Consider the following 57,671-nt stretch of genomic DNA (forward strand, 5'->3'; position numbering starts at 1 on the left):
ACACGACGACTAAAATACCACGCCGTTCCCGTGTGTACATCTGCTGCTGTATCAAATGAGAGGTAGAATTACTCACTGTGATTCTCTCCCCTCAATGTACTTCAGCTTGTAAAGCAGCCAAATGAAGGGCTCATCCACACGGATCGGACTAACCAGCCCTTGCAGCTTTTGATCTACCGGATTGCTGCCCAAGGCGGAAACCGCAAAATAGGCCGTGTCTGTAAAATACACATCCATCGTGCCCTTGAACGGCTTATCCACCTTTTCAATAAACCGTCGCACTTCGCCATCAATGTTCGCGAACTCATCCAAATCCATATACTTCCGGTGCTCCATTGGATTAAAAATATTGCTGTTCGTCTTGATGTACGTGCCTTCTTCATCTGCCAGCGCAGTGAGCATGTCGCTTTTGGTCAGGACAATGGCGGTTGGAATGTCCGTCTTCCCTTTTTCCTGATATGCGATAAAATCACCGAACATCGTAAGTACGACATCACGCGGCTCATCATATTGCGAAACAAACTCGCCCGGCTTGTCGCCGATGTTGATCTTGATACGCTCCCGAATAGAGCGGATTTGCAGCGGATCAACCATAAACAAAATACCCGCCGAGTTTTTAATATGCTGTCCGTGCAGACCCAGATAGTCCTGATCGACCATCCCCTCACCGGCGACATCAAAAAACACCAGCGTCAGTGGCGGCTTTTCCTCATCCTTAAATACAAACTGGAAGATAAAAGGCTCCTGCATCTTTTCCTTCTGTGTAGAGGTCAGCAGATCCCCTCGCTCAAACAAAGGTTCCTCATACATCGTACGAAACTTTCGACTGATCTCCGCATTGAGCGGCATGCAAGCCGCATCAAAATGATCGGCCGTAACATGCTGCAACGTGTGAATCAGGGAGGTCATATAGACGGATTTCCCTGCCTGTGAAGCTCCAATAATCGAAATGATATTACTCGGCACCTTGCCCGCGGTCACAGGCAGCTCGTTATGGCAATGCGGACACAATCTGCGACGTGTTAGCTCACCATAGCGATCCGTCAGACCTGTCAGTACATGATCCGAGTACAAACGGTGTTCCTCAGGAACACCAAGGGGATGAAGAATGGCCTCCATATCATGCACGCTGTCCAAACCAAAGCGCTCCCGGTATTTGTTCAGCAGCTCATCCTCGCCCAAAGCGTAATCCTCGTCATCCTCACGGTGATGGGAAGCACGGAATACAACTTCCTCCGGGGAAAACTTACTAAAGCAATAAGGGCACACAATATCATAAAATAACGGCCTTGGTGCTGCCTGCGGCTTTCTTCTGAATAAATTGCTAAGAAAACTCATCGGTTGCGGCCTCCTTTCATTCAGGGACTAATTCATATACCGTGCCATATTTCTGGCCGTCCGTAAAAAACAGCCGCACAAATTCATCTCCGCCTACTTCGACAGCGGGCAACACATTCCGTCCCGCGACAAACGGTGCCGTAAACGGGTACAAGGTTCCGTCTTCCCGGTCCGCCGGATAGCCACCACGCTTTTTCACATAGCAAAGCGCCTCCTGCGGAACAGGAACTTCAGCCGTCACCTGAATCTGCACCGTTTTGCGGCTGCGAAACCAGCCTTTTTTATGGTGAACCGCATATCTGATTTTAGCTTTACCCGTGCTCAGCTCCAGCCGATTAGCTCCATCCTGCTGACGGATTACAAAAGTATCTCCGTCCTCCCGCACAGCCGGATACACGGTATACCGCACGCGTCCAATGCCATCGATCCGGTCACGGTAGCTGCCAGCAGCCTTGTACTCCTCACGTGTAAAGAGCTTAAGGCTTGAAAAAGGCGGCAAGGCTTCGGTATCCTCCTGCCCGTTCACACCCGGATCGGCTAATTGTTTCGCAATATATACCACGGCGACTCCTTCCGGCCACTGCCAGCGAAGCACAACCCGGTTGTCGTCAATTTTGTGGTTCAGCTCCGAAATAACAGGATCACCGGGCTGTGCATCCCTATACTGCATAAGTTCCAGCCTCCCGTTCTAAAATCCACTGCTTCGTCGATTACGCGGCGGGCCTTCCGGCGCTCTTGTCCTGCGACCTGATGACGCACCAGGGTTTCCTCCGCCGGAAGAACGGCGAGTATTTTCCGCAACTGGCAACACGAGCGAAAAGACGGCGATAAGGGCCGCCAATACGAGCGCTGCCACCAAACGAATCATCAAATCACCGATGGGCGAGCCGGACAGGCCCTTTTCCAAAATAAAGCCAGCAAGCAATCCGGCAGGAATCCCGCCAATCGCGAAATTCCGCGCTAGAAAACGGTTATCGAACATCAGTCCGAGTGCCAATCCCAGCAGTACTCCAATAATTACCAGTGCAGTTACACGGTAAATGGCAAAATACAGACTGTCGGCATACTCACCTGTTCGCTCCGTTACCAGAGTACGATCGCCGATTTTGTCATAAATTTTACCGAACGCCTGCGTAAGGCCTTGCGCATTCGCCACATTGAAGTAAGTTCCACCCGTCATTTGGGCAATATTTTGCAATAATGCTATACCATCAGATTCAGCGAGCTTCAGACCGATTGTATTAATCGGAATCTGCCGGGCGATGTAAGGAGCCAATGCCGTCTGAGTATCCAGCCTACTAAAGCCGTCAGACAGCATAATAACGAGAGAGCCCTTTTCCGCATTACCCTGAGTTTCGATTTCTTTGATGGTTTCATCCAAAGCAAGACCGATTTCTGTGCCGCCTGTCATTAAGGTCTGCATGCTGTCGATCTTGGCATAAACGGCTTGCTTCTCCGCATCTGTGCCAATCGGGGTAAACGGCTGAACCAACTGCGCAGTGGACTCAAAGGAAACGATGGCTACCCGCTTGTCTCCATCCATTTGACCAATTAGACTCTTGGCGGCTGTCAGACGTTCATTGTCGGGATCTGTTTGCTGCATACTCCCGGAATTATCAATGACGAGCACGAGATCCTGTACACTTTTGCGACCTTCGGGGTTTACCTGGTAGCCCAGCTCCAGCAGCAGCCCTGCCACGAACAGCATCACCAGCGTAGCAGGGACCAGCAGCTTCCAGGACAACCCGGAGTACCGCTGCCGCCATGATGGCCCGTTCAGTTGTGGCGAAATCCATTCGCCGATAAGGCATCCCAGGCCAATACATAGCGCCATGATGCCAAAATACAGCCCAACCACGATGATATGCGGCCAGTGGCCTATCAGTTTGTTAAGAATCAGCTCTCCAATGATGAAGCCCACTACGGCGCCCAGCAAGCCGAACAGCAGCAGGAGAACATTAAATTTACGCTGCTTCATAAGAATCGTTGCTTCCTTCCATAATTAAAGTAGGAGGAATTTGCAAATTCCTCGTAGGATTACCATGTTGCTACCGCAGTTCCGGCAGCCGATCCGCGTTGATCCCGTGAAACACGAAACCATTCGCGATATATGTCTCATAATACGTCTTGCCGTTGCGGTAGACCATCAGATCCTCCAGATGGAAACCACCCATCAAATGAAGCTTTTCTACCCCGCTGCTGCGACGCTCATGCACAAACCCCAGCTTGTAAATGCGCGAGGTAATATCCACATCCAGCGCATAAGGAAGAAATTCGCCTTCGTAGTCACCAAAGAAATACTTTTCCTCATACCGATGCTCATGAGTGTAATCCAGCAAACGTACGTTAATACCGCCGTTTTCCTCCAGCGTTTGGTACAGTTTTTTAAACAGCTCATCCTTTGGAACGACCAGCCGATTTTCATAGGCAGCAGCCACATTCGCCCGCCGCAGCAATTCTTCCTCGAATGTCTGGTTAAACGGTTGTGCGCTGAGGATCAGGGTGCGGCAAGTCTGTGTGAGCCGATCCACCAGCTTTGACGGACCTCCATCCAGCAAATTGGACACAGGACCCATATGCCGGGTATCAAAGAATACAGCTTTTCCCCGCTTGGTCTCCAGCTCACGCATGACATCTTCCGTCACACGCTCATAGTACTCAAACAGGTTTTGACCTGTATAGCTGTCAGCCTGACGGACGCTGTCCGTTGCAGCCTGATGCAGATCACGCTCCAGATTGGCAAGCTGTACAGTAATATGCTTCGCCTGCATATGCCATTTTTCAAGAGCCAGCTCATAACGGCGAAGTAGCTCCAGATCCGTTTGAATCCGCAGCATGTTCAGCTTGTGCCCATAGACCGTCTCGGTCAGGTAACGGATAAAGCTGCGCACATTATGTTTATCCATCAGCGGCAATCGTTGAAAGGGCTGGTCTTCCACTCGTCCGCTATACAGGGCATCCAGCTCAGCAGCGCTGATCTGCAAGTCATTGGACGTATCTCGAATCAGTCCTCGAATGGCGGTAAGCACATTCCCGGTCTTATTCTCATCCGTCCAGTCCGTAAGCTCGAACAAACCGATCTCGGGGTGCTCCTTGGCCGATTCGTTCACAGCCGTTTGCAGACGTAATTCCGCCTGAAAATCCCCCAACCGTTTGTGTACGATCCGTTCACAATTATCGCGAAAAAAGGCTTCACAGCCCTGTCCGAACAAGGCTTCCTCCGCCTCGCGCAGTGTCATTCGCTTTAACGAGCCGTAGCTGGCTCCGCTGGTCATTAAAGCGCTCATGTCCGTAATGGCCTCATTACCAGGAACGAGGTCATTTCGTGTACGGCTGCGCTCGGCAGCATCCAAACCGAAATAATCCAGCTTATCGCGTATATCCCATTCCTGCTCTGTTCTCATACGCGCCAGCAGTTTCACATAAAAGTGATGCAGCACCGTAAGCGCAATCGACTCATTAGGGCGCTTGACCCGGGAAAATCCAGCCGACACATAGCCCTGCCGCCCGGATTCCGTCATAATGTTGTTTTTAAACGATGTATTGTTATACCCCCCATCCTGTGACCGATAGGAATCTTCCGCCTGATAACGGTTTTTGAGAAGCTGAATATGGCAAATGATGTCACAGCTCTCTCGCAGGCTATTCGGCACCGTTACACCGCGTTCGTTCTTGTCGGACAGCACATAGACGAGATCGAACAACGGCGACGGAGCATGAGATACTGGAATGGTCAGTTTGTCCTCAGTCATATGCAGTGGCGCCGTGAACGTATAATCCGGACTTTGGATATAGTCCAGTTCTCGCATAAAAGCGACTGATGCTGCGCTGCTATAGCCAAATTGGGCTGTCTGATCGCTTTCGCTGACCAATACGTACAAATCCATCTGTACCGACTTAAAGGACTGCGCAAAAATGTATTCCGCCAACAACGTAATCTCGGGAACCAATACATTCATGGGATCGTCGGCTGTCGTCAGGATCGACAAATGGACACGCTCGAACGAGGAATACAAGCGACCGTAATCCGCCAAGTGCCCACTAGCCCGGCGCAACGCGGCGTTAAGCTCAATCAATTGCGATTCATGTGTATAAAAAGCCTGATGCAAATCACGGCGTCCGGTTTTGTGGCTGCTTTCCTCCGGTACCGCTACTGTATGGGCAATGACATCCATCGAACGGTCAACAGCGGCATGATCCTCCTGCGAGCGGATGTGGATGTACGTTACCCCTGTACTGTTATCCCACTTGGTCCGGTTGATATCTGCAATGGTGTTCATCGCCGGGCCCATACGGTCACCGATAAAAAGAAACACGGACGGGAAATGGATGCTGCTGCGTCCATCCCCGCTACCGATGAATTGATCCTCTGCGACTGCATAGTCAGCCGCATAACGTAACAGCTGCTCTCTCATACTTTACTTCAACTTTCTGCGGATATCGTTTAGTTTCCCGGACATTTGAGCGTAGAACGCATAGAGTTCCGCTCCGTTAGCCAGCTCCACCTTTTCATATTCCAATTGATTCCGGGCTTCCATGTAGGTTGCAGCCAGTTCATCCAGCTTCGCCAAGAGCGGCGTAATATCCTCGGACGAAGTCAGGACAGCATCACGACGATCCGCCTTACGCATCAGGGCTGCATATTTCTTCTCTTCCAGACCACGGAAGTTCGTAAACACTTCAAACTCCACGTAATTACGGCTTTTCATGACATTGGCAAACGGCTCCCAAGCCTCTTCCTCTTCATCACGGTCATAGACATACAAAGCACCTTTCTTCGTAATCGTGTCGGTATAGAGTGCCTGAATGAACTGATCCAGCCATTTTTCCTCATCCTGATATTTGCCCAGCAAGGCTTCCAGCTCAGCGGCCTTCGCTTCAATTTGAGTATATTTCGTCAGCTCTTCACGAACCACCTGCGTTAACTCCGGTGAACGGATTAGATTTTCCTTCGCCATCTCTTCATTGATGCTGCCAAAGATGTCCTTGCTTCCCGCCTGTTCCAGCCCTTCAGCCAGCAGACGTTTCAGCTCGGACCACGCTCTCTTCACCTCACCCAGATTCGGCTTGGATTCTTGCAAACGCATATCGTAGCCTGCCAGCAGGCCATTCAGATCCAGCGCACGTGAACGCAGCACAGTAAAGCGGCTGCTCGTATTCTGGTCAACATCCTTCTCACGGATCACGCCAAGGGACTTGGCACGGTCGAAGTCGTTACGAATGCGGGCATTGTAAGCTTGCACACGCGAATTGACATACGTTTCTCCCCACGATTTTTCAGGAATCGGTGACGGCAGATTCGTCCAGTTATTCTGGCCTGTTTGCACTAGATGGCGGCCAATACCTTCGCGGTCGAGAATCGTTTTTTCATAGCTTTCTTCATACACCTTGAGCGGCGTATAAACAAACAACGGCACACCATTACGCGTATTGAGCCAGAAAATCCGGTTACGGACTTCGCTCTCTTTAATTGTAAAGTGTGATTTACCAATTGCATTATTTTGATAATTGCGAACGCCTTTCAGGATATTAGGCGACTGCACCGGAACCGAGACGAAGCCCCATGACGGGAAGTACAGGTTACCAGAGCTATTGCTCAGATGGAACACAGGCACAGCTTCTTCATCCAGCTTGCTTGCAATATAGCGCTCCACGAATTTTTCAATAGCCTCATCCTGCCCGTATTTCATCACGAGGAAATCCTCCATCGAACGGGTAATCAGATCACCGAACTTGTCGGTCAGGAAGTTGGAGATGGAACTAATGATGTCGATATCCTGATCCTTCACCCATTGATCCGAATTTTCCAGCAGCTCTTGAGCAAAATCACGAATCAGATCATCACCATCACGCTTATCCAGCAACTTGGTTACGACTTCGGAAATATCCGGTACACTGACCAAATTCCAATAGTACGTCTTGTTGCCTCTGTGATCGGACTGCTCCTCGCCGTTGATCAGCAGATCGCCATTCTTCTCGAAAATCGCGCTCAGCGCGTTCAAAATTTCAGTAAATACATTATAAATGCGGCTGTTTTCCTTATTCAGCAGATCATACAGGTCTTCATAAAATTCAATAAGTTGCTCTGTACGCTCCACATCGGCCCGAAGCCAGTATTCATTGATTTTCGCTTCAATGTACGCATTTTTCTTTTTATCCTTGGACACGAATGCGCTCTTGGCATCGCCCAGCTTTTCACCCGCCTGTTCACGCGCCCATTCAATATCCGTAGGGATACGATGCAGTGATTCACGCAACGTCTCAATGTACGAAAGCAGCATTTTCAGCAAGCTAAAGCCTTTTTCCGTATAAATCATACGGGATACATAGAACGGCCCTTGCTCGGGATGCAGGAACATCCGGCGAATTTGGTCGGTAAACTGCCCGGTAATTTCACCCGGAAGCTGCTTCTTCGCCTTGATATATTCCTCACGCGCACGTGTCAGGAAGGTCTGCTCCAACTCGGTATCCATATTCACAACTTGCATTTTGACTACATTGTTGTAGCTTAATCGTTCACTGTTTTCAAAGCCCGGCAGCGGCTCGGGTACACGTGATTCGAAGTTTTTGATCATGCTATCGAGATCGACACCCAGCTTGCGAGCAAACTTCTCGACATCCTCTTGATTCGGCGATTGCTCGAACATTTTGGACATTTTGCCAAACATCCGGAAGGCCAGATATGTTGTCATTTCCTCCATCGGCAGTACCGCTGAGGAAGCCCCGATAATATTGTAATCGTAGTTGGCAGGATATGCCTTGTTCATTTGTGCAATATTGGTACGAATGTTGCTGATATAGTCATGAATGGCAAACTCTTCGCCCGATTGCTTTTCCTCACTCGCCATAAAGTTGGTGATGTTCTCGGCGGTGACATTCATGCAGTAATCATAGGCATTTTCCAGTAGCTTGCCTTCTGTATTCGTCGCTGAAATGAGATGACATAGATTAAATGGCGGCAACGGTGAATTTACGGTCAAAATGTTGCCATACTGCTGTTTGAACCGTTCACTGCGGCTGTCCACATTCATCCAGTAATCCAGCTCTTTAAGCGCAGCATAGCCGTTCTTTTTAATATATTCACGTGTATGCTCGCTCAAGCTTTTGTTCGCCAGATTAATGTCCGGCGTAAACAGATAACCGAGTGTGTTCACGCGGTCTACACCTGCGGAGCCGTAATCGCGCTCAATAATCCCACGGACGATATACGAGATATCGAGGAAGGTACCGCTCCCCGTACCGCCGGACAAACCAGACAGCAGGAACACCATCAGCTTCTTATTGGTGCCTTCAGACAGGGTTTTGATTTTCTTATCAATGCTTTGCACGACTTGATTGATTTTGGTGAACAGCAGCAAACGTCCAGCCTGACGCACCCCTGCGGCCCCGTTCATGCCATCGGTAATGCTCAGCTCGGGTGATAGCCAATCCGTAATATATGGCTCCAAAATGCTGCGGTTTTGCAGCAAACCACCGATTTCCGCATTGGAAAGCAGAACAAACTCGTTGATCGGGTCCAGCCCAATCCCTTTATATTTTTTGTTACGATCCTGTTCATTTGTTTCAAAAGCAAGAAATTCTACGTTGTCCGGCTTCTCGCTTTTTTTCTTGGAAATCGGATCTGCTGGCAGCTTGAATCTGCGGTTAATCTGATATTTCAAGCGGAGGAGGGCATCAATACCCGTCCCTCCGAGTCCGATAATCAAAATGGGATTATCAATGGTATCAACCCTGATTTTATCGCTTACGATCCCTCCGCCGAGTGATACGTCTAATTGCTGGATATGCTCTCTAACTACTGGTTTCATAGATTTGACCTCCTAAGGGTTCGTTTAGCTGTTTACTGAAATGAATTCCAGCAAAATGGTTTTGTCCACGCTTGCCAGCGGAATCGTCAGGCGATCGCCGTTTTTCAGTTCAAGACCACTGCCTGTATCTACAGCGCGTCCGGATTTTTCAATCGTAATCTCCGGAGTGCTGCACACCATGATACGGTCCTGATTGCCTGGCGTGAACACCACCTTATCGGTTTCGGCAAATTCCGGTGCCAGTTGCAGCAACTGGTGCAGATTGAATTTACCCCGGAAGGTGTTCAGCTTCTTGTATTGCGGATACGTTTTTTCGCCGGTATTTTCATCCCGAATTTCCAGTACGATTTGTCCGACGAAGCCACGATTGGCTTTTTTGACAGCCTTCCAGATGAAAAATGCGGCAACCAGCAGAACAAGCAGTCCCAGCCCTGCAAGAATGAGTGGCAGCAGCTTGGATTTCTCGGCAGGTGCTGCCGGCGCCGTCGTAGTACCGTTATTCGTGCCACTGCCCGCCGCAGCCTTGGCACTGATGGTCACAGGCTGGGTTTCACGATAGAAGCTCTTTTCCTCTGCTCTGACGGTTAGTTCATAGTCATGCTCATCCGGTATCGTGTAGGAGCCAGTAAAGGCATCCCCCTCATTCTTCAATGGAACCTCATTCGTTGTACCGGAATCAAGGTCCTTGACCTTCAGAACTGCATTCATATTTGCATACAGTTCCTGATCCTGAAGCTGCTGGTTGTTACTCGTCAGGTAGGAACGAATTTGGACTGCGTCACCTTTTTTGTAAGCTTTGGCAAGCGGTGCGTCCAGTTTCAGTTCCAAATCATAGTTGAACACCAGATTAATATCAATCTGATCCTGCTGGACTCCCTTGACCTGTAGCTTCCAGTCGCCAGCCACAGGCTTGAGCAACTTTATCAACGAGTAGCTTTTCGACTTGGACAGCAGTACATCACTTGAAGGAATCGGCTTGGTGTTGCCCGACGGGTCTATCAGTCTCGCATCCACCGGCTTGGAGGACATAATCGAAATGTTAGCCTCCAGCACGCTATCGTTCGGTACAGTTACTGTAACGTCCTGATAGTTGCCGTTAGCTGTAATAGACTGCAAGGGAACAACCTTCAGCTTCAAATTGCTGGCGAAAATTTCACTCAAGATGTTCGGCAGGTCATCCGCCGAGCTAGTAATAAAAGATTTACCGCCCGTTTGCTGCGCAATGTCTGCGAGCTTGTTTTTATTCAGTTTTCCATCTGCATTCAAACCGATGGTGTAGATCGGAACGCCGCTATTTTTAGCTTCGGCCACAGCCTTCGCCATATCCTGATCGGATTGGCTTTCAGTTCTGCCCGTCGTTTTATTTAAATCGTTGTTACCATCGGCCAGCATGACGATCATAGGCGCGTGTCCCGCTGTCTTGCCATCCTGCAAAATGCGGATCGCTTCCTTGACACCTACGGAGGTGTCAGTATACGCCCCCCGGTTCAGCCCGTCAATGAACGACTTCAGTTCCTGCTTGTCCGCTTCGGACGTAATATTAAGCAAAGCCTTCTCGCGCTGTACGACATCCGTATACGCTACAATGCCGACCTTGTCATTTTGCGTCGACAGCATATCAATGAACATTTTCATGGCTTCATTGCCAATTTTGCCTGGATCACTGGTGTTCATGGAATTACTCACATCGACGACCAGCACGGCATCCACCTTGGAGGCGGAGGTTGAAGCGGCATTCGCCATCTGCGGCTGCCATACCGAAATTGAGGTCATGATCATTGCACATATGATTCCGATGACCAAAAACCATTTTCTGTCTCTACTAAACATCGCTTGTACCCCTTTGCCGGTTAGTTCTCATTCTAAATTACAGTTGTACTCCCCTACTATTAAATTATAATGAGTTTTACATGAGAGCCAGCTGAAAATGATGCCCGAATAGCCTGATTACAGCCAAGAAGCCTATTATACCGCGGAATTTTACCAATATCCTGCAGTAATGATATAATTATACCCCAACAAGGGCAATCGGGCACCAGCCTTCTCCTTTATACGACAAAAATGACAGAAGCGAAACCCGCCCTTGTAAAATATCGCTGTAAAAATCTGAGCAGAAAGAGGAAGTACACTATGATCTCATACGGATGTTTGGCGATTTTGTTTCTTTTTGTCGCCATCAAATTAATCACTTACTCTATACATAAAAAACGCGCTCCCTCGATTACACAAATGAACACCGAGCTTCTAGCCCTGCTGAACCGGAGAAGTGATCGCAATGAGTAGTGCCAAACAGCCTGTACAATTTCGTCCGTTTATCCACACCGAGCATGCGTACCAAAAGCTGCGGATCTGCAAGCGTTGCGGACAGTTTACTGCCCTATGGGAAGATAAATGTACGTCTTGCGGTCGCGATGCACTGGTGCCTGTAGAGCAATATGCCCACCACAGAGCCAAGCTCTATTTTCGCAAGGACCTTGCCTTTGGCATCGTATTGCTGGTCGCCGCCGTCTTTTTCGGCCATTCCACCCAGCAAATGCTCCTGTGTGGTACGGTTGGCGCACTTCTCCTTCTACCCTTGGTGCTTTTACAGCAGCGTATTCGTCCCTATGAGCAGCGCAGGCAGCTTATACGCCTGTTCAGAGGCCGCATTGAGCAGATTAAAGAGGGCCTGAACATCAATCATAAAAATGCGGTTTCCCTGCGACAGCTCAGCGAGCGTGTCTCCTATGAAATGCTGCGCGAGATTGCCGTACTCATCCACAACGACCGGATAAGGCTCCAGCAGGTCGCCTTGCTGCAATCTTTTGTACTCCGCAAGGATATGGAGCTAACGCTCGACCCTCTCCTGATCAAAAGCTTTGAGCCGCTTATGGTCAGATATATCGGAGAGATTGCCAGATTAAATCGCGAGCTAATTAAGGATCGGACGTTCCGTTACGTGACCTTTTATGAACGCCGCATTCTGGAAATGGCAGGAGGCGAGGATATTCTCGTCCGTGTTGCCAGTGCGGCTGTCCGTAAAAAGCGCTACGTGGTCACGCACTCCGGTTTTATTTCCAGATATGTGCGCAAACTGCCGAAGGAACGAGTTCAGCGTTTATATCATATCATTCAGGAGAATCCTTATGAACCCTTTGGCGATTTGGCCGATGAGGTCAAGATCGTATATCTGATGGAGCAGTATAAAAACTGATCTGTCCTAACGCCCTTCTATATATGACGTCATTACCATGACAAACCACTGCAATGAAGCAGCAAAAAAAACCGTCAGGATCGCCAGCGTGCCTCCGGACGGTTTTTAATTACGGCTTTTGGATCAGCCTTGCAGCTTTTGCTGCGCATGATTTATGGAAGTAAAATTAAAAGCACGCACACCCTTGCTGTCATACACGATAATATCCTTGTTCAAATACGGGTGCAGACCGTTAAAATAACCGGGCATAATCAGTCTGCGCGTGAACAGGTTTTTACCTAGCATGCGGGGAGAATTGGTGGCCACAACAAGCATTTGTTGGCTTGTGGACCACGGGGCAGGCTGGATATACGAAAGACAATACTCGCCTGCCGTAAAATCGCCGTCCAGTATATACCCTTTTTCCGTACAGGTGATCTGCAAATGGGCTTGATGCCGCTGAAGCAGCTCATGTCTGGACAAGCCTGAGGTGATACAGATCACGTTACTGTCAGCCAGTTCTTCCTCCGAAATCATGTGAGAAGCCACCACTGGATAATGAACGCCAATATACGGATTCCAGGTCGCTGTCCGAGGGCTGGCCAAAGCCTTTGCCGTCCGTTTTACCGCCTGCTCTTCTTCGGGTGTAGCATAGCTGGAGGGAAGGACAATGTGCAGGCGACCCATATAAACGTCGAGCACTCCCATACCATAGCCAGAAGGATTCCGACCTGCGCTTTTTAACCTGAACATTGCCGTTTCGTCATCCGTTTCTTTTCCAAAACTTCCATACGTTTCGCTACCCCGTTCAGCAATCAATCGATATTCAGGTGAGGGGCGTTCCCGCGACTCTATTTTAACGAAGCGAAAGCGGTTATATTCTAGCAAATCCAACACGAAAATCCGCGCTCCAATATGGACATGGGCAAGCTCCAATGGCAGGAGTTCATGTGAGAGGTGAATGATAAATTCATCGGCGTGGACGGCTCTAATATCCAGTTTACCCGTTTTGCTCAATTCACCGTACAGCTCGGCGTATTCCTCGTTTTCATCCGCTTGCGTCAGCTCCAGCCAATATGCGCGATTATGTCTCCCCCGCTCCGTTCGGTAGGCAATACGCTGAGGTACCATCACTCTCTTCCATTGCATAAGCCAGCTCAGTACACCGTCCAAAAGCCTCAGCTCATGCGTGTCCCAATGGTTGGCACACCGTTCTACTACTCCTTTATAATGGTCGGATGAAAGCTCAGTTTCAGGAGCCGTATAAGCTTGCGCAAACAAGTAATCCTGATCTCCAACCATATTGAATATGGGCATATTCAGTAAGTTCATCAGATGCTTCGGATGCGGTGAGCCAGCAATGACGGCAATAGCCGCAAAACGCGAAGGATAAGCCTGTGCCATCGCCCAGGCAGCGTATGCGCCGTTAGAATAACCCGTCAGATAGATTCGGTCTTCTTCCACCCGGTACGCTTGCAGAATAACATCCAGCGCCTCCAGAAAAGCGGCTTCGCCAATGTAACTGCCCAGCGTAACTCCACGGCACGAAAAAGTGACGAATATCGCTTCCTCTTCCCAGCCCTGTCCAAAGCCCCGTTTCTGAAAATCCGGCAGACCCAGCTCATATCGTTTGCCCGGCATCAGGACGATGAGAGGATACTGCCGATCCGCCGAATAGTTTCGGGGAAGCTGTATCGTGTAGCGTTGCAGGCTGTTGTCCAAACGAGAGACAAAAAAGCCTTCGCCAATCCCGTCAGGGCACAAAAGGATGTTATCTTTCCGAGATGGATGCTGAGGCCGTTCCGTATATGCATGTGTGAAAATCCGTTTTAGCAGCTTGATATATTCCCGCACTATGCGATAATCCCAGATTTCAAAAGGGTCTTCCGGCAAAGCCGTTAACCTTTTCAGTTCCTCCAGCAAGCCTTCTGCCTGTAAATTCCTCACAGAGCCGGGAGCATCTATATTATAAAAATGATTATACTGGTCGTACTCTTCTTGCAAACCCTCCACAACCGCCGACAAAGGCCGCACAAGCATCGAGTACACAAAATAATGCTCTCTTGCCTCATGGTCCTGATATGTAACCGTAAAATGCAGCATTCCCGTATTCCCGGTAACTTCCTCATTCCAAACATATTGCTGCTCCTGTTCCCAAACCGCCTGAAACCGGTCCAGCAGCGTCCCCTCATCATTCGTTACCTCGACCCATAACGGCTGATCTACAGGAAGATCTATGCGATCCTTGCGCAGCAAATAAAACAAGACCGGACTGTCTTCTCCCTCCCTGCCAGCGGGTTTCTCCACCTCCAGCCATGTCATATGAAAACGTATATTGCGCTCTACGAATTCCTGATGCAGCTCCGCCACATCTGCACTGTCATAAATATGAGTTCCACTAATCCGAATAGAGCGAGCTTCATCGGGAATAAAGGCTGCAACGACCACCACCGTATGATTACCTTCCTCCAAATACAAGCGCAAAGGACCGGATTCCGCATATACCAATATGCCGTCCACCCAAATTTGTCCTGTTCCTTCAAACGGTCTGAAAATAACTTCCTGTGCTGCCGCGCAGCGGAGATTCGAAACCAGCAAAAGCCTTTCTTGCTCAGTCAAGGGCGGAAAGACACCTAAATTCAATTCGGCGTTTCGAGGGTCCAGCTCAGTTAATAAGCGGCACGCTACCTTTCCTCCAGCCGAAAGCTCCAGTCCTTCTTCATTACAAGCCCTTTCCAAATCCCATTCCTCAGGGGTAAAATGATCAGACCATGCCCTACCCACACCGCAATTTTCCGGCAGCTTGACCGGACCGACTGCATAAGCAGACGTCAGACGAACCGGATGATCCAACAGCACAGTTGTCGCTTTTTCCAGATGCGTGAACCTCATAACATTCCCCCTCCAGGTTTTTTGTTTCCTCAGAGACGTCGCGATAATACTCCGTTAACATTCATTTTAACTATATAAAGCTATTCGTTATCGCCTTTGCGTACTCCTTTCTTCTCTCAAAAAAAGAAGCTATTCTTAAAAACAAAAAAACGAAGAAAGCAGAGTGCTTAACTTCGTTATTGAAAATTTCTATACTTATAAACCTGTTTTTAGCTGTCATGATTATTGCTATCTCTACTAGGGTATAGTATGTTTAGGAAGAAGTTACTATTTCCAAATGATGAGGAGGGAAAACAATGGAAAAGATGTGTATGGAAATGATGATGATGATGTGTATGGAAGACATGATGGCTAAAATGAAAAGCATGAACATGTGCATGGAAAAAATGTCGGATATGGATATGATAGACATGAACATGGATATGATGATGACTAAAATGCAAGAATGCGACGAAATGATGACGATGATGATGAAAATGATGCGCGACATGAAACAAACTTCAAAATAATTTCTTTGTATTGAGCATTATTTTTTAACTGATTTTCGCAAATTCTTGGCATTGCAGTTACAGCTGCATGCCTTTTTTTATCTAGTTTTGTTATATTTATTGGTATGCCGAACCCTTAATAATGTGCATATCTCGCTTGAATTTGCTTTTCTAACTTGATGCGTTCCAGCTTCAGTTCCCAAATCTGTTCGCTCCACGAATTTCTCTCTACCGAATTATTACTATTTCGTAAAAGATCAAACAACTCCAATAATCTATCGTTGATCTGGTCAAAATGCTGCCAAAGCGCATTGATTTCAGAATCTTTAGTCTCTCTGCCATTCTCCAGCAATTGATGCTGTAAGGCTTCTTTAAGCTCTTGCTGCCACTCTGTATCGTTTAATTGTTTCGCATAATTAAGTAGATCCAAATAGTCATCCACTTGCAGATAGCTATGTGTTTTTATCAGTTGCATATTGTCTCTCTCCTTATGATGCACCCTATTACCAAGTATTATACTCGGTTATATAGGGAAATCAATACCTTCTTCCACATTTTCAAAAAAAAGAGGCGGCCTCAGCCACCCCTTCCTTTTCAAACGATTCTTAGCCTTGCAATGCCGCCTGTAAGTCTTCGATTAAATCCTCAAGATCTTCAATTCCTACTGAGATCCGTACCAGTCCTTCGGTAATGCCCAATTCTGCGCGGCGTTCTACCGGAATGGAGGCATGTGTCATACGTGCCGGAACACTAATCAGACTTTCAACTGCTCCCAGACTCTCAGCCAGCGTAAAATATTTCAGTTTTTTCAGTAGTGCTACCGCATTGGCATCGCTACCTACATCAAAGGAAATTATACCGCCAAAGCCTTCGGCCTGAACTTTGGACAGCTCGTGCTGCGAATGGCTTTCCAGTCCAGGATAGTACACTTTGCTAACCTTCGGATGTTTTTCCAAAAAGGCTGCAATTTCCTTGGCATTTTGCTCAATCGCTTCCATACGCAGACCCAATGTTTTAATACCGCGGATCAGTAACCAGGAATCATGCGGGCCGAGAATAGCACCAATGGCGTTTTGCAGAAAATGAAGCTGCTCTCCCAGCTCGTCGCTGTTCACAACAGCCAGACCGGCTACAACATCGCTGTGCCCGCCCAAATATTTGGTAGCCGAGTGAATGACAATATCGGCTCCAAGCGTAAGTGGTGTCTGCCAATATGGAGTGGCAAATGTATTGTCCACGATCAGCAACAGGTCATGCTTTTTCACCAGCTCCGAAACCGTACGGATATCCGTAACTTTCAGCAGCGGATTCGTAGGCGTTTCTACATACAGTGCCTTTGTATTCGGACGGATCGCTTTGGAGATAGCCTCCAGGTCCGTCGTATCTACAAATGTAGCCTCAATGCCAATCCGGTTAAGCACCTTGCTTACAATACGGTATGTGCCCCCGTATACATCATCGGTCAACAAAATATGATCTCCTGCATTAAACAGTGAAAATACCGCATGAATCGCTGCCATCCCCGAGCCAAAAGCAAAACCGCGTTTTCCTTCCTCCAGCTCCTTGATCAACTCTTCCAGCGCAAAGCGGGTCGGATTGCCTGTACGCGAATATTCGTAGCCCTTATGAACGCCGATTTCCTCTTGCTCATATGTGCTTACCTGATAAATAGGGACGTTAACTGCACCTGTATGCGGATCGGTAGGGAGGCCGCCGTGAATCAGCTTTGTTTTACGTTTCATTTTATATCCCGCCTTCATATATTTTTTTGCTCAGATAACGTTCACTGCTATCCGGGAAAATGGTGACGATATGTGCGCCATCCGCTGCGTTCTCTGCTTCCAGTAAAGCGGCATGTAATGCCGACCCGGAAGAACTGCCGACAAGAAGTCCTTCACGCGCTGCCAGCTCCTTGACACGGTCAAACGCATCGACGTCGCTAATCGTGTGAATGGCATTAAAATAACCCTTATCGATAAACTCAGGAATCAATTCCATGCCAATCCCTTCCGTTTTATGCGAACCCGATTCTCCGCCGTTCAAAATGGAACCTTCTGGCTCTACAATTACGGTTTTAATAGATGCATTTTGTTCCTTGAGGTAACGAGAGGTCCCCATAAAGGTTCCCCCCGAACCTGCTCCTGCTACAAATACATCTACTTTTCCGTCCAGATCGTTCCAAATTTCCGGTCCCATCGTCGTGTAATAAGCCTCTGGATTATCCGGATTGCTGAATTGACGCGGCAAATAGGCATCTTGAAATTCAGCAGCCAGCTCCTTCGTTTTCTCGATGGCTCCCTTCATCCCCTTACTTGTCGGGGTATGAACGATACGCGCTCCCAGCGCCTTCATTAAATCTTGCTTTTCTTGACTGAACTTTTCAGGCACAGCAAAAATAACCGAGATATTATAATGAAGCGCTGCCATAGCGAGACCGATACCTGCATTGCCTGCTGTGGCTTCAATTAAAGTTCCACCCGGCTTCAACTGACCTGTTTTTAAGGCTTTTTCAATCAGAGCCTTGCCCACCCGATCCTTCACGCTGCCGCCGGGGTTCATAAACTCCAGCTTGGCGAACAGACGAATTCCCCTCGGCAGAGAATAGCTGTTCAGTTCTACTAACGGCGTGCGCCCGATTAGTCCCAAAGTATTATGATATACATTCATGATTTCAAGCTCCTTTTAATGGCGAATCCTAATAAACCAATGGTCAAAAATACAGACCTATTGTCGGAGAAGTTCGCTATCATCTCCGAGAAAACACAGTAATACGGTAAGTATTGACGCAATAAGATTTTATGTGTATTTGAAGCTTTTGTCAAATGACATCCTTCACAGCACCCACACCCCTGACCTTCTTCCTCGATATGATAGATGGTATGTTCACAATGCCTACAATTATGAGGAGGATTCCATATGGGAAAGCAATTCATTAAAATAGCTGCTGTGTATTTTGCCCTCAGTGCGCTGCTTAGTGTGATTATTGACGTGTCGGGCGATTACAGCCTGTCCAGCGTTCAGTCTCATATTCATTTGCTCGGTTGGACGGCTCTCGGAATGATAGGTTTGATCTATGTGGCCTTTCCTGCACTTTCGGTTACTGTGCTGGCACGCGTCCATTTTTGGCTGCATAATATCGGCTTGCCGGTGCTGGTATTAGCAATTGTAGCCAAAAAGTACGGGGTGCCTGATATTGGAGTTTTGATCATCATGGGGTGGGTACTACTGGCGGCCGGAGTTGTGCTGTTTATGGTGAATGTGTGGGACAGACTGCGCTGAGACAGACGGATATTCCTTGAAAGAGCATGAAAAAAAGGAGCCTGATCCATTACATCAGGACTCCTTTACATACTTCGTTATAAGGTGGCTATCATAGCCAAGCGGTCTATTACGTTACTTTACGGCTCCGTCCTGCACATGCTCTTTGCAGAAGCTCTCAACAGCCTGCAACTCATCCTCTTCCAATTCAAGCTCGATGTAACGGTTCGTTACTTTTTCAATCAGCTCGTATTTCAATATTCCTGTTTTCTCTTCGTCTACTAAATAAAGGGTGCGAATATACAGCCCGTTTTCGGTGTAGAGCTCGTCGTCCTCTTCAACCTCTACATCAATTATAAATTCATAACGCTGCCCACTCAAAATACCAAAAGCGTCTTTAATCTGATCTACCGTGTGCGATGTAAAATTTAACATGTCTTCATTCCCTCCGGATTTCCTTCGATTACAGTGCATTCTACGCCCGCAGGCAGTAGTTGTAAAACCTGTGTACGTACTTCTTCGCGGTTCAGATCCTGGCCCATGATGGAGATCCAGCCCCGATCATTACGCGAGCGTATTAATCGCCCGATGCCTTGTCTCAGTCTGAGCGCCATGTGAGGCATATCTATCTCCATAAACGGATCTGTCGCATCCTTGCGCAGTGCCGTAAAAACCGGATCATTCGGAGGAAAAGGCAGCGACCAGATGATGACGTGCGACAGGGACGGGCCTGGAATATCCAGTCCTTCCCATAACGTTACAGCACACAAGACGCTTTCCTCATCATTCTGGAAAGATGAGATCAGATGGCTGATTTCAGCCGATCCTTCATATAGAAAACGAAAAGCAGACGCTTCATGGTAAGCTGCGAGACCCGTTCTGAATGCATCCAGTTCCTCCTGTGAAGGAAACAGGATAAGCGCTCTACCTTGCGATTTCTCCAGCAGGGCCAACGCTCTCTGGATTGGATCATGCCCCGCCTGCAACGGATATAATGCCGATTGCATCTGATCGTTGTAATCATACGGTGAAGCAACGGAAAACGTGAGCGGATTTTCTATACCGAGGCTTTTCGCCATATAATCAAAGGAGCTCTCCACGGAAAGTGTAGCTGAGGAGAATACAATCGGTATATGCTGTGCAAATACCCGTTCTTTGAGAATCTCTTTTACCATCTTGGGCATAACCACAAGCGTTAATCCATCCTGATCCTCCATCACCCACGAAATCAGGAGTTCCGGACGCTTAAACAAGGCCAACGCCGTTTGAATCATTTCCAGATGCTCTTCCACGATTTTGACCTGGTACTCATCCAGAGAGAATAACCCGCTTTCAAATACAAGCTCTTCTTCAATCGTGCCGATCAGATCGCCAAAGCGGTTTACCTCTCGAATCAGCGACTCATTCAAGGTAAACTCCTTGCGATTAGAACCCTGTACAGGCTGACTGTTCTTATCGAGCGCAGCGAACAAGGCTTCACTTTGGGATATCGCATCTTCAATCGTCATTGCCAGCGATTCTCGCACTTCCCCCTCCAGCAGACGGGTAATAATGGCCTCAAATTGAGCGTGCTTCAGCTTATAAGTGAGTGCATTCTGCGCCGCTGTCTCCAGCAGATGCCCTTCGTCAAAGACGACAGAGCTGTGCTCCGGCAGTAATGGCAGCTGGCCCTCACGCTTTCTCGCCTCATAGGTCCATACATGCTCCATATAAAAATCATGAGAGCAGATAACCAGATCTGCCGCTTTGCGATAATGATCGCGGGACAACGTCTGTCCACAACGATGCCGCTGATGGCAAACGAGACAATCTTGAAATACATCCCAGCCCAGTCTGCTCCACTGTCCGTCCGTTAGCTCGGGATACTCTTTGCGGTTCCCGTAAGGGGTAAAGGACTGTAGCGTATCCGGAAAATGGACAAAATCCGGCAGATCCTGATAGATATCACGGAACACATCCGCGTCATCATCCAATCCGCTTCGTACATTATCCAGCTTGTTCAGACAAATATACTGATCCGGCGACTTACCCAGTCGGGCATCAATCGTCAGGCTCAAATGCCGCGCCAGCTTGGCGATATCTCCCTCCGGCTTCACCAGTTGTTCAATCAGCGACTCGTCCGCACAGGCGATAATCGCGGGCTTTCTCATGTACCGGGCATATGCAATAGCGTACAGGAGGTACACCAGCGTTTTGCCTGTGCCCACACCTGCTTCCGCGAAAATCGTTTTCTTTTCCTTATAGGCACGCTCCAACTGGAATGCCATATAAATTTGTTCATCCCGAACCTCAAAGCCGACTTCAGGCAAAACTTCATAAAATACATCCGCAATCCAGTCACTTGCCTGCTCAATAAACGGCTTGGACGGATCAAAGGCAAAAGGATAAGTAGTCAATCGGGCTGTGCCTCCAATTCGTTCATAATGTGCATCCTTTCATTATAACGCAAAACAACCTAAAAAGAACATGTAAACTGTACGAACAGCTCACATTTTTTTATTTCGACTGAAATTATATAAAAGAAAGGACGCAGGGGTTCGGCTGTGTGAGGGCGCTGCGCGTAGGATTTGATCTTACGATCGCTGTTGTCGTGGGATTCTTGGATTGTCTAAACCTTTTTAAGATTAGAATTTTGTGCCAGAGAGCTAATAAAGAGATAGGAACCAAGGGAAGTTTCCCTGGCAAAATGTAAAACAAAGAAACCGGCTAATGCTTCTCAGGCACTAGCTGGTCTCTTGTTTACATTTTGCTTCATCAAATCCGGAATTTGTTCCAGGAATCGTTTTCCAAATTTCGCTGTTCATCAATTCATGATATTCGTAGAACTGGGGATAAAGACGGATGCTGTTCATGTCGTTGCAGCTCTTTTTTTATTCACAACCAAGGTTTTGGCACAAAGATCGTGTAGTCCCTGTTTTTTTGCAGTAAAAGCAACAACGATGTAAATAATATGAACAAATACACCAGAAATAGCTTTAATCCAATAACGCCCGGAGGCGTGCATGAATCCAAGACGCTTTCCTTCCTCGTTCACGACAATTAGAGAAAACGCAAGCTTGCCCGGCGTTGCTTGTGCATTTGACGACTCCCAAAGCACACAATACAGCCACGGCACTATGAGCCAAAAGATCAGCGGCCACAACATATGTAATGCTTTTATGAAACCAACCTCCTCCATGTCCAGCGGGACTGGGATCATGAAAAATACTCCGCCTACTAAAAGAGCCATTACAGTTACAATGATCAGATCAATCACAAACGCAGCCGTCCTTTTCCAAAACCCTCCGTATATCTGTTTTTCACTATCGTTCGTTGTTTCCATGGTGATGCATAACTCCTTTTTAAATGAGATTTAAAACCCAATTTATCCCTTTGTCCAAGAAGTTATCATACGGATGCCTACCCCATTTGTCAATTTACGAATAAATTCTCATAAACAAGCAACAGGACCTATATCCATGCATTAAAATGAAAAATTTTATAAGAGCTAAGAGCTTATCTTTAATATTTTTCCTCTGATTTAGTATGAGCTAAACAAAGCTATCCCCTCTCTTCTGCTAGAAGTAGTTCTTTAGCATCGAATTGCAATCAGCTATTTCGGTTATAAAAGAACAGCGTATATGTAATTGAAAATTACACACACGCTGCCTTCACCGGCCCTACAAGGCGCCTACGCAAATAATAGTCCGGCCTGCCGTAGATTTTCCGCATCCCGATTCCCCGATAATCCCGAATTACACACTAAACAAGCCTTCTTCTCCACGCAGTTTTGCCAGTGCCTCGACAAAGAAATAATCGCCGTAGATGATGGGAACGTTAATGTATTTTTGCTCGGGATAATGTACAGTTCCATTCATGAGCAGTCCCTCATGATCCTGCTCCCATGCTGTACATGTCTCATGCAAGCCCTTGAGAATGGATTTCGCTGCCGTCGTAAAATGCTCCGCACGCGTCGAATATTTTGCCAGCTCAAGCAGACCACTCGCCGCAATAGCCGCAGCAGACGAATCCCAAGCTTCACGGTGCCCCTCCTCCGCTCTAAAATCCCACACAGGCAGGCAAGCATCGCCCAGTTGGGACAGGAAAAAGTCTGCCGTGTTCTCGGCTACCTTCAAATAACGCGAATCGCGCGTGTACCCGTACGAAAGCGTAAAACCGTACAAAGCCCATGCCGTGCCACGTGCCCAGGCAGAGCCGGGTGCAAATCCCTGTCCGCCGTGCTCGGCGCGTTTTTTTCCAATCTCCGGGTCGAACTCGACCACATGCGCAATCGAACCGTCAGCACGGACAAACTCACGCGCTACGGTATCGGCATGCTGCACAGCCAGAGCGGCAAAACGCGGGTCTCCGCTTTCCTTTGAAGCCCAATAGAGCAGAGGCAGATTCATCATGCTGTCTATAATCGCTACGCCCCGCGTATCCATGTCCTTGGCGTGGAAATTCCAAGCGCGAATAAAACGGCCATTCACGTTAAAACGAGCAGCCAGCAGATTAGCGGCTAACAGCCCACGTCTTCTGGATTCTGGATCTCCAGTCAACCGATGGGCTGCCACACCGCTCAACAGCCAAATAAAGCCAAGATCATGGTCTACGGCTTCACTGTTGTAGAGCACCTTTTCCAGACGTTCCTCGCACTGCTGTGCAATGCTGGCAGCTCCGCTGTCAGGACGTGCCCGATTTACCAGCCACAGCAAACCTGGATAAAAGCCTGCCGTCCACCATTCTTCCTCACGATGATCATAACGTCCACCTTCTGCAACATGTGGAAAGGCGTTCCCCTGTCTTGCCGCCAAGGCAAGCGTTTTATCCAAAGCCAGCTCCCACGATTGTTCCAGCCATGCTTCCGTTTCAGTCATTGCTCTTCACTCTCCCTTTTCCACATGTTAAAAAATCGATTGTTCCGGCCCTTATTTATGCTGGCAAATGAATGATAAAGGAAATACAACTACCCTCGCATTCCAAACGCGCTCCCTTGAGTAATCCATTCCGACAGGCCACAGAAGCCAGTTCTTCTGGCCACACGACATTCGTTCCTTTCGTTGCTGGAATAACTTCCAGACTCGCACCTGCATATTCCACCCGAATGCTTTCCTTTTCTTCACCTGCCGACATGACATGGTGAATGACACTGCGTTCCCGGCCGTCATACGCCATTAAAGGAATAAGTGCCCCCACCGACTGAATATTGCCTTGAAGCTCATACGTCACTTCAATTTTGCCGGGTACCTGCCGATATTGCGTTCGAATTTCCCACACGCCCGGAAACGGACCCTTCCACAACAACGTAAAATCAGTCTCTCCATCAGATGTGGTGCTTTGCTCCATCTGTACCGATCCCCCACCGTCCAACGGATCAATACCTCCATCCCGGTCGAACCCCAGCGTGCCGGGGATGCCTTCCGACAGGCTGTGCCATTTCCCATCCTCCGTTTGCCAGGCCGGGGTATAGCTGAGCGGGAAAATATCCCCTTCCGCAAAGCCTGTAAAGCCGCGGTCTGCATGCCCCGCCGAGGACGGACCGATGAGCGGAGGCAGCGTGGAACGCTGAATACGCACGATGCCGGGAATATTGTACGGGTCATTGACCGATGTCTGCACGAGCATTTGCTGCCCATCTACGGTCGCAATGACTGTCTGGAACCAGCCGTCCGTTTCCAGCACTCGGTTGCCCATTTCCGCCGGAATTGAGCATGGTGAAATGCGCTCCAAATCCGCTCCGTGCAGAAGTGTATAAGCCAGCGCAGCAGCCGTCCACAGACTGTAGCAGGTATGGTTCGAGTACACCTCGAAGCCATGCCGAGTCTCGGACGAATAATGGTTGCGGACGATATGCAGCTTGCCTTCGTCGGTCTGCCAGCGACCAATCGCCTGCCAGCACAGGTCCGCTGCCCGCCGGAATGCCCCTGCCAGCCCGTGCTCGCCCGCTGCAAAAGCCTGCTGCGCATGTGTCGTGAAAACGAGGGCCGCCGCCGCTTCATTCCACTGATGCTGCGCGCTTCTTCCACGCGGCGGAATTTCCCCGTGTGGGGATAACGTCAGCAGTGAGCTGAGCGCTCCTCTGTGAAGATGGTCGCGCAGTTCAGCGGCACACCCGCCATCATATCCCGCCTCCAGCATCACGCCCAGATGAAAGCGTGTGACGATATCGTAGGCAAACGGGCTATTGGGCCGGTCCAGCGGACCATCCTGATACAATCCCAATCCGGTAAATCGAGGCAAATGATAACTACGGATATACGTCTCCATCCATTCCGAATCCGCGGCAATTCCTTCTGCCGCACGCATAAACTCACCGGAAATCATAATCGCGTTCCAGTTGATCATACGATTCGGATTTTTCATTTTGCTCATCGTAAAAATGTAGGTATCTTCCGGTTGAATCTGGCTCAACTGCTGCTTCCATGCTGTGGCCTGCTCTGGCAGCAGGTTTTTGAGCAGTCGATATGCCCCCATCATCATGATCGGAAAAAAGTCCGGATGGTGATCCGGGGCCTTTTCCTCCACCACACACGCTATGCTGTGTGTTAAAGCCGCAGCAGCGGATTCGAGCAAGTCATGCCGACCTTCTTTGACCAGTACCGCCGCTGCCAAAGCATAGGATGGAGTCGAGTAATACCGTTCACTATCAGAATGAGGGTCGATAATGGCCCCATTTTCATCCTGATGCGGAGTATAAGCACGAACCAGCTTTTCCAGCACAGCAAGCTTACGTTGGTGAGTCCAGCCGTCCTCCACTCGATTCAGCCCGATTTCCAACTGTTCATCCAACCGTTCTATAAATTTCTCCAGCTCCGTGTGCCAAGGATACACGCTGCCTGTGTGCAGTTTATTCATTCTGTCAGCCTCCCATTCAAAATGAAGAATGATTTATGGTAAAAAACAGCTCGCAATCCACGCTTGCAGCGCCGCCACAGCGATCCGAGGCCAGCCCTAACGATGTTTTATAAAACACAAACGGTACCCCGTCATGATCCATATGCTGCACAGCCTCTACCTCCAGATGCAGCAACCTGGCATCATAATCCAGCCTGACCAATGTATTCGCTCCCTTCCATTCCACGAAGCCCGTGCCCGTGTAAGGCTGAATACGGCTGATCAAGTTCTCTTGCACATCCCACGGCTGTATGCTCCCGTCCGAAGACGCTACAAACTCAAAATGATCTGTGACGGTAAGCCTCGCCCCCTCGTTCCTCTCCAACACATTCCATGTAAATGAGCGGGTGAACAGCGCCAATTCTTCTACGGGATACGCAGATGTCAAATCCAGCTTAAACCTTGTGTCCATCTGTGCCGCCCCTTGCTCTCCCAAGGCAATATCCAGCACAACTGCCTGTGCCTCCACGCCTGATTGCTGCATGATCCCGTTAATAACAGGCACAGAATGACCACCAGAGGAAATGTTGGTGATCGACTCTCGCCCCGGTGAGAAATAGGCTTTCGTATATAGGCCGGCTCCCAGATCACACAGCAGATTTTCACCACCACCATGAAGGATAAAATGTCCCAGATCATTATGATTGTGCGGTTCGTCGTTATGCCCCCCCTTAGCTGAAAAGGCAAATATAGCGGCCTGTTCAACTGTTGGAGTTCCAGATATACCGTGGTTGTGGCTGTGGCTGCGGCACATCAACCACCCGAGTTGTGGCAAATAATCGACTACAGCCTCACTGTTCCCAAAGGCCAAAGGATCCGTCCAAACCAGATTGCGCAATACATGCGCCCAACGACGGCAAGGGTCCTCCAGTAGACCCGGTATGCGGAAAGGCAGTGTAGACGGTCGTCCCTGCAAAGCATTCAAACGAGAGATGAGTCCGGATGGAAGACGTTCGGTTTCACTGCTGTCCGAATAATTGGCGAAAATGCCTTCCGACAGATGAACCCGCTCCGCAAAGGCTGCTATTTGCCTAATCTTTTCCGAGGTGAGGATATCCACAGTCCCCTCGGTAAACTCACGCAGCATATCGGCAAAATAAATAAAATAACCAAAGCCATACACCCAATAACCGACTCCTTCGGGACAACCACCGTCCTCCCTGTAGCCTGCCAAGAAGCAGTCCAATGAACCGAGCATTTTCTCGATAGCCGTAGCTTTGCGTGGATCGTCTTCTGCCAGCAGCAATGCAGCGATTCCACAACCGGAAGCACATACAGCCGCCCAGTTGTGATCCGCTGTCTCCCATTGAAAATGACGCGGCTCCCAAAATACCGGTTCTAATACACGCCGTTCGATCTCCCAGCGCACCTGAGCGACCACATGGCTATCCAGTTGCTCGCCGAGCAACAGTATGATTTCAGCCAGCGTTTGCGCGGTTTCGGAAGCGAATAAATCCACCTGCTGCCAGGGCGGCGTGACCGTATCCTCTTCCCTGACATGTGCAGGAAGTGCCCATGTATACTCCCTACAGATGTCCAGCAGACCGCGTTCCACCTCTTTGATCCGCCAAGGCTCTGGCTCGGCAACGGCTGCCAGCACGAGGGCAACCAGTCGTCCACGCCGTTCAAAGTACACATCCTCATACGGCTTGCGCTCCCCTGTATTCGCAAACTGCCGGAACAGAGACAACGAAAGCATCGGCCATGGCGTTTCCCGGTTATTCTCACAGACACGCTCAATATCCTTCCAAAGCCCGGCATATATCGGCTCAGAGACAGTTACCCGCAGCCTTTTCGTCCACTCACGCCTTAACTGTTGCCTTGCTACATCCTGCGAGCCGCCAGCCAGCACCGTGACGAGCCGCGAAGCAGGCCAAGCCTCCTTCAGAAGACTCATTTGTATTTCCTCCCCATGAGACACATTCGTTTTCGCCTTCTTTTTTTGTTAACGCTTTCATTGTATCTAACAATCCGCCTAAATTCAAAGGGGTAGAAAACAATATCGTCAAACGCAAAAGAACCTCCACGCCACGTTGTTGTGGTCGCGAAAGTTCTTGTTACGCTATTGCCAAGTTCTGTCCAGATTCGCCTGGATTTATCGTTTCTAGGCTTTGGGCTTTTCTGGTTTCCAGTTTTTAATCCCGTCATCCTCCAGAATACCAAGTGCTGCATCTGAGATATTAGGATCACGTAACAAAGCATCCTCGACTCTGAATTTGATATCATCCGCATCTGCCAGTGTCATTCCCGGTGTGAGCTCGATCAGCCCTTCTACATGATAATAGCGTCCCTCCTGCAAAATACGCATTTGGTAAATATCCGTCACATGCGTATCTGCAAGAATAATGGAAGCCACGTGTTCTTCGATATCAGGGGGAGCAGATACTCCAATCAAGCCCACCATATTGTCGTAGCCAACCCGAAACGCAACGCCTACCATAAGACAACCGATGAGAATACTCGATATCCCGTCCAGCAGTTTAAAATCTGTCAGCGAGGTAACCACAACAGCCAGCAGAGCAAGCACACCACCCGTTGTTGCTACCAAATCCTCATAAAACACCAGACGAGTTGGCGGTGCAGCACGTCCCACATTGCGAAACGCAGAGGTGAAAATGCCGAACCCTTTCGCCTCAACTCTGGATTCATGCAGCACTTCCTTCATCGCTTTGCTCCATACAAAACCGTCAACCACCAGAGACAAAATCAGGACCACCACATTAATCCAAAATCCATGCGTGGATTCAGCCGGATGCTGCAACAAATGGATGCCTTCCAACGCGGTTTCATAGGCCATGATCGTCACGACAATAACAGCGACCATACAAAACAGGTTAATCACCCGTCCAAAGCCAGTAGGAAAGCGCTTTGTCGGCTTTTTCTCTGCCAGCACACTGCCCGCGAATACAAACACCTGGTTCACCGCATCTGCAATCGAATGCATCATGGTGGCAAACATGGAACCGCTGCCTGTCAAGGCAAAAGCAATCCCCTTAATTATCGCAATACCGGTATTACCCAGTGCCGCCGAGCCTGAGGACTTGTTCCCCTTTTTCACCAGACTCCAAAATGAATCTTTTTTCTGCTGCTCATTCATCCTGTAGCTTTCCTCCTGAGGTATACATAATCTGATATCGCCACATTATGTAATCTTTTGTTATGTATTATTTTTAACCCGTCCATATTTTACCTAACCATTCGGGGAGAAGCAATACAAACAGCGATTTAAATGCCATAAAAAAAGAATGCTCCACGTCATCCTGTGACGCGAAGCATTCCCTGTTCCCCCCTCTGTGATACATTGCATCAGGTTAAGAACACGGATAACCTGATTACCAGCTGGCTTTCGTAACGCCTGGGATTTGGCCTTTATGAGCCAGCTCGCGGAACGCGATACGGGACAGCTTGAATTTGCGCAGGTATCCTCTCGGTCTGCCTGTCAGCTCGCAACGACTTTTCAGGCGAGTCGGGGAAGAATCACGCGGAAGCTTTTGCAATGCTTCGTAGTCCCCTTTTGCTTTCAGTTCACGTCTCAAATCTGCATATTTAGCTACAATTTCCTGACGTTTCTTCTCTTTAACTACTTTCGACTTCTTAGCCATGTAAAGCTCCTCCTTGTGATATATGCCAATCATGAAGGCTCTCCACGCCTACCACTGGATGGACGAACACGGAAATGGACATGATTTTCTTCTAAATAGTAATCGTTACGATTAATATTTAATATAATGCTATTTTAGGTGGGTTGTCAACCCAAGGGGCTTGGATCACAACATTATTAAAAAGCCGCTGAAACAACAGAACCGATTCATTGTGATTGAACGGTCTGCCGTTTCAACGGCTTCAAAATTTACTGGCTTAGTTCTGTTCATTCAGCCAAATGGCAAGCCACCCAGTGATCTGGACGAGCCTCACGATAGAGTGGAATTTCTTTGGAGCAGCGGTCAATAGCAAAGGGACAGCGAGTATGGAATTTGCAGCCGGAAGGTGGATTAACCGGACTTGGGATATCCCCTTTGAGCAAAATCCGCTCTCTTTTCAGCTTCGGCACCGGGATCGGTACAGCCGACAGCAGCGCCTTCGTATACGGATGAAGCGGATTCCCGAACAGCTCGTTACGCGAAGCCGTTTCGACCATGGAGCCTAGATACATCACTCCTATGCGAGAACACAGATGCTCCACCACGCTCAAATCATGCGAGATGAACAAATACGTCAGCCCCCGCTCGGCCTGCAACTTGGAGAACAGGTTAATAATCTGCGCCTGAATGGACACGTCCAGCGCTGATACCGGCTCATCTGCGATGATCAGATCCGGCTGGAGCGCCAGCGCCCGGGCAATGCCTATCCGTTGGCGCTGACCACCCGAAAATTCGTGTGGAAAACGGTCGATATGATACTCCGACAATCCGCACAGCTTGAGCACATCCAGCACAATGGACCGGACCTCCTCCTTCGTCGCCAGACCGTGGTCAAGCAGCGCCTCACCAATGGCATCTCCGATCCGCACGCGCGGATTCAGCGAGCTATATGGGTCCTGGAAGATTAGCTGAATTTTGGGTCGAAGCTCCTGCATTCCTTTGGCGGACAGGCTATGCAGGTCCACTCCTTTGTATTTAATGGTACCGTCCGTCTTGTCCGTCAATCTGACAATCGTGCGGCCTACCGTGCTTTTGCCGCTGCCCGATTCGCCCACCAGACCGAAGGTTTCCCCCTGACGGATCGTAAAGCTGATATCGTCCACCGCCCGCACATACCCCGTTGTACGGTTCATAAACCCGGACTTGACCGGAAAATACGTTTTTAAGCGGTCGATTTCCAGCAATGGCTCAGCCATGAACAACCGCCTCCTCATATAACCAGCAGGATGCCTTCTGCTGTGCTGAAACTTCTTTTAATACAGGCTCCTTCACTCGGCAAATGTCCATACAATGCCCGCAGCGGTCATGAAAATAGCAGGATGTTGTCAGCTCCAGTGGATTAGGCACTTGTCCAGGGATGGAGTACAGTTCCTTTTGACGCTGATTGAGCACCGGCTTGGATTTTAGCAATCCTTGCGTGTAAGGATGCTTGGGATGATTAAATAGCTGTACCACTTCGCCTTCCTCGACAATCTTGCCTGCGTACATCACAATGACGTAATCTGCCATTTCCGCAACAACGCCCAGATCATGGGTGATCAGCATCAGCGACATATTGGATTGCGCCTTGAATTCACGCAGCATGTCGAGAATTTGCGCCTGTATCGTTACGTCCAGCGCCGTAGTCGGCTCATCAGCAATGAGCAGCTTGGGTCCGCAGGAAACGGCAATGGCAATCATGATGCGCTGTAGCATTCCACCGCTCAGCTCATGCGGATAGCTTTTCATAATCTGCTCAGGTCGGGAAATTCCTACCTGTGCGATTAGCTCCAGCGCCCGCTTGTGCGCTTCCTTGCGGCCTATTTTCAAATGCTCGACTAGCGGCTCGGATAACTGTTCCCCAATGGTCATGACCGGATTCAGCGAGGACATCGGCTCCTGAAAAATCATGGATATCTCATGACCGCGAATCGTGCGCATCTCATTTCTGCTAAGCCCCAGCAGATCGGTATCCTCAAAACGAATACTTCCGCCTGCCACTTTACCGCCGGGGCTCTGGATCAGGCCCATGATTGACATCGCAGTGATGCTTTTGCCACAGCCTGATTCGCCGACAATACATACCGTCTCCCCCGACTTCACACGGAAGCTGACATCATCCACAGCCTTGACCGTGCCTTCTTCTGTATAAAAATGAGTGCTTAAATGCTCAATCGAAAGTACATTGTTCATGGTGTATGATCACCTACCTCTTATGTTTCGGGTCAAGTACGTCCCGCAGTCCGTCACCAAAAATATTAATGGCGATGACCGTAGCAAAAATGGAAAGACCAGGCGGTATCCACATCCACGGACGCTGCTGAAAATCCAGCACATTGTTGGCCGCATCAATCATGTTGCCCCAAGTCGGTGTTGTAGGTAGCACGCCAAGGCCGAAGAAGCTAAGTACAGATTCACTCAGGATAGCTCCGCCAATGTTCAAAGTGGCGATAACAATCAGTAGTGGCATAATATTAGGAAATAGATGCTTGAACAGCTTGCGTCGATTCGACAGTCCCAGCACTGTTGCAGCCTGCATAAATTCACGCTCCCGCAAACTAAGCATCTGACCTCTCACCATCCGCGCGATCCCTGGCCAATTGACCAGACTGAGCATCAGCATGACGATATACATACGTTGATCCGGGGGTACCTTCCAGTCGGACAGTAGCGCGCCCATAATGAACAGCAGCGGCAAACTCGGAACGGTCAGCAGCAAATCAGCGATACGCATAATGATCTGATCCGCAATCCCGCGAAAATACGCCGATATGACGCCCAGTGTAGCTCCCAAAAAGACAGACAACACCATAGATGCCAATCCCACGGTGAGGGAAATTTGGCCTGCCTGCATCACACGGGTCAGCACATCCCGTCCCAGTTTGTCCGTTCCCAGCCAGTGATGGATGTTCGGTGCCTTGTTCATCATCAATATATTCGTTTTGTTATCAGCATAGGGAGAAAATAAAGGACCGATAAAACAAAGTAAAAACATAAATACAACGACGAGCAGCCCGGCCATAGCCAGCTTGTTTCTGAACAGCTGCCGCAGCGCCTGCCGCCACATTGAAGATTTTGCAGCTATTCGCAGTCTGCCGCTGCTTTTACTCAAATTACTGCTAACGGATGACATTCCATAGCCCCCTCCTTACACCTTCACACGCGGGTCCGCGATACGATACAGAATATCGGACAGCAGCGTCCCAATGACGCTCAAGATGGCAATCAGCATCGTAAAGCCCATGAGCAGAGGGTAATCCCGAAGCGAAAAGGATAGCATGTACAGCTGACCAATTCCCGGCCAGTTGAAAATCTTTTCAATAATAAGCGATCCGCCAAACAATGCAGGCAATTCGAAGCCAATCAGCGTAATTGCAGGTAGTAACGCATTTCTCAATGCGTGCGTAAAGAGTACCTTTCTTTCCTTTAAGCCCTTCGCGCGGGCCGTACGGATATAGTCTTGCTGGATCACATCGATCATATTGCTCCGGAAGTAACGGGTCAGTGAACCCAGTCCCAGCAGCGTCATGACGGTCACCGGCAGGATCATATGCTGAAGGACCTCCTTCACATACTCCATACCCGTAGCATTACTGCCTGTATTGAGCATACCGCCCGGTGGCAGCCATTTGAGATCGACCGCTGCAACTTTGATCAGATACAGCCCGATAAAAAAAGATGGAACAGACATCGCGGCAAAAATCACCACCATGACGAGGGTATCGAACCACGAATACTGCTTATAAGCAGCAACCACACCAATAATGACGGCAATTACCCACGTCAGGAAGGTCGATACAATCGCCAGTAAAAACGAGTTCCAGATATATTCATTAAACAAGGTCAGCACTGGCTTTTGCTGGGCAAGTGAATAACCAAAATTGCCATGCAGCGCATTCCACAGCCAGCTTCCGTAGCGTTCCAGAATGGGCTTGTTCAGTCCGTATATTTCCCTCAGCTCCGCCTTCCTCTCTGGCGACAGCTTGAGATCGCCGCTGATGAAATCCCCCGGTGTCATGGCGTACAGAAAAAAAATCATCATCGAAGCGGCCAATAAAATAATGATCATATACGTCAGTCTTTTCGTTAAAAACGAGCTCATGACAGACTCCTTTCATTTCACCCCATTTGGGAGGCCCCTTGATCGGAACCTGACGATTCTTCACAAGGGGCCCGCAAGCATGGCTTTATTTAAGGGACCATTCAAACAGATTGCCGGACAAGCCAATGAACGGACTTACCTTTACATGTTCCATACGGCCATTGTAGGCATATACTGTTTTCTTATAGTTTGTGAAAATGACGGGCAGCTCATCGTTAAGCAACAAGTACAGTTCTTTATATATTTTCTTACGTTCCTCAATATTCGTCGTGGATAAGCCTTTTTCATACAGCTCTTTTACCTTCGAATTGTTATACCCCTTGATTTCCCCATCGACGAATTGCTCGATTCCATCAGATGGGTCAGTCAGCATCGGAGTGGAGAAGGAAGCCATATCGTAATCCTTACCATCTACCTTGGCGACCATCGCATTAAAGTCTGCAAAAATTTCCGGTTGGAAATCAACGCCAATCTCCTTGTAATTTTCAGCCGCGAGTGCAATAAATGTGTCTGTTTCCGGGCGTTTGGAGGTCAGCATGTGAATGGTCAGCTTCTGACCATTTTTCTCACGGATACCGTCACTGCCTGCTACCCAGCCCGCCTCATCCAGCAGCTTTTTCGCTTTTTCCGGGTCATAATTGTACGGGTTTACCCCGTCTGTCGTATAGGACCAGGAAATGGGAGAAGACGGAATGTTAGCCACCGCTCCTGCTCCCTGCGCTGCATCTACATAAATGGTTTTGCGATCAAGACCATAAGTTAGCGCCTGACGAACCTTCTTATCCTTAAGCTTTTCATTTTCCAGATTTAATTGAATATATCCGTAAGTGCTTGGGGTATAAGGCAAAATGTTTAAAAAGCCAAGCCCTTTCAGTTTATCAATGTTCTCCTGAGTCGCGGTGAATTGGGCAAAATCAGTATCGCCCGTCTCAATAAACTGCCAAGCATCGCCTTCCGCCGTTTTGTAGATAAAATGCTGTGTTTTCGGTTTGCCTTTGAAGAAGTTATCATTGGCTTCCAGACGGACCTCTTGCCCCGGAATGAACTTTTCCAGCTTGTAAGCGCCGTTACCCAAAGGACTACCATGCAGGTTTTTAAAGTAATCCAGTTGTCCAAACTTGTAATCCTTGCCGTAGTAAGCTTTGGACAAGACATCGGAGCCCAGAGTTGTCAACGCCAGAGCGTTCGGCTTCTCCAGCGTTACCGAGATCGTTTGCGGATCAATGACCTTGATCCCGTCAATTTGTTTCGCTTTGCCCTCGGTATAGGCCTTGCCGCCTTTGATGTTCAGCTTGCGGATGGGGCTGTCTCCGGCATAGGCTTTGTCATAAATCAGCGTCCATGTAAAAGCCACATCCGCTGCCGTCAGAGGGGAACCGTCGCTGAATTTCGTATCGGGAACCAAATGAAACGTGTACGTCAGATTATCCTTGGAGATATCCCAGCTCTTAGCAAGATTCGGCAGCGGAAGCCCCCTCTCATCTACCGTAACCAGTGGAGTCCACAACTGCGAAATCACGTTGCCATCATAGCCACTTTGGTTGAAATAGGGAGTGAACACCCCTGCCGGGTCGGTCAGACCGACAATAATCGTGTCGTTTCTCTTTTTGGACACATCCGGCAGCTTGGTCAAATCCGATGCTTCTACCAGACTTGTCAAAGGCTGTGCAGTAGCAGCCGTCTGTGCAGCATCATTACCCTGCGGAGTAGCGCTGTTAGCACTGTCCGATCCACCGCTAGAGCAAGCCGCTAATAAGGTTGAACTTAATAGTAGTAAACTGCTTAGTAGAATGATTCCTTTTTTCAAAATAATCCCCCCGCGTTAATTAGTTAAATTCCGATCAAACAAGTTGTAATTAGTAAGATAAATCTCATTATAGGAATCTAATACGGTTCTGTAAAGGGAGAACTCGATTTTTTTTGGTTTTAGACAAAAAAAACGCCGGATCATCTGGATTCCATCTCCAGGTGACCGACGTCTATTCGTTTAAAGTATTAAAGTCTATGGGTACGCCGCAGCTTAATTACGCTCCATATAGCCGAGGATGCTGCTATGCATTTCATTCACAGCCGAAAGCCGTGCGCTGTAGCCGAGCAATGTTTCGCCATCAAAATGAGCATGGATGAAACCAGAGGCACGAAGCTTGAAAATATGATCGTGCGTGATGCCCTTCGATAGCTGAAGGTGACGGACAATTTCAATAAAGGTGCGCGGTGTCTCGCTTTGGTACAAATATTTTAAAATCTTAAGCCTGCTTTTCTCCCCCAAGCTCCGGATCATTCGGTATTCCTGTGGGGATAAAAAGTCGTCCTCCTGAAAATAAATGCCCGCCGAATAATGACACAGCAGAAGCGATCCAAACCGATAAATGATATTAAGCGGCTGAAAATGGTATTGCGGTACCAGCAGTACCCGCGTCAGCCCATCGGAAGGCTCAAACCGGAAGCCATTGGTTATACGATCCACCCATTCCATAGTGCTATAGGCATCCTTCTCCTTGTTTCTCCGCTCGGCTTCCTGTTCCAGCCCAATCAGAATGTTAGCGTCCGCATAGCGAAAGTATTCCTCATACCAACCAGATAGCAACCGTAAAGCAAGACTGCGAAGCTTCTCCATATCTTCAGGCAACGGAATACCGTAGGCTAATGCCTGTTCATTTAGCTCCAGCGCTGTCCGGCTCTCCAGACGATCTACAACCTCTTCAATGCCCCCTTCATCGGAAAGCATACAGACGATCCCGTATATGACCTTCCAATCTGCATTGATTTCCATAGATCCCAGCAGCCCGGACAGATCTGGGGACAGCTTGTCACGCACCTGCTCGGCCCACGCGGATGACAAATCCGTCTTCTTGTATGCCTTGCGGCAAATAAAGGTATGCAAACTGCTCAGCAGTTCAAACACCGGTCCAAATCCCATATGTACATCGTAAGGGGCTTTCACGTCGTAGGTCATCGCTTTCCGTCCTCTTTTCATTCATGTCTGACGTTCATTATACATATTATTGTACATCCGTTCATTCCCAGTGATCCTTGCATACAAATATGAACGAAACAAGCGCCATAATCAAGATACAAAAAAAGCCTGATAGGATCAGACTCCAGTTGTTCCAGCTATGAATTAAAAAAAGGCTGTCTCCCGCAATATCGCAAGAGACAACCTTATTTAGCATAAGCTGAACTTTATTGAGCTATTTATTGATAGCTGCTACTTTCCACTCCAGAATTCCGGTAGATGCGGAACCCATGGATACCATTTCAATTCTTAATTTCGTTGTTTTTACAGGAGCAAAAGTGGTCGCATTATACTGATCTGCCGCAGTACCCAATCCTTTGGCCTGCTTGACATTAGACCAGCCTTGACCATTCCAGTACTTAATCTTGTAAGACTTAGGCACATCTATGCCAGCGCCATCCTTAAACCAATAGACATCCGTTTGAGATACCGTATGTTCTTGATCAAAATCATATTGAACCCATTGTGTTCCCGTTTCAGGCCAGTTGCCATACACGGCATGACTTCTATCGTTGGAATTGGCAGGTTCAAAGCCATCGTTTAGTGCACTCACATTTTCCCAAGATGAAGTATAAGAGCTGCTAGCTATTGCAGCAGGCCCAATGTTTACGATTTCATTAGGATCTGTTTCAATTGGACCCTCGTCGTCTTTAGTCGTGGTTGGGAAACGAGACGTATCCTTTTTGATCTGACTCCAGGTATATCGCAGCATCCAAATATCCCAGTCGGTGATATGATCGGAATCACCAGCCCACATAATGGTGTTGGTTGGGAAGCCACCCGGTGGACGCTCGTGTTCTTCATAGAAATCATTTAATCCAAAGCTATGTCCCATCTCATGTTCGGTAATCTCAATCTCATCAGCGTTCACTGTGCTCAGAACGTATTCATCATTCATACGCTGTCCCCAGTCGCCGCCGGCTCCCCCGCCGAAATTTTCTGTAGCCCAAAGATACATATCAAAGCGTTTATCCAATCCACCCGGATACGAATAGTTGGGGTCTGAAAAATGCTCAAATCTGGATATTTCATTAGGCGCAACGGGAAGTGCAGCAGGAATTTCCGGTTGTTCTGAAGCTAATCCATCTACAATTGTATCCGTATAAACAACCTCATCAGGTTGCTTGTCCAGCAGCAGTGAAGGATCGGCCACAGCCCAGCCTACCACTTTCACTTTAATATTCTTATAGGGCCAGCCATCATATCCCTGGAGATGCTCCGTCCAATGGTTCATCTGACGACCTAGCATTCTGGCAATATCTTGACGCTGTTGAAGCGTAACTGGCTTAGAAGATTGCCAGCGCACTACATAATTTAGAGTTCCTTTTCCCGCGAAAATTTGATCAAAAATCAAATTTTTGCGGTTAGTCGAGCCTTCGGTCAGCATTCTATTCTTCCAAACCCACTCCACCGATGATTTGAGATAAGCTGGCATGTCCGCCAATGTCGTATTACTTGTTGCCGCAACCACGGCACTCCCATTCATATGCGCATCCGCTGATACAAAACTAGCATTTCCCATCAGTAATGAACTAGCAATCACCACAGAAAAAGAAGCCGCCATCATTCCTTTTTTCTTCAACATTCGTTTCCCCTCCATAATTAATTCAAAATATTACTTATTGATTAGCTGCTACTTTCCACTCTAAAATTCCCGTGGATGCAGAACCTTTGGATACCATTTCAATTCTTAATTTCGTTGTTTTTACAGGCGTAAAAGTGGTGGTATTATATTGATCTGCCGCAGTACCCAATCCTTTGGCCTGCTTGACATTAGACCAGCCTTGACCGTTCCAATACTTAATCTTGTAAGACTTGGGAACATCGATGCCGGAGCCATCCTTGAACCAATATATATCCGTTTGAGATACCGTATGTTCTTGATCAAAATCATATTGAACCCATTGTGTTCCCACCTCAGGCCAGTTTCCGTACACAGCATGACTTCGGTCATTGGAGCTGGTTGGATCAAAGCCGTCATTGAGTGCGCTCACATTTTCCCAAGGTGAAGTATAAGAAGTGCTGGCCGTTGCAGCAGGCCCAATGTTCACGATTTCATCGGGTGATGTTTCGATAGGACCCTCGTCACCTTTAGTCGTGTTTGGGAAACGAGACGTATCTTTTTTGAGCTGACTCCAGGTATACCGCAGCATCCAAATATCCCAGTCGGTGATATGATCGGAATCACCAGCCCACATAATGGTGTTCGTTGGGAAGCCACCCGGTGGACGCTCGTGTTCTTCATAAAAATCAGTTAAGCCAAAACCATGTCCAATTTCATGTTCCGTGATTTCGATCTCATCCAAATTCAATGTGCTAAAAAGGTAATCATCATTCACACGTTGACCCCAATCCTGACCGGTTCCTCCTACAAAATTTTCGGTAACCCACAAATACATATCAAAGCGTTTATCATATCCACCAGGATAAGAATAGCGCGGATCCCAATAATGCTCATATCTGGACAAAGCTTCAGGCGCAACCGGGAGTACAGCAGGAATTTCCGGTTTTTCGGAAGCTAACTCGTCTGTAATCGTATCCGTATAAACGACCTCGTCAGGTTGCTTGTCCAGTAATAGTGAAGGATCAGCAACGGCCCAGCCTACTACTTTTACTTTAATATCCTGATAGGGCCAGCCATCATATCCTTTGAGGTGCTCCGTCCAATGATTCATCTGACGACCTAGCATTCTGGCAATATCCTGGCGTTGCTGTAGTGTAACCGGCTTAGAAGATTGCCAACGCACAACATAATTAAGAGTCCCTTTTCCCGCATCAATTTGATCAAAAATCGTGTTGTTACGAGCCGTCGAGCCTTCGGTCAACATTCTATTCTTCCAAACCCATTCCACAGATGATTTGAGATAAGCAGGCATATCAGCCAATGTCGAATCACCCGTTGCTGCAACCGCTACACTCTCATTTTCTGAAGAAGCCGCAGACATGATCGTAGCATTTCCCATCAGCAATGAACTGGCGATCACCGCTGAAAAAGAAGCCATCATCATGCCTTTTCTATTCAACATACATATACCTCCATAACTCTTTAATATGATTACGGTAGTTTTCCTGAAACGATTAATTCAATCACCTCTTTTTCGTGTTTCAGCATTTTGCATAATTCGATCCTTAACGCTCGAAAGTACAATATATAGACGAACTAAACCGTTTCGATCTATATATTGCTGATTTGAAATCGCTCTTGGGATTTATGAAAAATGCTCGTTTATGTATTGATCTATGAGATCAACGATAATCTATCAATCCTCCTTGTCGTTTTTTGTAAATAATCACAAATCATATTATCACTGGATTATTGCATCGTCAATATTTTCCTTAATGAATTAAATTAGGTATTTTGAGATCATATTGGAACGAAGTCGCCCCTTCATGTGCAAAAAACTGGTATTTTGTGAAATGAAAAAACCGCTTCTCCACTAAAATCAATTCCATCACAGAATTTGATTTTGGAAGAAACGGTCCTATTCATCAGCTTTTTCACACTATTCTACGTATCTTTTATCGGGTAGGAAAACGAGAGGTATCCTTCTTGACCTGGCTCCAGGTATACCGCAACATCCAGGTATCCCACTCTGTTATCTTGGAAGAATTTCCGGCCCACATAATGGTTGGTGTAGGGAATCCACCAGGCGGACGATCAGTTTCTTCATAGAAATCAGGTAAGCCAAATCCATGCCCCATCTCATGCTCCGTAATATGAACTTCATCAGAGTTCAGAGTGCTCAGGATATAATCATCGGGCATACGTTGTCCCCAGTCACCACCGGCTCCACCACTGAAATTAGCTGTTCCCCATAAATACATATCAAACCGCTTGTCCAATCCACCGGGATAAGCATAGTTTGGATCTGTAAAATGCTCAAATCTGGAAAGCGTGTCAGGAGCAACTGGAAGTTTAGCAGGGATATTCGGGTTCGTTTTGCTTAAATCATCTGTAATCGTGTCGGTGTAAACGATTTCACTTGATTGTTTGCTAAGAATCTGAGACGGATTTGCAACGGCCCAGCCTACTATTTTTACAGTAATATTGTCATAAGGCCAGCCATCATACCCTTTCAACTGCTTATTCCAGTTATTGACTTGACGACTCAGCATGGAAGCCATATCTTTACGCTGTTGAAGTGTGATATTTTTGGGAGATTGCCAGCGAACTACATAATTCAGCGTTCCCTTTCCTGCATATATTTGATCAAAAATCAAATTTTTACGGTTGGTCGAGCCTTCTTTGACGATTCTATTCTTCCAAACCCATTCTACGGATGACTTAAATTTTGCAGGTATATCCGTAGCAGCCAAGCTTATACTTGTGGACTCAATATCGGAAACGCTTTCAATATTAGAGGCCGCTGAACCCACATTAGCCCCGCCAACCAGTAAAGAAGCGGCCACTACCAATGAAAAAGAAGCCATGATCATTCCTTTTTTCTTCGGCATTTCTTTAACCTCCATATCATTTTATTTGATTATTGTATTCATAAAATGGCAATCGAAATCTCTTATCTCTCCCCCTTTCTTTTGTTTTGAAAAAAATTACAATTTTATATTATCATTAGGATGATATACCGTCAATATTTTCCTTTATCCTTTATAAAAAGATAATTCTATTGATTGTTTGACAAATTAAAAACCCCTTCTCTACATAAGAAGGGGTCTAGCATTGAAAGAGTAGACTCACATCTCTACTCTATGGATACTAATGACGATTCTGCCAGTGAAGCCAGCAGCTTCGCCGTTCCCGGCAACGCGCGTTCGTCCAGATCGAAGGCTGGATGATGCCATTCCTGACTCCCCGAAGTGCCGACAAAGACGAACACACCGGGGATGCTCTTCTGATAAAGCCCGAAATCCTCGCTCGCCGAGGAAGGTACGGGGCGAACAACCTCCAGACCAGTCGCTTGGGCCGCCTGCTCCGCGATGACGGCAAGTTTGCCGTCATTCAGTACAGGTGGCGGTCCTTCGATCCAGCGGATATTCGCTTTTGTGCCAAAAGCATCGGCCACGCCCCTTACGACCTGCTCGAAGCGTTCAGCCACCTGTGCGCGCACGTTCTCATCGAACGTCCGGATCGTGCCGTCCAGATGGGCACGGTCTGGAATGATGTTCCAGGCGTTGCCGCTGTGCAGCTTCGTCACGCTAATCACCGCGCTGTCCAGCGGGTTGACGCTCCGGCTTACGATGGATTGCAGCGCCGTGATAATGTGCGACGACACGACGATGGGGTCAATCCCTGCTTGCGGCACCGCCGCATGCGTGCTCAGGCCCTCTACCTCGATGTAAAAGCCGTCTGCCGCCGCCATCAGCGGGCCTTCCTTAATGCCGACCGTGCCTACAGGCAGGTCCGGCTTGTTATGCAGGCCGAATATGGCCTGCACGCCTGTCAGCGCACCGCTGTCCAGCACTTGGGCTGCGCCCTTGGCCTTTTCCTCCGCTGGCTGAAACACCAGGCGAACCGTGCCTTTCAGCTCCTGCTCCCGCTCTTTTAACAATACGGCAGCTCCAAAGAGGGACGCCGTATGAAAATCATGTCCGCAGGCATGCATTTTGCCCGGATGCAGCGAAGTATAGGACAAGCCCGTCTCCTCCTGAATCGGCAAGGCATCAATGTCCGCGCGAAGCGCTACAATCGGCCCCTCCTGCTGCCCGCCGATTTCCGCTACCAGCCCGGTGCGCAGCGGCACATCCAGGATGGTTATGTTCTGTTCTTCCAGCAGACGGCGGATATAGGCTGTAGTTTCAACCTCCTCGTTAGACAGCTCGGGATTTCGGTGAAGATGGCGACGAATGTCCACCAGCTTCTGCTCCAAAACCTGCTCCTTTGTCCCGGTTGATCCACTCATCCCTATTCCTCCTTCGTAAATCCAAAATGGTTACAACTTTCTCAAGCCAACAACACCTAGGACTGTACAGGCAGACCAGCAAAAGCTTCATGCAGCAGCTCAAATGAGCGGACGCGCTTTCCGATATCCCGTATTCCTGTCGTTACGATCAGCTCATCAGCCTGATATTTAGCTTGAATTTCCGTCAAAGTAGCATAGATTTCCTCTTTATTTCCCTTGTTGATTTGCGCCTGTGTAACTTCAATTGTATATTCTTCACCCGATTGCTTACCGAACTCCTCTGCACTTTCCAGCGTGCCCACCGTAGCCGTTTTGCCACTGGCCAGATGAATTTTGTACAGCTTGTGCTCACCTGCCAACTCCGCAGCTTCCTCGGAAGTATCCGCTACGATGACCGCAAGTGCAAAAAGAGCCTTCGGCTCACGTCCATGACTATAGTCAAAGGACTCCCGATACGTGCGGAATGCATCCAGTGCAACCTGTTCGTTACTGTTGATAAATTGCGAGAAGACGTAGGGCAACCCCGAACGTGCAGCAATTCCAGCACTGTCTGCACTCGTACCCAAAACATAAATATCCGCTGGTGTTTCTGGAATCGGATTAGCCTGTAGCCCTGCTAGCGGTCCCTCTTCGGACGGAATATTATGAATATAACGGCTCACTTCATCAATCTTTTCTTCAAGAGAAGGTGCATCATGCACGTCGCGTTGTAACGCCTGTGTGGATTTCGGTAAACCGCCCGGCGCACGTCCAATGCCCAAATCTACGCGACCTGGTGCAAGAGACGCCAGCACATTGAAATTTTCCGCCACTTTATATGGACTATAATGCTGAAGCATCACTCCGCCAGAGCCGATTTTAATGCGCTCGGTGCGTGCCAGCAAATGAGAAATGAGTACCTCCGGCGAAGAGCCTGCAACCTGCTCGGAATCGTGATGCTCCGATACCCAAAAGCGTGAAAAACCCAGCTCATCTATACGCTTCGCCAGCTTAATCGTGTTACGCAGAGCCTGTGCCGCCGTTTCCTCCTCATGTATAGGGCTTTGATCCAATACTCCGATTTTAATACTCATGTCTCCCTCTCCCGTCTAAATTGAATAGTTATATTCCGGTGTAATCCGTTTCAGGAATTGCTTCGTGCGTTCCTCTTGGGGACGATTGAAAATGTCGTCCGGGCTGCCTTCTTCGATAATGTGGCCGCCATCCATAAATACCACGTGGTTGGAGACATCCCGTGCAAAGCCCATCTCATGCGTGACGACAATCATCGTAATTCCTTCCTTTGCAATCTTGCGAATAACCGACAGCACTTCACCGACCAGCTCAGGATCTAGCGCCGATGTCGGCTCATCGAACAAAATCACTTCCGGGTTCAGCGCCAAAGCACGCGCAATACCGACACGCTGCTGCTGCCCGCCGGATAGCTGACTCGGATAATGATTCAGCTTTTCGCTCAGACCGACCTTTTCGAGCACTTCAATACTGATCTTCTTCGCTTCCTCCTGCTTCACCTTGCGGACGACGACAAGCCCTTCCATCACGTTTTCCAGCGCCGTTTTATGCTTGAACAGATTGTATTGCTGGAAGACCATAGCCGTTTTTTGGCGCAGAGCCAAAACATCCTTCTTCGCAGGTCGCTTGCAGTTTACCGTAAAATCGCCAATGCTGACCTCCCCGTCATTCGGCTTTTCCAGATAATTGATGCAGCGCAGCAACGTTGTTTTACCCGAGCCGCTCGGTCCGAGAATGACGACAACCTCTCCCTTATTCACGGTCAAATCAATGCCTTTGAGCACCTCATGCTTGCCGAACGATTTCGTGATATTTTGCAGACGGATCATGATGCTCTCCCCCCATTAAACACATTGATTTTTTTCTCCACCAAGCCGGAAATTCGTTCAATCAGCACTGTCAAACCCCAGAAAATCAGTGCTGCCGCAATATAAACCTCCAGGTACTTCCAGTTTGTAGATGCTAAAATTTCAGCCTGAGCCTGGATTTCAGTGACCGAAACCGTAAAGGCCAAGGTAGAGCCATGCAGCATTCCAATGACGGAATTCGTCAGGTTCGGCAGACTGACCACGAACGCCTGCGGAAACACGATACGCCGCAGCACCTGCCACGTCGTCATCCCGACTGCATAGGCTGCTTCAATTTGCCCCCGGTTTACGGATTGAATCCCGGAACGGACCACCTCGGACATATACGCACCACTTGTAATCGAGAACGAAATGAGTGCAAATACCATATAGGGAACATCTTTAGAATGAAACGACCAGCCAAAATGCTTGGCTCCCGCATCAATGAACAAAGGTAAACTGAAATAAATAAGCAGCAAATGCATCAGCATCGGCGTACCCCGGATAAAGGTAACGTAGCCATGGGAAATCTGGGACAACACAGGCACCTTATAAATTCGGGCCAGAGCCGTTATAATGCCGATGACCAGACCCGCCAGTACGGAAACCACCGTAATGATTAACGTGTTGGGCAACGCCGAGAACAATCCCAGAAAGGCCGTATATATAAATCCAAAATCCAGACTCATATGCTCTTGCCTCCTTTACTAAGACGGGGGTTCAGATAACGAACCACAAAACTTTTTCGTTTCTTAGGCTCGCTTTGGACTGTGTCCCGATGCTCATGCTTGAGAAGCGTATTTTCCAGTACCTTGAACAGTTTTTGCAAAATCAGACTGACGACCAGATAAATAAGAGACAACGCGATATAGGTTTCAACAAAATGCTGGGTAGCCGCGCCCAGTGTCTGCGATTTCCCCGTCATCTCCATAGCTCCGATGGTAAACGCCAGCGAAGTATCCTTCAGATTGCCGATCACCAGATTGGAGAATACCGGAACCACAACAGCCAGCGCTTGCGGCAATATGATACGTGTAAAAGTCTGATAGCCTGACATGCCGACCGACTGTGCTGCCTCGATTTGTCCCCGATCTACCGCCTCTACACCCGATCGGATAATCTCGGAAATAAAGGCCCCGCTGTTTAGCGCATAGGTCGCTACGGCAAACCACAACACATCCCATCTGGAGGAATTGATATTCACCAGCTTCAGCAGCTCAGGCAAGCCGTAATACACCAGAAAGAGCTGGATCAGAATAGGTGTTCCACGAAAAAATGAAACATACACCTGCGAGACACGTTTGAGAAAAGGAATATTATACATACGAGGCAGCGCAACCAACAGGCCGATGATTAATCCTAACAATAGCGAGCTTGCCACAATAAACAACGTGATGTGTAAATAAGACAGCATTTTCGGAATAAAGCTAAAAACATAATCGATATTAAACTCTCTGCTCATATGCCTGCCTCCTTTCCTATACATCAGCGGTCAGAATACACGGGGTACCCTGACCGCTGAAATATTCAAGCTTATCGCTATTTCTTGCTGCTTGTGCCTTCTTTTTTCACATCATCCAGAGACTTCGTGAAATCTTCTCCAAGCCATTTGATGCTCAGCTTCGACAATGTACCGTCGTCCTTCACTTCCTGAATAGCTTTATCCAGATCATCCGCCAATCCTTGCTCATTTTTGTTCAGTACATACAATACATCCGATTGAGTCAAAGGATCACCGACGGTTTTCAGAGCTACTTCTCCTTTTTCATCGGTGTTAAAGCGGTTCGCAAAGTCTGTCGTAATGGTAGCATCTATACGGCCGCTCGTAATTTGTTGCACTGTATCATTGGCTGCACCGCTTGTATAGACAATGTTCAGGGCATCCCCGTGTGTTTTGTTGTATTCCTTCAATACATATGCTGCATTACTGGTCGGACTGGTAAGTATCTTTTTGCCTTTCAGATCATCAATCGATTGAATGGTATTGTTATCCTTCGCTACAGCGACTCTGTTCAGGAAAATACTGTACGGATTTTTGTTGAACAGATACTTCTCTTCACGCTCCGGGTTTTTTTCCATTTGATGCGATACCAGATCAATTTTACCGGCATCCAGACTCAGCAGCAGATTGCCGAAGTCCATCGTTTTGAATTCAAATTCGTATTGAGGCAGGCGCTTGTCCAGCTCCTTAATCAGCTCAACGTCAAAGCCTGTTAAATTTCCATTTTCGTCAATAAAGCATACATTTTTAAATTGAGTGCCTGTACCTACAATAATTTTTTTCACGTCTCCGTTCGAACCGGACGCGCCAGACGCGTTAGACGCATTATCAGAGGAGCCGCAGCCTGCCAACACCAGAATAATCGCCATAACGGATAACATTGCAAACCACTTTTTCATATGAATCCCCCTCGTCTCTTTGTATATCAGCAGTTTGCGACATACATGGTAGCTGCCACAATAAATAATAATTCCTATGAGTTTAATTGGTTTTAGGATGTGACTAATTTAACACCTGCGCTCATTTACGTCAATCCACCAGGCAATAGAACATTTCTATAACACCATTGAAAAATCAAAAGCATTTTTTAAAAGACTCCTCACATTTGCAAAAAAACGGTTTACAAAACAGCACCCCGAAATCCTTCTGTCAATGCATCTGCAAAATCCGAGCTCACTGCACAGTCTTCTTTGGTCGCCACAATGCTAATCTGCATGGACACCCCGGCTACCTCTGGTACATGAATGCGGAACAGTTTTTTATCCTTCACCTCACGGTTCACACAAACGTCAGGCAAAAAGGCAATCCCCGCTTCTTCCAGCACCAGCTTCTTGGCTGTAACCACATTATCTACCTGAAAGGCAATATCCGGCGGTTGCTCCAGCGATTCAAAAGACCGATGAATCCTCATCCAGTCCAATGACCCGCATTCAAAAAACACCAGTGTTTCATGCTGAATATCCTGTATGCTGGCCTTTCCAGTCTTCATAAACGGATGACCGTCGTATACATACAGGGAAATGGGATCTTCATAAAAAGCAAGCGTACGAATGGCCGGATGCATCACTTTACGGACAAAACTAATGTCTACCTCACGGTTCAACAGCTTATGTACCAGTTGATCCGTCGTAGCCGTCACAATTTTGTAGTTAATCTCCGGATAACGAGCGCGGAGCTGCTTTAATATCTCAGGAATGATATAATTCGACACCGATATCGTGCAGCCGATTCGAATTTGCTGAGGAGTTCTTTTGCGCTGTTGAAGCTTTTGCTTCCCTTTTTGCAGCACTTGAAGCATTTGCTCGGCATAAGGAAGAAACTTTCGTCCATCCTCCGTCAAAATGGTTTGCTTGCTTTGGCGGTCGAACAGCTTGCATTCCAGCTCGCGCTCCAGCGTCTGGATCCGGGCTGTGACAGAGGGCTGTGATAAGAACAACGCATCTGCCGCCTTGTTAAAACTGCCATAATGGTTCACGTATACAAAGGCTTCCATATTCTCGATATTCATACACAAGTCCCCCAGTGAGTTTCAAATACATTTTATCCAATGCGCTAACTTGGTTTTTTTGTATCATAAAACTCACTGAACGCCCTGTCAATGTAAAAATTGAAAATATTTATTACTTCAGCACTTTGCATCATTCGATTCCCAACGCTCGAAAGTACAATATATAGACGAACTAAACCGTTTCGATCTATATATTGCTGATTTGTAATCGCTCCGTCAGCTCTTTTACAGAGCGATCCAGCCGTGAAACCAGTTCCTCCGACAGCCCATATGCTCCATCTGGCAAGCGTTCAACCCACTGATCTACCGCATACACACCGCCGAGAATATGTCTTCCTCCCAACGCGTTAAGCACTGGCTTCAAAGCGTAATCAATGACCAGCAGGTGAGCCAGCGTGCCTCCGATAAATAAAGGAAGTACGGGCTTACCTCGCAGCCCCTCCTGCGGCACCAAATCCAAAAATATCTTCAACAAGCCGGAATAGGCGGCTTTGTATACGGGAGAAGCCACGATAATGGCGTCTGCTGCTGCAATCAACGCAAGAGCTGCTGTAATATCGGGACTGTTAAAGTTAGCCCTCACCAGATCCTCGGCTGGCAAGTCGACCACATTCAGCAATGTGACCTCCGCTCCAGCCTGCTGCAATTGCTCGGTCGTATAGTTAATCAAGCCGTATAGACGGGATTGTGTAGACGGACTGCCTGACAGGATAACAACCTTGGACATGCTTTTCCCTCCTTCTGTTATGCGTCTATCTTCACTTTAGATTTAGCTGCTGTGTAGCGGTTCTCAGGAATCGGCACACCCAGGTTTTCACGCAATGTGCTAAATTCATAATCCTGACGGTAAATACCGCGTTCCTGCAAGATAGGCACAACCAGATTTACGAAATCATGCAGACCCGATGGTACATCAGAACCGATAATGAACCCATCCGCTCCTTTTCTTTCAAACCACTCCTGCACCCGATCTGCCACCTGCTCTGCTGTACCGATAAACGCAGTTCTAGGTGTTGCCGAACGTAATGCCACCTCGCGCAGCGTCAGATTTTGCTCTTTGGCCGTCCGTTTGATTTTATCCGTACCGCTGCGGAAGGAATTGCTGCCGATACCATCAAGCTCTGGGAATGGCTCATCCAGTGGATACTGTGAGAAATCATGATGATCGAAGAAACGGCCCAAAAATTTTAACGCAGCCTCAATCGTCACCAAATTGGTAATGTCCTCATACTTACGCTCTGCTTCTTCCGTCGTGCTGCCGATAATCGGTGAAATGCCCGGTAAGATGACAATATCCTCTTCGGATCTGCCATAGCGTACCGCCCGTTCCTTCACATCACGGTAAAACTGCTGCGCTTCCTCCAGCGTTTCGTGTCCCGTAAATACAGCATCCGCTTCCTTGGCGGCCAGATTTTTGCCATCCTCCGAGGAACCTGCCTGGAAAATAACCGGCTGCCCCTGCTTGGATCGTCCAATGTTCAACGGACCCTGCACAGAGAAAAACTCGCCTTTATGGTTCAAGGTATGCAGCTTTTCAGGGTCAAAGAACACGCCGGATTCCTTATCACGAACGAACGCATCCTCTTCCCACGAATCCCACAGTCCTTTGGTTACCTGCAAATATTCCTCCGCAATTTTGTAGCGCTCTGGATGTGACGGATGCTCGCCTTTATTAAAGTTAAGAGCGGAGCCTTCCAGCGGGGAAGTCACCACATTCCAGCCTGCACGCCCTCCGCTGATATGGTCAATGGAAGAAAACTGGCGTGCTACTGTAAACGGTTCGCTGTAGGAAGTCGATAGCGTGCCAACCAGCCCGATACGCTTCGTCACCCCGGCCAAAGCGGACAAAATCGTAATCGGCTCAAAACGGTTTAGAAAGTGGGGAATGGATTTCTCGTTAATGAACAAACCGTCTGCGATAAAAACAAGGTCAAACTTGCCTTCCTCTGCCTTTTGCGCCTGTGTTTTATAAAATTCAAAATTAACACTCGCGTCCGCAGGCACTTCAGGGTGACGCCAAGTCGTCATGCTACCTCCAACACCGTGAATAATGGCACCAAATTTGATTTGTTTGTCTTTAGCCATGAACTGTTCACACCTCTCTTGAAAATTATTGTTACCCAACGGCTAATCATTTGTTTTCAAGGCAGCTACGCTGCTAAATCTTTTAGGAAGTTTACACTTGTGCAAGGCAGCTATGCCTGCATTCTTTTATAAGTTATTTTTGTACAAAGCAGCGTAGCTACAGACCTTTTTTCGTTACTTATACCGCTTGACTGTAGCTTTCCAGCACTTTACCCAGCTCTTCCAGATCCGGGTTGAGCAGCGCCTCATATTTGTTATCCCCGCCTACCTCAACAACAGGGACAAAGCGAACACCATATTTAGTCTCCAGTACGTCACGCAGGGCATCATTTCCGTCCACCTGAATATTTTCATAAGGCTGATTTTGGGATTCCAGATACGATTTGATCTCTCCACAAAAATGACAGCCTGTTTTACTCCACAATACAACTTTAGGTTTGGATGACATATACATACCTCCGTGAACTTAATGTTTATAATCCCGATGAATTAAATAAGAATTATAGTTATAATGTATCCTGCCCACCCTTTTCCGTCAATCGCCTGTGTAATAGACATTGATAATGCAACGATAGAAAATTTTAATGCTATAGTTTTCTTTTATACTGGCAATATTGCTGATTTGAAATCGCTCTTGGGATTGTTGCAAAATGCTCATTTAAATCGTTTAACGGCAGATGAGTTAATTAAAATAAGAGATATTGGAGTTTAAACAGACCTTGGTGCGGACATGCTTGGAATATTAGCGCACTTGCGGCAGAATGAGATGAAATGAGGTTGAATATATGCAGGATTGGGCCGAGGTTGCTTTACGCACATTAATGGCTGTCGCTGTATTATTTTTAATTACCAAAATTCTCGGAAAACGTCAGGTTTCCCAGCTCTCCTTGTTCGAATATATCACCGGAATCACGATGGGTAACCTGGCCGCTACCATTCCTATGGAACGAGAATCCACTTGGTACTTGGGCTTTATAGCTTTGGCAGTATGGGTCCTAACAACATTTGTCATTGAAATATTGCAAATTAAAAGCAAGAAGGTTAGGGATCTTAGCGATGGAAAAACCAGAACCCTGATCAAAGACGGCAAAATTTTAGAGGATAATCTGCGAAAGGAACGACTTACGCTGGATGAACTCATGGAGCAGTTGCGGAGCAAGAATGTATTCAAGGTGTCTGACGTGGAATTTGCCATTATGGAGACCAGCGGTGAAGTCAATGTGCTGTTAACCAAAGAAAAACAGCCCTTAACGCCTAAGGATCTGAATATGCGGCAACTACCGGAGAAGGAACCAACAGCCATTATTATGGATGGACAACTCATGGAGCAGCAAATGGCATACATGGGAATTACTCAACAATGGATGGATGCAAAGCTGAAAGAAAAGAGCCTGACGGTCAAAGACGTATTTTTCGCGCAGGTGGACCCGCAAGGGGAGTTATACATTGACCAATACAGCGATAACGTACAGATGTCCAAGGTACAGGACTCTAATCAAGCCGTGCTGACGCTGCTGGAACAATGCACGACTGAACTGCAAAAGCTGGCAACGGGCTCCAGTGAGCAGCAAAGCAAGCAGCTTTTTGAGCAATGCTCACAAAGCTTAAAGCAAGCGATTCAGGAAATGAAGCCGATAAATCCAACTGAACCCTGAGTATATATGTGCATGACATAAGCATACGAGCATGGTAACCCGAAGGGAGCGTCTTCAAGGCCATAAATGGCTGAAAAGGCGCTCCCTTTGGCTTTAATCATTTCATCTATTTTATATTGTAAAAAAATAATCTCGTTCTACCTTGCTCACTCTTAAACCAAACGTTTTATACCATTCGGCTTTCCCTTTCTCCTGTGCTACCTTGTGCAGCTCGTTATGTTTCCAATTTTTTATAGCGTCTAAGGATTCCCAATAAGAAACCGTGATGCCTACTCCTTTTTGGTCACGAACACTTTCCATGCCCAGAAAACCAGGCTGTTCAGCAGCCAGTTCCTCCATTTTGTCTCCCATCTTTCCATATCCGCCATCTCCTTCAGTACGTTCAGAAGTAAAGATAGCAGCATAATAAGGGGGCTGTGGCGTTTTTGCAATTGAATTCATAGGTACCTCCCAGAAATGAAATGGTTATCAGCTTTTTTCTTAAGTCTGGATTTTGCAAAATCCTCAAGTTCGATTATAACCACAAAACTAAGATAAAAAAAATGAATATATATGATACTATGTATGAATATATTTCATTTAACGTAGGAGGACACATGAATTTGTTTAAATATAAGGTCTTTCTTAGCGTAGTAGAAACAGGAAGCTTCACCAAAGCAGGAGAACTTCTCAATCTTACACAATCCGCCATTAGCCATGCTGTTTCCGGTTTGGAACATGAATTGGGCTTGACTCTTCTGATTAGAGGACGTTCAGGCATCAAATTGACCAGCAATGGAGAACGTCTGATGAAGCATTTCAGAGAGATCGTACAAATGAACGAAAGGCTTTATCAAGAGGTCGATCTAATCAAAGGACTGGAGACCGGAACCGTAAAGATAGGTACGTTCTCAAGTGTATCCATCCAGTGGTTGCCCGGTATTATCCATAAATTTAACGAGCAGTTCCCACTTATTGAACTGAAACTGCTCGACGGTAACTACCATGAGATTGAGAATTGGATAGCCAGCGGAGAAGCTGATTTTGGCTTCGTTAATCTGCCTGCTTTAGACGTACTGGAAGTAGTGCCGCTAAAAAAAGAAAGAATGCTATGCGTACTGCCATCTAATCACATGCTTCGGGAGCAAACAACCATACGTGTGGATCAACTCCTCGATGAGTCCTTCATTATGCCTGCTTCTGGTTGCGACACCGATGTACGGAGAATTTTTTCACAGCATAAGCTTGCTCCGAAAATCAAATATGAATTAGAAGATGATCATGCCATTATGGCTATGGTGCAAAACGGACTGGGCGTAAGTATTCTTCCGGAAATGATTTTAGTTCAAAATCCTTATGAACTTTGTATTCGACCTTTGGATGGGCCATATTCACGTTCCATTGGTATTGCTGCTGCTTCTTTGAAGAACATGGCTCCAGCCGCCAAAAAGTGTATGAACTTCATTGCTGAATGGATTCGCTAGTAATCAATACATTAATAGCTATACATCCTGTTTAATTCAAAGACAAATAATTATTGCCCGTCTGACCACGGCAAGGGATTTTCAAAGTCAGACCAATCCATGTTCATCTCCGTATCGTTCAGTAGACATTGATCCAGTTCTATTTCCAGGTCCGATTGCTTCATTCCGATACCAATCATGACAATTTCGTTCATGCGGTCACCCCATTGCTCGTCCCAATTGTCCAGAGCTTCAGGGTTGGCTGCGACGATCTCCTGCCGTTCTTCCTCGGACAACGCCGCAAGCCAGCTTCCTGCCGGTCCGAACTGAATGGAGGGCCCTGCCTGGCTGATACTGGCTGCCCAATCCTGAGGGGTCGCAATCCAGGCCAAACCTTTGGCACGAACGACCTCCTCCGGCCAGTAGCTCATAAATTCAGCCAATCTGGCAGGATGAAACGGTCTTCTGCGGCGATATACAAATGAATTGATTCCATATTCGTCCGTTTCCGGTGTATGGCTCTCTAGCTCCAGCTCACGAATCCATCCGGCGGATTGGCTGGCCTTGTCAAAGTTAAACAATCCTGTGTTCAAAATGTCCGAAGGAGCGACCTGTCCTTTGGAAGTACGAATGATTCTGGCTTCAGGCTGCAATCTGCGCAGCACGCCCTCAAGTTTGTCCAGCTCCGCAGGCTGAACCAAATCGCATTTATTCAGAATCAGTACATCACAGGTTTCAATCTGGTCAATCAGTAAGTCCGAAATATCACGCGTGTCGTCTTCTCCCGTAGCCTGCCTGCGATCCAGCAGCGTTTCTCCCGATTCAAAATCATGCCAGAAACGGTTCGCATCGACCACAGTCACCATACAATCGAGCTTTGCCAAGGAAGCCAAATCAATGCCTGTCCCTTCATCGGCGTACGTAAAGGTTTGAGCGATAGGCACAGGTTCGCTGATCCCTGTGGATTCGATTAAAATATAATCAAACTCGCCTTGTTCCGCCAGCTTCTTGACTTCCAGCAGCAGGTCTTCACGCAATGTGCAGCAAATACAGCCGTTGGACAGCTCAACCAGTTTCTCTTCTGTTCTGGACAAGCCACCTTCTTTTTTTACCAGTTCGGCGTCAATGTTCACTTCGCTCATGTCATTGACGATCACGGCCACTTTCATTCCATCTCGATTGTTTAACACATGATTTAAAATCGTTGTTTTCCCTGCCCCCAAATATCCACTCAGCACCGTTACCGGGATTACTTTCTTATTCATTGGTGGTACGCTCCCTTTAATATAAACTCATCTTCATCATACTTTTTGTAAATCGTAATAATTACTATTAATACAGCTATTCAGTAATATACCTGATCCCTTTCGCCTTGTCAACAGCGAAGAAACCCTTGAAATGAATCATAAAAAGTTATTAATATATGATAATAACGATACTTAAAGAATAAGGTGAATGTTTTGCGATCAATCTGGCTAGGTGCATTGGCTGCTTTCTTTTTTGCTTTTACTTTTGTTCTCAATCGGTCAATGGAGCTATCAGGGGGGAGCTGGATATGGAGTGCTTCTTTGCGATATCTGTTTATGCTCCCCATTTTATTCGTCATCGTCTTGACCCAACATAAGCTTAAACCTCTTTGGAACGTCATGAGAGAACAAGCGTGGACCTGGATTCTATGGAGCTTCGTCGGGTTTGGATTGTTTTATGCTCCATTGTGTTTCGCATCGGCTTATTCCCCAGGCTGGCTGATCGCTGGAACGTGGCAAATTACTATTATTTCCGGTTCTTTGCTCGTCCCGTTATTTACTGAAATTGTGCAAACGGAGAACGGTCCTTTAAAAGTACGAGGGAAAATCCCCATTCAGGGACTTATGATGTCTTTGGTTATTTTACTCGGCATTATTCTCATGCAAATCGAACAGTCGCAATCCATTTCTGCTCAAGATTTTTTATTCGGTATCCTGCCTGTCGTACTCGCTTCATTTGCCTATCCACTAGGTAATCGTAAAATGATGGAAGTTTGTGCAGGACGGTTAGATGCCTATCAACGTGTACTCGGGATGACTTTAGCCAGTTTGCCGTTCTGGCTACTACTTTCGTTATACGGGGTTTTTAGCGTGGGATTGCCGAGCCAGGAGCAAACGATACAATCTGCTTTGGTGGCCGTGTTTTCAGGGGTGATCGCTACAGTCCTGTTTTTTAAAGCCACAGATCAGGTTCGTGGAAATATGCAAGAGTTAGCAACGGTTGAAGCGACACAATCTCTGGAAGTGCTTTTCGCATTAATGGGAGAACTGATCTTTTTATCTATGCAGATTCCTTCCCTTATATCATGGATCGGTATGTTCATCGTTATCCTCGGCATGATTCTGCACAGTTATAGTACACATGAATAAAAAAATCCTCCCTCGGATGATGCCTAAAAAGACAGATCACGTTTAGCGCAGGATTATTCTGTTCATGATCGCTTATCGTTCAGGTTCTGACAGGGCAATCTAGTAAAGAAGCAGCAGACTCAGGAGACTACTCCTGATCTGCTGCTTCTTTGTGATTCGCTTCTTGTCTTCGATAGGAAGATGCTAAATTACCATGCGTAGGCTTCCGGCGCAGGTTTGCCGGGGCCAGGGAAAATCTCATTCAGCTTGGTAAGAACATCCTCGCTCAATTTGACCTCAGGCACACGCAGAGCATCCTCCAGCTGATCCAATGTCCGTGGGCCGATAATCGGAGCCGTTACGGCCGGATGAGACAATACCCAAGCCAGCGCAATCACGTCTTCCTTTTCGCCCAGCTCGCGGGACAACGCTGCAAATTGCTCCAGCTTCCCACGATTTTGTTCAATCTTTTCCTTGGAACGTGCGCTACGCGAGCCTGTGCCTGCCAATGCATTACGTCCCAGCAATCCGCCAGCCAGCGGGCTCCATGGAATAACACCGAGTCCCAGCTCCTGAGCCGCAGGTAATACCTCTAGCTCGGCGGAACGCTCATTCAGGTTATACAAATGCTGCTCGGATACAAGCCCCAAAAAACGGCGTGCCTTCGCTTCGGCCTGCGCAACAGCAATATGCCAGCCCGCAAAGTTACTGGAACCGATATAATCGACTTGTCCCCGATCCACAACCGACTCGAATACACCCCACAGCTCATCCCATGACACGTTTCGGTCAATATGATGCATCTGATACAGCTCGATATGATCGGTCTGCAAACGTTTCAGAGAAGCATCCAAATGACGGCGAATTTTGTAAGCTGACAAGCCTGATCCTGTGTTCGGCCCGTCGTTCTCATTTTTCATATCCCCGTATACCTTCGTCGCAAGCACGACCTTCTCGCGTCTTCCGCCACCCTGCTGGAACCAGCGTCCGATAATTTCCTCCGTCCACCCTCTGCGGTCATGACCATATACATTGGCTGTATCAAAGAAATTAATGCCCGCATCCAGCGCAGCATCCATAATTTTAAACGCTTCCTTTTCTTCGGTTTCCGGCCCAAAATTCATCGTGCCCAGACACAACCGACTAACCTTTAAGCCTGACTTTCCCAAGTATGAATACTCCATATTGCCTCCCGCCTTTGCCTAAGAATTTTAAATACCGTAAAAATCCCATGCCAAAAAAGACCATACTTATTTCATTAACCAGAAAACACCACTTTGAAACACCCCGAAATGGTAATATATTTTTTAGCGCATACAAAAAAGCCCCACGCACTACCGAAGCAGCAAGCGCGATGCCATCCCCCCTCATACTACCCGCCGTATGTAAAAAAGAAAGTGACTTTACGGTGGTAGCCCCAGCGGAGCGGAGGATTTGAATCTGTAGAAGCGCCAGCGATCGTAAGATCAAATCCTTCGCGGAGCCGCTCACTTCAACCACCGTAACTCACTCTTTTTTAACAATCAAGGAATCAATTTCGTCTCTTTCGCTCGCTCAGCCATCTTCTTCGTATACTTGCTGAGCGGCTTCTTAAATACCAATCCAAACAGGAAGCAAACCCCGATAAATACAAACAGCATCACCACATCACGTGTCACCGTCGAAGGCAGCATCCCCCCTACCGTTTCCCGTAACAGACTAACCGCATAGGTGAAAGGAACGAACGGATTCAATGCTTGAAAAAACGGCGTACTCGTCGCAATCGGGAATGTGCCCCCTGAGCTGGAGAACTGAAGCACCAGCAAGATAACCGCCAGCCCCTTACCGATATTGCCAAACACCGAAACCAGTGTATAGGTCATAGCTGTGAATACGAGACTGATCAGTATGGAGGAAAGTACAAATGACACTTTGGCATCCACATATGCCCCGAGCAGGAACAAGTCACCGAGCGACACGCTAAGCGCCTGAAATATACCGATAGTGGAGAACGTCATAAGCCGTCCGAAGTACACTTGGTAGCTTTTGTATTTACCTTCCGAGTCTTCCACATCTACCCTGAACATCGACACCAGCAGCATTGCACCTACCCAAATCGACAATGTGGTATAAAAAGGCGACATCGCAGAACCATAGTTCGGAATCGGATAAATACGCTCCTGTTTCAATGAAACCGGACTACCGAGAAAATCGCTCTCCTGTTTCACATCCCCCTTGAGCAATGCAATGGCCCGTCCAAGGGCATTTTCGCCTTTGAGCTTGCGAATCGTGTCTGCGGCCTGACGTATGGAATCCTCAGCAGCAGGAAGATCCGTTCTCAC

General features: G+C 47.7%; 47 protein-coding genes (1 of these 47 running past the window's edge). 6 read left to right on the forward strand and 41 right to left on the reverse strand.

The window, feature by feature from the left end; genetic code table 11:
• Positions 1 to 72 precede the first annotated feature (72 nt).
• From QD47_RS07365 to QD47_RS07390, 6 genes are all read right to left on the reverse strand, one after another.
• A complete protein-coding gene (locus tag QD47_RS07365) occupies positions 73 to 1,338 on the reverse strand; it encodes a TRAFAC clade GTPase domain-containing protein (RefSeq protein ID WP_044645514.1) in 1,266 nt (421 codons plus the stop codon).
• Between the two features lie 16 nt (positions 1,339 to 1,354).
• Positions 1,355 to 2,008: a hypothetical protein gene (locus tag QD47_RS07370; RefSeq protein WP_044645515.1), complete on the reverse strand. Its 654-nt coding sequence runs from the start codon at positions 2,006 to 2,008 to the stop codon at positions 1,355 to 1,357.
• Between the two features lie 18 nt (positions 2,009 to 2,026).
• Positions 2,027 to 3,316 carry a vWA domain-containing protein gene (locus QD47_RS07375; protein WP_044645516.1) on the reverse strand — a complete coding sequence of 430 codons (1,290 nt, stop codon included), beginning with the start codon at positions 3,314 to 3,316 and terminating at the stop codon, positions 2,027 to 2,029.
• 70 nt (positions 3,317 to 3,386) lie between these two features.
• Positions 3,387 to 5,753 carry a transcription initiation factor TFIID gene (locus tag QD47_RS07380; RefSeq protein WP_044645517.1) on the reverse strand — a complete coding sequence of 789 codons (2,367 nt, stop codon included), beginning with the start codon at positions 5,751 to 5,753 and terminating at the stop codon, positions 3,387 to 3,389.
• 3 nt (positions 5,754 to 5,756) lie between these two features.
• On the reverse strand, positions 5,757 to 9,146 hold the full coding sequence (locus tag QD47_RS07385; protein WP_044645518.1) for a tubulin-like doman-containing protein: 3,390 nt from the start codon (positions 9,144 to 9,146) through the stop codon (positions 5,757 to 5,759).
• A 24-nt stretch (positions 9,147 to 9,170) separates the two neighbouring features.
• Positions 9,171 to 10,976, reverse strand: coding sequence for a vWA domain-containing protein (locus QD47_RS07390; protein ID WP_044645519.1), 1,806 nt, complete (start codon positions 10,974 to 10,976; stop codon positions 9,171 to 9,173).
• Between the two features lie 445 nt (positions 10,977 to 11,421).
• Here QD47_RS07390 and QD47_RS07395 point away from each other — a divergent pair, with 445 nt between their 5' ends.
• Positions 11,422 to 12,339 carry a hypothetical protein gene (locus QD47_RS07395; RefSeq protein WP_044645520.1) on the forward strand — a complete coding sequence of 306 codons (918 nt, stop codon included), beginning with the start codon at positions 11,422 to 11,424 and terminating at the stop codon, positions 12,337 to 12,339.
• Between the two features lie 123 nt (positions 12,340 to 12,462).
• On the opposite strand, the gene QD47_RS07400 is transcribed toward QD47_RS07395, so the two are convergent.
• Positions 12,463 to 15,210, reverse strand: a complete 2,748-nt coding sequence (locus tag QD47_RS07400) for an alpha/beta hydrolase family protein (protein WP_044645521.1) — start codon at positions 15,208 to 15,210, stop codon at positions 12,463 to 12,465.
• A gap of 296 nt (positions 15,211 to 15,506) precedes the next feature.
• Between QD47_RS07400 and QD47_RS07405 the strand changes: the two genes are divergently transcribed.
• On the forward strand, positions 15,507 to 15,719 hold the full coding sequence (locus QD47_RS07405; RefSeq protein ID WP_044645522.1) for a hypothetical protein: 213 nt from the start codon (positions 15,507 to 15,509) through the stop codon (positions 15,717 to 15,719).
• A 115-nt stretch (positions 15,720 to 15,834) separates the two neighbouring features.
• Here the strand turns inward: QD47_RS07405 and QD47_RS07410 are convergent, their stop codons facing one another.
• From QD47_RS07410 to QD47_RS07420, 3 genes are all read right to left on the reverse strand, one after another.
• Positions 15,835 to 16,173, reverse strand: a complete 339-nt coding sequence (locus QD47_RS07410) for a hypothetical protein (RefSeq protein ID WP_044645523.1) — start codon at positions 16,171 to 16,173, stop codon at positions 15,835 to 15,837.
• Positions 16,174 to 16,303: 130 nt separating this feature from the next.
• Complete coding sequence (locus tag QD47_RS07415) at positions 16,304 to 17,440, reverse strand: bifunctional cystathionine gamma-lyase/homocysteine desulfhydrase (protein WP_044645524.1); 1,137 nt, start codon at positions 17,438 to 17,440, stop codon at positions 16,304 to 16,306.
• Position 17,441: 1 nt separating this feature from the next.
• Positions 17,442 to 18,365 (reverse strand): PLP-dependent cysteine synthase family protein, encoded by a 924-nt coding sequence (locus QD47_RS07420; RefSeq protein WP_044645525.1) that lies wholly within the window; start codon positions 18,363 to 18,365, stop codon positions 17,442 to 17,444.
• Positions 18,366 to 18,614: 249 nt separating this feature from the next.
• On the opposite strand from QD47_RS07420, the gene QD47_RS07425 reads away from it, so the two are divergent.
• Complete coding sequence (locus QD47_RS07425) at positions 18,615 to 18,977, forward strand: hypothetical protein (RefSeq protein WP_044645526.1); 363 nt, start codon at positions 18,615 to 18,617, stop codon at positions 18,975 to 18,977.
• Positions 18,978 to 19,091: 114 nt separating this feature from the next.
• On the opposite strand, the gene QD47_RS07430 is transcribed toward QD47_RS07425, so the two are convergent.
• The 27 genes from QD47_RS07430 to QD47_RS07560 all read right to left on the reverse strand — a co-directional run bounded on the left by QD47_RS07430 (position 19,092) and on the right by QD47_RS07560 (position 50,326).
• Positions 19,092 to 19,391: a DUF6509 family protein gene (locus QD47_RS07430; RefSeq protein WP_044645527.1), complete on the reverse strand. Its 300-nt coding sequence runs from the start codon at positions 19,389 to 19,391 to the stop codon at positions 19,092 to 19,094.
• On the reverse strand, positions 19,385 to 21,352 hold the full coding sequence (locus QD47_RS07435) for an ATP-dependent DNA helicase (protein ID WP_044645528.1): 1,968 nt from the start codon (positions 21,350 to 21,352) through the stop codon (positions 19,385 to 19,387). The genes QD47_RS07430 and QD47_RS07435 overlap by 7 nt, the downstream gene beginning before the upstream one ends.
• A gap of 452 nt (positions 21,353 to 21,804) precedes the next feature.
• Positions 21,805 to 22,278 carry an RDD family protein gene (locus tag QD47_RS07440; protein ID WP_044645529.1) on the reverse strand — a complete coding sequence of 158 codons (474 nt, stop codon included), beginning with the start codon at positions 22,276 to 22,278 and terminating at the stop codon, positions 21,805 to 21,807.
• A gap of 412 nt (positions 22,279 to 22,690) precedes the next feature.
• Complete coding sequence (locus QD47_RS07445) at positions 22,691 to 23,812, reverse strand: glycoside hydrolase family 88 protein (RefSeq protein WP_044645530.1); 1,122 nt, start codon at positions 23,810 to 23,812, stop codon at positions 22,691 to 22,693.
• 55 nt (positions 23,813 to 23,867) lie between these two features.
• Positions 23,868 to 25,790 carry a hypothetical protein gene (locus QD47_RS07450; protein WP_044645531.1) on the reverse strand — a complete coding sequence of 641 codons (1,923 nt, stop codon included), beginning with the start codon at positions 25,788 to 25,790 and terminating at the stop codon, positions 23,868 to 23,870.
• A gap of 16 nt (positions 25,791 to 25,806) precedes the next feature.
• Positions 25,807 to 27,726, reverse strand: coding sequence for a heparinase II/III family protein (locus QD47_RS07455; protein ID WP_044645532.1), 1,920 nt, complete (start codon positions 27,724 to 27,726; stop codon positions 25,807 to 25,809).
• 207 nt (positions 27,727 to 27,933) lie between these two features.
• A complete protein-coding gene (locus QD47_RS07460; protein WP_044645533.1) occupies positions 27,934 to 28,926 on the reverse strand; it encodes a cation diffusion facilitator family transporter in 993 nt (330 codons plus the stop codon).
• A 235-nt stretch (positions 28,927 to 29,161) separates the two neighbouring features.
• Entirely contained in the window at positions 29,162 to 29,431 is a 270-nt protein-coding gene (rpsN, locus tag QD47_RS07465; RefSeq protein WP_044645534.1) for a 30S ribosomal protein S14, read from the reverse strand.
• Between the two features lie 266 nt (positions 29,432 to 29,697).
• A complete protein-coding gene (locus tag QD47_RS07470; protein ID WP_044645535.1) occupies positions 29,698 to 30,666 on the reverse strand; it encodes an ABC transporter ATP-binding protein in 969 nt (322 codons plus the stop codon).
• A complete protein-coding gene (locus QD47_RS07475; RefSeq protein ID WP_044645536.1) occupies positions 30,659 to 31,642 on the reverse strand; it encodes an ABC transporter ATP-binding protein in 984 nt (327 codons plus the stop codon). The genes QD47_RS07470 and QD47_RS07475 overlap by 8 nt, the downstream gene beginning before the upstream one ends.
• 13 nt (positions 31,643 to 31,655) lie before the next feature.
• Positions 31,656 to 32,582 (reverse strand): oligopeptide ABC transporter permease, encoded by a 927-nt coding sequence (gene opp4C, locus QD47_RS07480; protein WP_044645537.1) that lies wholly within the window; start codon positions 32,580 to 32,582, stop codon positions 31,656 to 31,658.
• Positions 32,583 to 32,597: 15 nt separating this feature from the next.
• On the reverse strand, positions 32,598 to 33,551 hold the full coding sequence (locus tag QD47_RS07485) for an ABC transporter permease (protein WP_044645538.1): 954 nt from the start codon (positions 33,549 to 33,551) through the stop codon (positions 32,598 to 32,600).
• Positions 33,552 to 33,636: 85 nt separating this feature from the next.
• Positions 33,637 to 35,358: an ABC transporter substrate-binding protein gene (locus QD47_RS07490; protein WP_200893396.1), complete on the reverse strand. Its 1,722-nt coding sequence runs from the start codon at positions 35,356 to 35,358 to the stop codon at positions 33,637 to 33,639.
• A 213-nt stretch (positions 35,359 to 35,571) separates the two neighbouring features.
• Positions 35,572 to 36,507, reverse strand: coding sequence for an ArsR family transcriptional regulator (locus QD47_RS07495; RefSeq protein ID WP_044645540.1), 936 nt, complete (start codon positions 36,505 to 36,507; stop codon positions 35,572 to 35,574).
• Positions 36,508 to 36,742: 235 nt separating this feature from the next.
• The gene (locus tag QD47_RS07500; RefSeq protein ID WP_044645541.1) at positions 36,743 to 38,152 is read right to left on the reverse strand and encodes a discoidin domain-containing protein; all 1,410 of its coding nucleotides are present in this window, start codon (positions 38,150 to 38,152) and stop codon (positions 36,743 to 36,745) included.
• Positions 38,153 to 38,186: 34 nt separating this feature from the next.
• Positions 38,187 to 39,593: a discoidin domain-containing protein gene (locus QD47_RS07505; RefSeq protein WP_044645542.1), complete on the reverse strand. Its 1,407-nt coding sequence runs from the start codon at positions 39,591 to 39,593 to the stop codon at positions 38,187 to 38,189.
• Between the two features lie 493 nt (positions 39,594 to 40,086).
• Entirely contained in the window at positions 40,087 to 41,022 is a 936-nt protein-coding gene (locus QD47_RS07510; protein ID WP_044645543.1) for a dockerin, read from the reverse strand.
• 245 nt (positions 41,023 to 41,267) lie between these two features.
• Complete coding sequence (locus tag QD47_RS07515; RefSeq protein WP_044645544.1) at positions 41,268 to 42,425, reverse strand: amidohydrolase; 1,158 nt, start codon at positions 42,423 to 42,425, stop codon at positions 41,268 to 41,270.
• 56 nt (positions 42,426 to 42,481) lie between these two features.
• Entirely contained in the window at positions 42,482 to 43,498 is a 1,017-nt protein-coding gene (locus QD47_RS07520) for an LLM class flavin-dependent oxidoreductase (RefSeq protein WP_044645545.1), read from the reverse strand.
• Positions 43,499 to 43,513: 15 nt separating this feature from the next.
• Positions 43,514 to 44,266, reverse strand: coding sequence for an amino acid ABC transporter ATP-binding protein (locus tag QD47_RS07525; RefSeq protein WP_044645546.1), 753 nt, complete (start codon positions 44,264 to 44,266; stop codon positions 43,514 to 43,516).
• The gene (locus QD47_RS07530) at positions 44,263 to 44,973 is read right to left on the reverse strand and encodes an amino acid ABC transporter permease (protein WP_044645547.1); all 711 of its coding nucleotides are present in this window, start codon (positions 44,971 to 44,973) and stop codon (positions 44,263 to 44,265) included. Before QD47_RS07530 ends, QD47_RS07525 begins: the two co-directional genes overlap by 4 nt.
• Complete coding sequence (locus QD47_RS07535) at positions 44,970 to 45,746, reverse strand: amino acid ABC transporter permease (protein ID WP_044645548.1); 777 nt, start codon at positions 45,744 to 45,746, stop codon at positions 44,970 to 44,972. The genes QD47_RS07530 and QD47_RS07535 overlap by 4 nt, the downstream gene beginning before the upstream one ends.
• A gap of 77 nt (positions 45,747 to 45,823) precedes the next feature.
• On the reverse strand, positions 45,824 to 46,684 hold the full coding sequence (locus QD47_RS07540) for a transporter substrate-binding domain-containing protein (protein ID WP_044645549.1): 861 nt from the start codon (positions 46,682 to 46,684) through the stop codon (positions 45,824 to 45,826).
• A gap of 221 nt (positions 46,685 to 46,905) precedes the next feature.
• Positions 46,906 to 47,793: a LysR family transcriptional regulator gene (locus tag QD47_RS07545; protein ID WP_044645550.1), complete on the reverse strand. Its 888-nt coding sequence runs from the start codon at positions 47,791 to 47,793 to the stop codon at positions 46,906 to 46,908.
• A gap of 187 nt (positions 47,794 to 47,980) precedes the next feature.
• The gene (gene ssuE / locus QD47_RS07550) at positions 47,981 to 48,520 is read right to left on the reverse strand and encodes an NADPH-dependent FMN reductase (protein ID WP_044645551.1); all 540 of its coding nucleotides are present in this window, start codon (positions 48,518 to 48,520) and stop codon (positions 47,981 to 47,983) included.
• 17 nt (positions 48,521 to 48,537) lie between these two features.
• Complete coding sequence (locus QD47_RS07555) at positions 48,538 to 49,878, reverse strand: LLM class flavin-dependent oxidoreductase (RefSeq protein WP_044645552.1); 1,341 nt, start codon at positions 49,876 to 49,878, stop codon at positions 48,538 to 48,540.
• 178 nt (positions 49,879 to 50,056) lie between these two features.
• Complete coding sequence (locus QD47_RS07560) at positions 50,057 to 50,326, reverse strand: glutaredoxin family protein (RefSeq protein ID WP_044645553.1); 270 nt, start codon at positions 50,324 to 50,326, stop codon at positions 50,057 to 50,059.
• 337 nt (positions 50,327 to 50,663) lie between these two features.
• On the opposite strand from QD47_RS07560, the gene QD47_RS07565 reads away from it, so the two are divergent.
• Positions 50,664 to 51,533: a DUF421 domain-containing protein gene (locus QD47_RS07565; RefSeq protein WP_044645554.1), complete on the forward strand. Its 870-nt coding sequence runs from the start codon at positions 50,664 to 50,666 to the stop codon at positions 51,531 to 51,533.
• A 111-nt stretch (positions 51,534 to 51,644) separates the two neighbouring features.
• Here QD47_RS07565 and QD47_RS07570 read toward each other — a convergent pair whose 3' ends face one another.
• Entirely contained in the window at positions 51,645 to 51,974 is a 330-nt protein-coding gene (locus QD47_RS07570) for an antibiotic biosynthesis monooxygenase family protein (protein ID WP_044645555.1), read from the reverse strand.
• Between the two features lie 155 nt (positions 51,975 to 52,129).
• On the opposite strand from QD47_RS07570, the gene QD47_RS07575 reads away from it, so the two are divergent.
• The gene (locus QD47_RS07575) at positions 52,130 to 52,996 is read left to right on the forward strand and encodes a LysR family transcriptional regulator (RefSeq protein WP_044645556.1); all 867 of its coding nucleotides are present in this window, start codon (positions 52,130 to 52,132) and stop codon (positions 52,994 to 52,996) included.
• Between the two features lie 50 nt (positions 52,997 to 53,046).
• Here the strand turns inward: QD47_RS07575 and QD47_RS07580 are convergent, their stop codons facing one another.
• Positions 53,047 to 54,240: a GTP-binding protein gene (locus QD47_RS07580; protein WP_044645557.1), complete on the reverse strand. Its 1,194-nt coding sequence runs from the start codon at positions 54,238 to 54,240 to the stop codon at positions 53,047 to 53,049.
• A gap of 195 nt (positions 54,241 to 54,435) precedes the next feature.
• Between QD47_RS07580 and QD47_RS07585 the strand changes: the two genes are divergently transcribed.
• Positions 54,436 to 55,371, forward strand: coding sequence for a DMT family transporter (locus tag QD47_RS07585; RefSeq protein ID WP_044645558.1), 936 nt, complete (start codon positions 54,436 to 54,438; stop codon positions 55,369 to 55,371).
• Positions 55,372 to 55,559: 188 nt separating this feature from the next.
• Here QD47_RS07585 and QD47_RS07590 read toward each other — a convergent pair whose 3' ends face one another.
• Positions 55,560 to 56,534 carry an aldo/keto reductase gene (locus QD47_RS07590; protein ID WP_044645559.1) on the reverse strand — a complete coding sequence of 325 codons (975 nt, stop codon included), beginning with the start codon at positions 56,532 to 56,534 and terminating at the stop codon, positions 55,560 to 55,562.
• Positions 56,535 to 56,873: 339 nt separating this feature from the next.
• Positions 56,874 to 57,671 carry the 3' portion of a YhgE/Pip domain-containing protein gene (locus tag QD47_RS07600; RefSeq protein WP_044645561.1) on the reverse strand. Its footprint extends 1,878 nt past the window's final position, so 798 of the gene's 2,676 nt are visible here — the last part of the coding sequence; its start codon lies beyond the right edge, outside the window; it ends in the stop codon at positions 56,874 to 56,876.

Origin of the sequence: Paenibacillus terrae (genome assembly GCF_000943545.1) — a bacterium.
Classification (GTDB): Bacteria; Bacillota; Bacilli; order Paenibacillales; family Paenibacillaceae; genus Paenibacillus; species Paenibacillus terrae_A.

Coding starts and splice junctions, on each gene's coding strand:
- QD47_RS07565 (WP_044645554.1), top strand. CDS start 50,664: ATGCAGGATTGGGCCGAGGTTGCTTTACGCACATTAATGGCTGTCGCT.
- QD47_RS07405 (WP_044645522.1), top strand. CDS start 15,507: ATGGAAAAGATGTGTATGGAAATGATGATGATGATGTGTATGGAAGAC.
- QD47_RS07415 (WP_044645524.1), bottom strand. CDS start 17,440: ATGAAACGTAAAACAAAGCTGATTCACGGCGGCCTCCCTACCGATCCG.
- QD47_RS07380 (WP_044645517.1), bottom strand. CDS start 5,753: ATGAGAGAGCAGCTGTTACGTTATGCGGCTGACTATGCAGTCGCAGAG.
- QD47_RS07535 (WP_044645548.1), bottom strand. CDS start 45,746: ATGAGCAGAGAGTTTAATATCGATTATGTTTTTAGCTTTATTCCGAAA.
- QD47_RS07525 (WP_044645546.1), bottom strand. CDS start 44,266: ATGATCCGTCTGCAAAATATCACGAAATCGTTCGGCAAGCATGAGGTG.
- rpsN (WP_044645534.1), bottom strand. CDS start 29,431: ATGGCTAAGAAGTCGAAAGTAGTTAAAGAGAAGAAACGTCAGGAAATT.
- opp4C (WP_044645537.1), bottom strand. CDS start 32,582: ATGTCATCCGTTAGCAGTAATTTGAGTAAAAGCAGCGGCAGACTGCGA.
- QD47_RS07580 (WP_044645557.1), bottom strand. CDS start 54,240: ATGAATAAGAAAGTAATCCCGGTAACGGTGCTGAGTGGATATTTGGGG.
- QD47_RS07545 (WP_044645550.1), bottom strand. CDS start 47,793: ATGAATATCGAGAATATGGAAGCCTTTGTATACGTGAACCATTATGGC.
- QD47_RS07425 (WP_044645526.1), top strand. CDS start 18,615: ATGGGAAAGCAATTCATTAAAATAGCTGCTGTGTATTTTGCCCTCAGT.
- QD47_RS07375 (WP_044645516.1), bottom strand. CDS start 3,316: ATGAAGCAGCGTAAATTTAATGTTCTCCTGCTGCTGTTCGGCTTGCTG.
- QD47_RS07455 (WP_044645532.1), bottom strand. CDS start 27,726: ATGAGTCTTCTGAAGGAGGCTTGGCCTGCTTCGCGGCTCGTCACGGTG.
- QD47_RS07495 (WP_044645540.1), bottom strand. CDS start 36,507: ATGACCTACGACGTGAAAGCCCCTTACGATGTACATATGGGATTTGGA.
- QD47_RS07410 (WP_044645523.1), bottom strand. CDS start 16,173: ATGCAACTGATAAAAACACATAGCTATCTGCAAGTGGATGACTATTTG.
- QD47_RS07590 (WP_044645559.1), bottom strand. CDS start 56,534: ATGGAGTATTCATACTTGGGAAAGTCAGGCTTAAAGGTTAGTCGGTTG.
- QD47_RS07390 (WP_044645519.1), bottom strand. CDS start 10,976: ATGTTTAGTAGAGACAGAAAATGGTTTTTGGTCATCGGAATCATATGT.
- QD47_RS07365 (WP_044645514.1), bottom strand. CDS start 1,338: ATGAGTTTTCTTAGCAATTTATTCAGAAGAAAGCCGCAGGCAGCACCA.
- QD47_RS07570 (WP_044645555.1), bottom strand. CDS start 51,974: ATGAATTCAATTGCAAAAACGCCACAGCCCCCTTATTATGCTGCTATC.
- QD47_RS07530 (WP_044645547.1), bottom strand. CDS start 44,973: ATGAGTCTGGATTTTGGATTTATATATACGGCCTTTCTGGGATTGTTC.
- QD47_RS07430 (WP_044645527.1), bottom strand. CDS start 19,391: ATGTTAAATTTTACATCGCACACGGTAGATCAGATTAAAGACGCTTTT.
- QD47_RS07460 (WP_044645533.1), bottom strand. CDS start 28,926: ATGAATGAGCAGCAGAAAAAAGATTCATTTTGGAGTCTGGTGAAAAAG.
- QD47_RS07420 (WP_044645525.1), bottom strand. CDS start 18,365: ATGAATGTATATCATAATACTTTGGGACTAATCGGGCGCACGCCGTTA.
- QD47_RS07470 (WP_044645535.1), bottom strand. CDS start 30,666: ATGGCTGAGCCATTGCTGGAAATCGACCGCTTAAAAACGTATTTTCCG.
- QD47_RS07475 (WP_044645536.1), bottom strand. CDS start 31,642: ATGAACAATGTACTTTCGATTGAGCATTTAAGCACTCATTTTTATACA.
- QD47_RS07575 (WP_044645556.1), top strand. CDS start 52,130: ATGAATTTGTTTAAATATAAGGTCTTTCTTAGCGTAGTAGAAACAGGA.
- QD47_RS07515 (WP_044645544.1), bottom strand. CDS start 42,425: ATGAGTGGATCAACCGGGACAAAGGAGCAGGTTTTGGAGCAGAAGCTG.
- QD47_RS07500 (WP_044645541.1), bottom strand. CDS start 38,152: ATGTTGAAGAAAAAAGGAATGATGGCGGCTTCTTTTTCTGTGGTGATT.
- QD47_RS07370 (WP_044645515.1), bottom strand. CDS start 2,008: ATGCAGTATAGGGATGCACAGCCCGGTGATCCTGTTATTTCGGAGCTG.
- QD47_RS07440 (WP_044645529.1), bottom strand. CDS start 22,278: ATGGAAACAACGAACGATAGTGAAAAACAGATATACGGAGGGTTTTGG.
- QD47_RS07520 (WP_044645545.1), bottom strand. CDS start 43,498: ATGAGTATTAAAATCGGAGTATTGGATCAAAGCCCTATACATGAGGAG.
- QD47_RS07540 (WP_044645549.1), bottom strand. CDS start 46,684: ATGAAAAAGTGGTTTGCAATGTTATCCGTTATGGCGATTATTCTGGTG.
- QD47_RS07395 (WP_044645520.1), top strand. CDS start 11,422: ATGAGTAGTGCCAAACAGCCTGTACAATTTCGTCCGTTTATCCACACC.
- QD47_RS07560 (WP_044645553.1), bottom strand. CDS start 50,326: ATGTCATCCAAACCTAAAGTTGTATTGTGGAGTAAAACAGGCTGTCAT.
- QD47_RS07555 (WP_044645552.1), bottom strand. CDS start 49,878: ATGGCTAAAGACAAACAAATCAAATTTGGTGCCATTATTCACGGTGTT.
- QD47_RS07445 (WP_044645530.1), bottom strand. CDS start 23,812: ATGACTGAAACGGAAGCATGGCTGGAACAATCGTGGGAGCTGGCTTTG.
- QD47_RS07450 (WP_044645531.1), bottom strand. CDS start 25,790: ATGAATAAACTGCACACAGGCAGCGTGTATCCTTGGCACACGGAGCTG.
- QD47_RS07510 (WP_044645543.1), bottom strand. CDS start 41,022: ATGCCGAAGAAAAAAGGAATGATCATGGCTTCTTTTTCATTGGTAGTG.
- QD47_RS07400 (WP_044645521.1), bottom strand. CDS start 15,210: ATGAGGTTCACGCATCTGGAAAAAGCGACAACTGTGCTGTTGGATCAT.
- QD47_RS07505 (WP_044645542.1), bottom strand. CDS start 39,593: ATGTTGAATAGAAAAGGCATGATGATGGCTTCTTTTTCAGCGGTGATC.
- QD47_RS07485 (WP_044645538.1), bottom strand. CDS start 33,551: ATGAGCTCGTTTTTAACGAAAAGACTGACGTATATGATCATTATTTTA.
- QD47_RS07385 (WP_044645518.1), bottom strand. CDS start 9,146: ATGAAACCAGTAGTTAGAGAGCATATCCAGCAATTAGACGTATCACTC.
- ssuE (WP_044645551.1), bottom strand. CDS start 48,520: ATGTCCAAGGTTGTTATCCTGTCAGGCAGTCCGTCTACACAATCCCGT.